Raw genomic sequence first — 43299 nt, 5'->3', positions numbered from 1 at the left:
CGCGGTGCAGAACGTCGCCGGCGTCGCGCACGGCGAGATGGCGGCCGCGCCGTCGGTGGGCGTCGTGGGCGTGCTCGTCGGGGTGGTCGTCGGGACGTCGGTCGGCGCCGTCGTCGGGTTCGGCGCGCCGGTCGGCCCGCCGTCGGCGGGACCGCCGCTGGCAGTGCCACCACCGGCGCTGCCGGGATCGGCGGAGGGCGCCCCGGTCGGGACGGCCGTCGGGGAGGAGGTCGCGCCTCCCGTCGGTGCGCCGGGGTCCGCGAGGGCGACCGTGCTGATCCCGGTCCCGGCGGCGGTGAGCGCCGTGACGACGAGCAGCGCGGCGACGAGCCGGGGGAGTCGGTGGTGAGGGCCACGACCGCCGGAGGTGCTGCGGTGGGGGCGCCGACGGGCGTGGCGGGATCGGGTGCGCATGCGGGCTGCCCCTCGGCTCGGGATGGCACCGGTCGACGACCACTGATGTCGACCGGGCACACTCGTACGCCGGATCCCCCCATGTGGCCCGCTCGGTGGGTGCGGACTGCACGTACATCGTACGCACATGTGAACTGTCCCCCGACAGTCCCCCGTTCGCGCGACAACGGTGGTGCCGGGGCGTCCTCCGATCCGCCGGCGAGGGGCAGGCTGGTGGGGTGACCCAGCCCTCCCGGACCGGCATGACGACCGGTCGCACGCTCCTGTTCGCGATCGCGGGCGGCGCCGCCGTCGGCAACCTGTACTGGGCGCAGCCGCTCCTCGACTTCATCGCCGGGGACCTGCACGGGTCGACCTCGACCGCCGGGTGGCTCGTCACCGTGACCCAGCTCGGGTACGCCGTCGGGATCCTGCTCGTCGTGCCCCTCGGCGACGTGGTGGACCGACGGAAGCTCGTCCCGCTCATGCTCGTGCTGTCCGCGGTCGCCCTCGCCGCATGTGCGCTCGCCCCGTCCATGGCCGCACTCCTCGTGGCGCTCGCCGCGGTCGGGCTGACCACGGTGGCGGGGCAGGTGCTCACGCCGCTCGCCGGGGACCTCGCCGCCGACGAGCACCGCGGGCGGGTCGTCGGGACGGTGGCGTCGGGCCTCCTGACCGGGATCCTGGTGTCCCGGACCCTGAGCGGGCTCATCGCCGAGGTGGCGGGCTGGCGGACGATCTTCGTCATCGCCGCGGTCGCCGCCGTGGTGCTCGCGTTCCTGCTGTACCGGGCGATCCCCACGCTCGAGCCGAAGGCGCGCATCCGCTACCCGGCGCTCATCGGGTCCGTGTTCCTCGTGGTCGTCCACGAACCCGTGGTCCGGTGGACGCTCGCGCTGAGCGCCACGGGGTTCGGGGCGTTCACGATGTTCTGGACCGCGCTGACGTTCCTGCTCAGCGGGCCGCCGTTCCACTACCCCGTGGTCGTCATCGGGCTGTTCGGGCTCGCGGGTCTGGCCGGCGCGGTCGCGGCCCAGCGCGGTGGCCGCCTGCACGACCGCGGGTGGAACGTCCCCGCGACGGGCGCACTCTGGGTCCTCGCGCTCGTGGCGTTCGTCGTCGCGGGGCTCGGGGGACGGTCCGTCGTGCTCGTCCTGGTGGCGATCGTCCTGCTCGACATCGCGATCCAGGGGCAGAACATCCTCAACCAGGCGCGGATCTTCGCCGTCTCGCACGAGGCCCGGAGCCGGTTGAACACCGCGTTCGTGACCGGGAACTTCATCGGTGGGGCGATCGGGTCGGCGCTCGCCGGGCTGCTCTGGGACGACTGGGGATGGACCGGGGTGACCGTGGCGGGCGCGGTGCTGGCCGGGTTCGCCCTGACGGTGTGGCTCGTCGGTCGGCGCGGTCCGTTGCGGGTCGGGTGAGGGCATCCCGTCCGTGGTCGCGGCGCGCCGGTCGGTGCGCCGCCTACCCCTGGAGGCCCGCGATGCACCGCCGGAGCAGTGCCGCGAGTTCCTGGGGTTGCCGGTCTGTGAGCTCGGCCGACATGCGGGTCTCGACGGCGCGGACGGCGGCGCTCGCCACGGCCAGGCGCTCGCGGCCGAGCGGTGTCAGCTCGGTCGGGAGTACCCGGCCCGCGGGGGCGACGGCAGGGCGGGAGACGTGTCCGTCGCGCTCGAGTGCCTGCAGCAGGACGTGCATCGCCTGCCGCGACACGAATGCCCCGCGCGCCAGCTCCGAGTTCGACAGGCCCGGCCGCTGGGCCAGCAGTTCGAGGCACGAGTAGTGCGTGATGCTCATGCCGAGGGGCCGCAGGACCGCGTCCATCGCGGCGTGCAGCGCACTCGACGCCTGCTTGAGCAGGTACCCCACCGACGTGTCGAGGTCGATGCCCTCGTCCGCTTGACTCATGTCAGTATTCTGACATAGCGTCATGGTGTCAATTTCCTGACATCGAACGAGGAGAACACATGTCCGTCACCGGCCCCGACTTCATCTCGCTGCAGGTCCGCGACCTCGAACGGTCCGCGGAGTTCTACGAGCAGCACCTCGGACTGACCCGACAGCCCGGGCCGCCGCACGCGGTCGTCTTCGCCACCACGCCGATCGCGTTCGCGGTGCGGGAGCGCGTGCCCGGGTCGGGCGTTGCCGACGCGCCCGAGCCGGGTGTCGGCGTCGCGCTGTGGTTCCACGCGCCCGATGCGCAGGCGATCCACGACGAGCTCGTCGCGGCGGGCGTCCGGATCGTGGACGGACCCGTCGACGGACCGTTCGGTCGTACCTTCACGTTCGAGGACCCCGACGGGTACCGGATCACGCTGCACGACCGGGCGTGACGGGCCTCCCGCGCGGGAGTGCGCGCGTGGACGACGACGCGCGCGCGGACGAGGAACTGCGCGCGTGGACGACGAACTGCGCGCGTGAACGACCGCGCACTTGTCGTCGGCGCGCGCACCCCGGTCGCGGGGAAGGGCCCGCGGCCGGTAACACGGGCGAAACCGACGCTCCCTACACTCGCCGCATGCCCCTGACGACGGCCGACGCCCGCAGCGAGTGGGGTCGGTTCGCCGAGGGGTCCGTCGAGCGGCGCATGCTCGTGGCCCTCGGGGACGACCTGAGGCTGCGCCTCCGGCCGCGGCCGATGCAACTCGACGAGCGCACCCGGGTCGAGGTCGAGGGCATGGACCCCGACGGCACGGTCGTCGTGCAGCTCATCGGCAACCAGGGCACGTACAAGCCCGCCTACCGGAACAAGGTCCTCGCCGACTGCGCGAAGCTCGCGTGGCTGCTCCGGAGCGTGCCCACGGCCGAGCGCGCCGTGCTCGTCGTCACGGGGCTGGTCGTGCAGGCGTTCGGCGGGTGGGTCGCCACGGCCGCGGCGGACCTGGGCATCGAGGTGGTCGTGTTCGACGGCGACCACGTGGTGCCGCTGGCGGAGCACCGAGCTGCGGCTCCGGGGCCCAGCGCGGCGGTGCCGGACCAGCCCGCGGCGGTGCCGGAGCAGCACCGGCCCCCGCGGCCGCCCGAGCGTTAACACGTCCGCAACACCGAGCGCCGCTCCACGAAACACGTGCTCGGTACGGTCGTCGTCGTAGCAGCGGATCTCCGCGTCGCAGACCTCGAACTCGCGACGCACGCTCTCCGCCATCCGAGAACGAGCATCCGTGCTCGGCGACGGCGTGGAGGGACGACATGACGACTGCGGTCGAGCTGCGGGACGCCCGCAAGGTGTACGGACAGGGACCAAGCGGGATGGTGGCGCTCGCGGGCGTGGACCTGACGATCGAGCCGGGGCGGTTCGTGAGCCTCATCGGCCCGAGCGGCTGCGGCAAGTCGACGCTGCTGCGCCTGGTCGCGGGCCTCGAGCCGGCGGACGACGGCGACGTCCTCGTCCACGGCGTGACCCCCGCCGAGGCGTGTGCCGCCAAGCTCATCGGCCTCGTGCCGCAGACCCCGGCGCTGCTGCCGTGGCTGTCGGTGCTCGGGAACGTGTCGCTGCCACAGCGGATCAACACGGGGGCGACCGCGCGGCGGCAGCGGATCGGGGACCTGGGCGACCGGACGACGACGAGCCCGGACGTGCGCGACCTGCTCCGCAAGGCAGGCCTCGAGGACGCGGTCGACAAGCTCCCCTCGCAGCTGTCGGGCGGGATGCAGCAGCGCGCCGCGATCGTCCGGGCGTTCGGGTTGCAGCCGGACGTGCTGCTCATGGACGAGCCGTTCTCGGCGCTCGACGAGTTCACGCGCGAGAACCTGCAGGACCAGCTCCTCGACATGTGGGACGAGCTCCACACGACGGTCCTGTTCGTCACGCACTCGGTGTCCGAGGCCGTGCGGATGTCCGACGAGGTCGTCGTGATGGCACCGCGCCCGGGGCGGATCGTCGACACGATCGAGATCGACCTGCCACGTCCCCGCAACGAGCGCCTGTTCGCCGAGACCCGGTTCCACGAGTACGAGGACCGCATCCGCGCCGCCCTGCACCAGGCATGGCGCACGACGGACGCGGCGTAGGAGGCGCGGGATGAGCACCGAGACCACGGCCGCCACGACGACGAGCGCCGCCGCCGACGCGGCCGCGACCGGAGCAGGGGTCGACGGCACCACGGCCGCCGTCGTGACGCAGCCACCGGGGCCGGGTCGGACCTCCCGGCCGGGCGGACGTGCGGCGGGGTCGCGCCGCACCGCGTGGCTGCACCCCCGCGTGTGGCTGCCGCTCGTCGTCATGCTCGCGGTCCTCGCCGCGCTGTGGCAGTGGGGCGCGGCCGCGATGCCGTACCTGCTGCCGCCGCTGCCGGCGATCGGCGCGTCGCTCGCGACGCAGTTCCCGTACTACGTGCAGAACGCCGGGATCACCCTGCTCGAGGCGGTGATCGGCCTGGCGATCGGGTTCGTCGCCGCGTTCGTGCTCGCGGTCCTGACGAGCGAGCTCCCGGTGGTCCGTCGGGCGGTGATGCCCATCGCCGTCGTCCTCAACGTGACACCGCTCGTCGCGATCGCCCCGGCGCTCGTCGTGGCGTTCGGGTTCGGTCCGGCCCCGAAGCTCGTCATCACGGCGCTCATCTGCTTCTTCCCGATCCTCATCAACACCGCGGTCGGGCTCCGGTCGGTGCCGCAGCCGGTGTTGCAGGTGTACCGGACGATGAACGCGTCGCGGCTCGAACTGCTCGTGCACCTGCGGGTTCCGAACGCCATGCCGTACGTGTTCGCGGCGCTCCGGATCGTGTTCCCGCTGTCGATCATCGGTGCCGTCGTCGCCGAGCTGTCGGCGTCGGGGTCGACCGGTGGCCTCGGCACCGTGATCAGCACGGCGTCGTCGATGAACCAGCTCGCCGTGGTCTACGCCGCGATCGCGATCCTCGCCGTGATCGGGGTCCTGCTCCTGGCGGTCATCACCCTGGTGGAGCGGCGCGCGCTCCGCTGGCACGCCGGGTCGGCCGGCTGACCGCCGCCGACTGACCCCGGCCGGGGACCTCCAGCCGGGAGGCCCAGCCCCCGCCGCATCGCCCCGCACGTCCCACAGCCCCTCCCGCGCTCGACGCGACCGCCCGCACGCCGCACCCTGCGGCGCCGGCCGCGCCGTGCCTCCCGTCCCACCGCACCAGACGCACCGCCGCACCAGACGCACCGCCCGTCCCGTCGCACCATCCCGCACCCACCCCACCCCACCCACGCAAGGAGTGACCCATGCAGCACCGCCGCCTCGTCGCCGGTCTCGCCGCACTCGCCGCCACCGCGTTGAGCCTCGGGCTCGCCGGATGCAGCACGAGCAGCGCCGCCGACACCACGTCGTCCTCGACCTCGGCGATCTCGTCGAAGCGCTGTGCCGAGAACAAGGCCGCCGGACCGATCACCTACCTGTCCGGCTACCAGTACCAGTCCTCGGCATCGATCCTCGAGTACATCGCCGCGAGCAAGCTCGGGTACTTCAAGGACCTGTGCCTCGACGTGCGCCTCAAGCCCGGCAGCGGCGACACCGCCCAGAACACGAAGCTGCTCGCGAGCGGTCAGGCGAGCATCTCCGCGATCGCCGAGCAGGACCTCATCCAGGCGCAGGCGAACGGCATCGACATCACCGGTGTCTCGTCGTACTCGAACGCCGGACTCGACATCCTCATGACGAACAAGGACATCACGAAGCTGACGCAGCTCGACGGCAAGGTCGTCGGCAACAAGGGCTTCGTCCCCGCGGCCGTCGAGGCGATGATGATCAAGGCCGGCGTGGACTGGAAGTCCCTGCAGCAGGTGAAGGAGGGCTACGACCCGACCGTGCTGCCCCGCAAGCAGGGCGGTCTGGAGGCCCTCACCGGCTTCATCTCGAACGAGCCGAACCTGCTCCGGGCAGCGGGCGACCCGGTGACGGTGTGGCAGCCCGTCAAGTACGGCATCCCGTCATGGATCGGCGCCATGGCCGTGAACCCCGCGTTCGCGAAGGCGCACCCGACCGCGGTCGAGGACGTCCTCCGCGCCGCGATCCACGCGTACCAGTACTGCTCGTCGAGCGACGCCCACGTCACGCAGTGCGTCGGGTACGCCGCCGACCTGTCCGGCGCGACGTACGACAAGGCCCAGAACGCCAAGATCTGGAAGACCGAGGTGAAGACCATCGCGGACAACCCGACCCCCGGACAGCCCCTCGGCGGGATCGACCCGGCCAACGTCACGAAGCTCGTCGCGATGCTCCACCAGTACGACATCGTCCCCGGGTCGGTCACGGCCTCGGACGCGAAGGGCTGGTTCGACGACCGGTACGTCGACGCCATCTACCAGGGCGGCAAGCTGGTCTGGCCGGCACCGTAGCCGGTCGCCGCGCACCGATCAGCACCCATCACGCACCGATCAGCACCCACCACGCACCACAGCACGAACGGAAGGCGGTCGCAGCGATGCCCGCGAAAGAGTACGGGATCTTCCTGCCCATCGGGAACGGTGGCTGGATGCTCTCCACCACCGCTCCCCACCCCGAGGCGACCTACGCGTGGAACAAGCGCGCCGCGGTGCACGCCGAGGACATCGGACTCGACTTCGTCATGTCCATGGCGAAGTGGCGCGGCTTCGGCGGCACCACCGACCACTGGGGTCGCTCGCTCGAGTCCATGACGATGATGGCCGCGATCGCCGAGGCCACGAGCCGCGTCGGGATCTGGGCGACCATGCACGCGAACGTCCACAACCCGGCCGTCGCGGCGAAGATGTACGCCACGCTCCAGGACGTCTCGGGCGGTCGGGTGGGCATGAACATCGTGAACGGTGCCTACGCGGACGAGTTCGTGCAGTTCGGCGAGTGGGACCCGTCGCTGAGCCACGCCGACCGGTACCGGATGACCGAGGCGTGGACCGAGGCCGTCACCCGGCTGTGGTCCGAGGACGCCGTGACGATGCACACGCCGTGGTTCGACCTCGACGACTGCAGCTCGCGTCCGCACCCCGTGACGCGGCCCCGGATCATCAGCGCGGGCCGCTCGGCCGACGCGCGGGCGTTCCAGGCGAAGTACGCCGACGGCGCGTTCCTGTCGGCCGACGACCTCGACGAGATGCGCGACCTGTCGCGGGACGTGCACGATCGCGCCGCCGCCGAGGGCCGGACGTGCCGGACCTACTCGATGCTCACGGTCGTGCAGGACGAGACCGACGCGCTCGCCGAGCGGAAGGTGCGGGCCTGGGGCGCCGGCCTCGACCGCGAGGCACTCGCGCGGATGCAGGCGTCCTGGGGCATCCCCGCCGACCAGGCGCGCGCGTGGGCGGACGGTGCCGTCGGCGAGGCGGCGTTCCAGACGCCGTACGTCGCGGGCTCGGCGGCGACCGTCACGGAGCACATCGAGTACGTCGTCGAGCAGGGCGAACTCGACGGCCTCATGCTGATCTTCCCCGAGTACGACCAGGACATGGTGCTGTTCGGCGAGACGGTCCTCCCGGCACTCCGTGCGCACGACGGGGCCCTCGTCTGATGGCCGCCACCGACGCCCGGGCGCGCTCCGGGCCCCTCGACCGCCTCCGGGCACCGGGACAGCGACCGGCCCTCGTCGTCGTCGACGTCCAGCGCGACTTCGGCGACCCGGACCGCATCGGCGCGTACGGCTGCACGCCGCAGACCCTCGCCGCGATCGACGCGACGGTCACGCGGATCGGGGCGCTCGTGGACCGGGCCCGCGCCGTCGGCGTGCCCGTCGTCTGGGTCGAGCTCGGCAGCGATCCGGCACGCCCCTGGCGGGCGAGCACCTGGCTCCGCGGCGGCGACTACGACGGCCCGATGGGGCTCGACGAGCCGTGCGTCATCGGGTCCGAGGGGGCCGCCTGGTACCGGATGGCGCCCGCGCCCGGCGAGGACCGCGTCGTCAAGCGCGGGTACAGCGGGTTCCTCGGCACCGACCTGGAGGCACGGCTCCGCTCCGCCGGGATCGACTGGCTCACCGTCGTCGGCCTGACGAGCGAGTGCTGCGTCGCCGCGACCGCGCAGGACGCGTTCCAGCTCGACTGGCCCGTGGTCGTGCCCGCGGACGCGACGGCCGCCTACGACGACGCCGTGCACGCGGCCGCGCTGGTGCAACTCGGCCTCAACGTGGCCGTCGTCACCGACGTCGACACCGTGACCGCCGTCTGGGACGAGGCCGTGGCGTGAGCGGCATCCACATCGCCTACGACCTGTCGTTCGCCCACACCGAGGGGCGCTGGGCCCGTGCCGGCAGCTGGATCGGGCAGGAGTTCCCCGACGTCCGGATGTACGCCGAACTCGCCCGGACCGCGGAACGCGCCGGTGTGGACATGCTGTTCTTCGGGGACGGCTCGGGCATCCCGAACACCTGGCGGGGCAGCATGGACGCCGCGGTCGAGTGGGGCATCCAGTGGCCGCGGCACGACATGGCGCCGGTCATCGCCGCGATGTCGACCGCGACCGAGCACATCGGCTTCGGGCTGACGTACTCATCGACGTTCATGCACCCGTTCACCGTCGCGCGCCTGCTCAACTCGCTCGACCACGTCACGAACGGCCGGATCGCGTTCAACGTCGTGGCCTCGACCCGCGGTGCCGACGCCGAGAACTACGGGTCCGCGGAGCTCATGGACCACGACCTCCGGTACGAGCGGATGGAGGAGTTCATCGCGGTGTGCCGTGCGCTCTGGGACTCCGTCTCGCCCGACGCGATCGTGCGCGACCGGACGACGGGACGCTTCGCCGACCCCGCCGGGGTGCACCCGATCGACCACGAAGGCCGGTTCTTCCGGGTCCGCGGGCCGCTCGCGAGCGTCCCCAGCCCGCAGGTCCACCCCGTGGTCGTGCAGGCCGGCAACTCCCCGCGGGGCATCGCGGCGTCGGCCTCGTTCGCGGACCTCGTGTTCGGCTTCGGCGGCGGGGTCGCGGGGCAGCGCCGGCACCGCGCGATGCTCGACGACGCCCTGCGCACCCAGGGCCGGGACCCAGCCTCGGTCGGGATCCTGTGGGCGACACAGGTGATCGTCGGGCGCACCCGGCGCGAGGCGACCACGCGACGGGACGAGGTCCTGCGCGCCTGGGACCACGAGGCCGTCGGCGCGTTCCTGTCGCACAACGCCGGGTACGACTTCTCGACCCTGCCGACCACGTTCCGGCTGGGGGAACTCCAGGACGCCATCGTCGCGGCGCAGGCCAGTCCCGGCGGACTCGTCGGCACCCTCGTCGCGGAGCACGGGGCGGACCACACGATGACCCGCGACGAGTTCTTCGACCACGGATGGGCCTCCGCGACCGGACTCGACCACACGCTGCTCGGGGATCCGGCCGAGGTCGCCGACGCCCTCGAGGAGAACCACGCCACGACCGGAGCCCGCGGGGGCTACATGCTCTCGACCCCGCTCGGCATGCCGTCGGGGTTCGCGGAGCTGAGCGAGCTGCTCGTGCCCGAGCTCCGGGCCCGCGGCGCGCTCGCCCCCCGCTATCCCGGTCGCACGCTCCGCGAGAACCTGGCGGTGTGAGGTGACCGCGGTGGCGACGGCGCCGGTCGGGGCGGGCGGGGGTCGGGCCTCCCGTCCGTGGCTCGCGCTCGCCGGCCTGTGCACCGGGTTCTTCGTGCTCATGCTCGACAGCACCGTCACCTCGGTGGCGTTGCCGGCGCTCGTCGACGACCTGCGCGTCGACGCGACGGCCGCGCTCTGGGTGAACAGCGGCTACCTGCTCGCGTTCGCGGTGCCCCTCGTGGTGGCCGGGCGGCTCGGCGACCGGTTCGGCGGCCGCCGGGTGTACCTCGTCGGGCTCGGGGCCTTCGTCGTCGGATCCGTGTTCGCCGCGCTCGCGCCCGCGATCGGCCTGCTCGTCGCCTGGCGGGTGGTGCAGGGCGTCGGGGCAGCGCTCATGACGCCCCAGTGCCTGCCCGCCATCCGCGCGCTGTTCCGGCCACCGCGGCTCGCCGTCGCACTCACCGTCTGGAGCGCCGGCGGCGGCGCGGCCACGGTCGCCGGCCCGCTCGTCGGCGGGTTCCTCGTCGCGGCCTGGGGATGGCCCGCCGTGTTCTGGGTCAACGTGCCGGTCGGGGTCCTGGCGGGCGCCGCCGTGCTCCGGTGGGTCCCGCGGTCGCCGCGGTCGCACGCCCGGGTGCCCGCGTGGGCGATGGGCGGCGTCGCGCTCGGGGTGCTGGCGTTCGTGCTCGGGGTGCAGGGGACGGGGGACGGCGCCGGGTCGGTGGCGGGCCTCCCGCGGTGGGCGCTCGTCGTCGCCGGAGTCGTGCTCGTCGGGGTCGTCCTGCGGCTCCAGCGTCACGACCAGGCGGCCGCGCTGCTGCCCGGGGCGCTGTTCCGTTCGCACTCGTTCCGCGCCGGGGCCTCGGGCGCCGCCGCCGCGTCGTGGTGCGTGGGGTCGGCGCCGATCCCGCTCATGCTCCACCTGCAGGACGACCGCGGGCTCGACGTCGTGTCCGCGGCCCTGACCCTCGTGCCGATGGGCGTCGCCGCGCTCGCCGCCGCACCCGTGGCCGCCAGGGTCACCAACCGGGCGGGAGCACGGACCGGGGCGGTCGTGGGCGCGGCCTGCCTGGTCGTCGCCCTCACCGCGACGGCCGTGCTCGTGGAGGTCGACGCCGGACCCGTGGCGCTCGCCGCGGCGTTCGCGTTGTTCGGCGTCGCGAACGCGTTCGTCTGGGCACCGTTCTCGCTCGCCGCCGTCACGGGCGTGGCACCGGGATCGCTCGGTGCGGCCTCCGGTGCGTTCAACGGCGTCAAGCAGCTCGGTGCGGTGCTCGGGAGCGCGGTGACCGCCGTCGTGCTCGCCGGTGCCGGTGGTGCCGCTGCGGCGCTCGGGGTGCTCGCCGTCGTGGCGGTGGGCGCGGTGGTCGCGGCGTCGCGGCTGCCGGTGGCCCCCGCCGAGGAGGGACGGGGGCCCGAGGACGCCGCCGGGGCCGCGCGGGTGCCGGACGCCGCCGGGGCCCCGCGGGTGCCGGACGCTCCCGGGGCCCCGCAGGTGCCGGACGCTCCCGGGGGCCAGTGGGTGCCGGACGCCGCCGGGGGTCCGCCGCCGCTGACGGGCGTCGTCGTGCACGGTGTGGCGACCGGCCGCGTGCTCGGCTACCCGACGGCGAACCTCGCGCTCGACGACCCCGGCGCCCTGCCACCCGACGGCGTGTACCTCGGCCGGTTCCGTGCCGCGTCGTGGGCGACCCCGCGACCAGCGCTCGTGTCGGTGGGCGGCAACGAGACGTTCCAAGGCCGCGACCACACGGTCGAGGCGCACGTGCTGGACTTCGACGGCGACCTGTACGGCGAGCGGGTCGACCTCGTCGTCGAGCAGCTGCTCCGCCAGCAGCGCGCCTTCCCCGACGTCGACGCACTGGTCGCGGCGATGCGGGACGACGAACGGGAGGCCCGGCACCGGTCCGGCACGCCGGCCTCCGACCGGACCGTCCTGCCCGGGACGGAGGTCACCCGGTGATGCGCCCGGTCGTCGGTTCGGGGGTCAGCCCCGAGGCCGTCCGCGACGCGTTCGCGGAACACCCGAGCGGGGTCGCGGCGATCGGCGCCGTCGCGGGTGAGCTCCCCGTCGTGATGGTCGTGTCGTCGTTCAGCGTCGGGGTGTCGTACGAGCCGCCGATGGTGTCGTTCGCGGTCCAGCACACCTCGACGACGTGGCCCGACCTGCTCGACGCGCCTGTGCTGGGGATCTCGGTGCTCGGGACGGGGCACGTGGAGCGGACGCGGCAACTGGCGTCCCGTGACCGCTCGAGCCGGTTACGGGACCTGCCGTTCACGATCACCACGACCGGAGCACTCCTGCTCGACGGCGCGCCCGTGTGGCTCGAGTGCGTCGTCGCCGACGTGCTGCGGACGGGTGACCACGACCTGGTGGTGCTCCGCGTGCTCGCCGTGGCCGCGGACGACGAGGCCGAGCCGCTCGTGTGGCACCGGCGGACGGCGCGCGTGCTGGCGGATTGAGGGCGGCGTGCGTGAGTGCGCGCGTGGACGACGAAGTGCGCGCCTCAACGACCGCGTAGTTGTCGTTGGCGCGCGCCGCCTCCCGCGCCTCCCGCGCCTCCGGGCCGCGGCCCGGTCAGCGGACGCTGCGCGCCTGCTCCGCGCTCCACGTGAGGGAGTGCCGCGCCTGGGCCGCCGTGATCCGCGTCACGGCACCGCAGTTCGTGCACTCGTTGACGTACGAGGTCGAGATCGGGAACAGCGGCACGAAGAACAGCGTCAGCTTCGTCGAGCGCTTGACCACTCGCTGCTGGGCGTGGACGCCGCAGTACCCGCACACGAACGCCACGAGGTTGAGGACGGCCTGGGTGGTGCGGGAGCCGAGGAGGAGGAACACCCCGCGGATGGTACGCCGGTCCGGCTCGGCGCTGGGGGAGCGCCCGTCGTGCGGTGGGGGAGCGCCCGTCGTGCGGTGGGGGAGCGCCCGTCGTGCGGTGGGGAAGCGCCCGCCGTGCGGTGGGCGAGCACGCGGCGGCGCACCGGTGTGGAGGCCTGATTCCGGATCCCGCGTCGGCGGCGGAGTACGACATCCCGGGAATGCGGTCGCCCGCGCTGCGCCGCGGTACCGTTCCGGCGCTCGGGGCGGTGAGCCCCCGGTCCGGGAGCGCGCACGTGGTCCCGGCACCACGACGTGGAGGGCAGATGGGGCGCCAGGCACAGCGACGACACCGGACGGTACGACGACGGCCCCGGGGACGCCGACGCAGCGCGGTCGGCGCCGCGCTGCTCGTGGGCGCGGTGGCCGCGATCGCGGTGCCGGACGTTGCCGCCGCGGCACCCGTGCCGCTGACGCCCGCGGTCGGGATCGACGACCCGCCGCCCGTGCTGACCGCCGAGGGCGTGGTCGGCGCTCGGCTACTCACGCAGGACGGCGCCGCGGTCCCCGACCGACCGACCAGTGCGATGCCGTCGGGCCACTCCGTGTCCGAGTTCGCGTTCCGGGAGCCCGCCGCGGACCGTCGTGCGGTGCTGCCAAGCGCGGCGACCGGACGGTTCACGATGACGACCGACGGCGCTCCCGACGGGTGGAGCGCGGTCCACACCCCGGCGTCCGGCGGCGTGTTCGACGGCGGCGAGGAACAGCCGCCGACCGGGACGGTCCACTCGGACCTCTGGGTCAGCGCCGCGAACCCGGGCACCTGGACCTGGACGCTCGACTTCTCGTCGCTGCGCGGCGGTGCCCTGCCGACCGGCACGGTGCTGTTCGTCCACGACGTCGACATCTGCGGGAGCGCTGACCGCGAGTCCGTGCGGTTCGCCGGGCCGACGGGGCGGTGGCTCCGCTACGAGGCCGACACCGGTGCGGGCGGTCCGGGGGCGGTCACCGAGGACACCGCGGCCGGACGGTACGACGTCACGGCGACCTGCCCGGCATGGCACACCGGCGTGACGCAGACGTTCCGCACGACGACCCCGGTGGACCACCTGACGGTCACGGCGACGGGTGCGGAGCCCGGCACGACCCCGAACTCGGGGCTGTTCTGGGGCATGCAGCTCCCGGTGGACGGGGCTCGGCCGGCGCTCGACGTCACGACACGCACCGAGGGGCGGGACGTCGACGCGGCGCCGGGTCCGCGGGTGCCCGAAGGGCAGCGACTCCGGCGCGAGACCGTCGTGCGGAACACCGGGAACACGGTGCTGACGGACGTCCGGGTCACGGACGAACACGTCGACCGGCAGGGGCTGGCATGCGCGGGTGGGCCGGCCACCGTCCCCGTGCTCGAACCCGGGGCGTCGGTGGCCTGCACCGGCACCGTCCGGGCCGCCGCGGGGACGACGGCGAGCGGGGTGTCGGCCACGGGGACGCCCGCCCGGACCGACCGGACGCCACTCGTCGGGGTGCCCGCGCCGACCGCCTCCGACCGGACGTGGTGGACCGGGACGACCACGGGCTCCGGCGGTGGTGACGGCGACGGCGGGTCGGGTGCCAGCACCGGCCAGGGCACGGACCCCCGGCCTCTGCCGGCCACGCGCATCGAGACGGGCGGCGCGGTCGCGGGTCAGCCCGGACGGGACCGGGTGAGCACGGCTGGCACGGCGGCGGGTGCCATGGGTCTCGCTGCCGTCCTCGTCGCGGTGACCATCGCCACCTCGGCCGTTCGACGCCGCGGATGACCGCCGGCACGGACGCGCCGCCGCCACCGCCGGTCCCGCCTCGACCGCGGACGATCCTGCCCCTCCGCGTCGTCCTGCCGACGGCATCCGTCATCGTGGCCGGTGGGTGCCTCGCGGCCCTCTTCGGGTCACCCGGCGCGGGTGCCGCAGGTCCGTCCGCATCGAGCTCGGCCTCGGATCCGGCCTCGACCGGGCCGGTCAGCGGGCGGGACCTCGACGGACGGCCGGTCCGCGTGGACCCCGGGGCCTCGCCGCTCCCGGCCGCGTCGGCCGAGGCCTCGATCGGCGTGCGGCTCCGGGTCCCCTCGGTCGGCCTCGACGTGCCCGTCGGCGCCGTGAGCGCGGTGGACGGCGTGGTCGTGCCTCCCGGCTTCCGGTCCGCCTACTGGGTGCGGGACCGGGGGAGGCCCGTCGAGGACGCCGAACGAGGGACGGTCGTGCTCGTCATGCACGCGCTCGGTGGCGGGGGTCGCGCGCCGGGCAACGCGATCGTCCGCCAGGACGGTACCGTGCGCGTGCGCGCCGGTGACGAGGTCCGTGTGGGCGACCACCGGTACCGGGTGGAGGCCTCGCGCACGGTGCGGAAGTCGGGACTCGCCGCCGATGCACTGTGGAGCGACGAGCCCGGGCGGTTGCTCGTCGTCACATGCCTGCCGAGCCCGGACGGGAGCGCCGCGACCCGCAACGTCGTCGTGGCGGCGCGGCTCGTGCCGGACGGCTCCTGACGACGCTCACACGGCGGCGATCCGTCGGAGGACCGGTCGAGACGCCCACAGCCAGCCGCGGAGCAGCAGGCGGAGGGTCCGGCGTCGGAGCCCACCGCGCACGCGAGGCGCCCGGCGGGCGTGCGGGGGCAACGCCTCCGACAGCGTCAGCTGCGCGACGGGGACCACGTGGGCGGCGCGCAGGTCGGTCCGCGCCGGCGGCGTCAGGCCCCGGGTTCGGTACCAGGCGTCGTCGTCCTCTCCTTCGTGCCCGAAGACCGCCGGGTCCACGCCCGTCGAGCGGACCATCGCCCGGTGCCCGGCCTGGTGCAGCGACCGGTACTGGTAGTGGTGCAGGCGGATCCGCGCGCGTGCCGGTCGTCGGAGGTCGAGCGGCCACTCCGACCCGGCGGGCCAGGTCGTGGTGGGGGTGTGTCGGACGAACCGCACCTCGGAGTGGTTGCACGTGAACCACCGGACGTCCCGCCAGGACGCCCCGGCATCGCCGTCGCGGACGAGCCGCGCGTGGTCGTCCTCGGTCAGGTAGTGCTGGAACGACGCGCTCATCACGTGGTCGGCGGTGGGCTCGACGGCACGGAGGAACGTCCGCGGGTCGTCGACGTAGAACTCGTCGGCGTCGAGCCGGCACCACCAGTCGCCCGGCTCGGCGCGCGCCACGGCCTCGGTGTAGAGCCACTGCCGGAGCCAGTCACGGTAGGTGCCGAGGAACCGCCCCCACACGACGACGGGCTCGAGCTCGTCCGCCAGGGCGAGCACGGCCTCCCAGGTGCCGTCCGTGCTGCCGTTGTCCATGACGTGGATCGCGTCGGCCCACGTGGCTGCGGCGCGGAGGACGTCGCCGACGATGTCGACCTCGTCCTTGACGGTCATGAGGGCGATGATCTGCATGGTTCCTCCGGTGGTGCCGGGCGTCGGCCCGGTCATCCCACCGGCACCGCGGCCCGCCCGGGGGCACGCGACCACGGGCGGTGCGCCTCCTGCCGCCTCCGGTTCACCTCCGTCATCGCCCGCAGCGACGGGGTCAGCCGCCGACGGTCGACTCGCGGATCACCAGGGTCGGCTGCACGGCGAGCCGCCGTTCCGGTGTGTCACCGTCGATGAGCGCGAGGAGCGCGCGGCCGGCCTGCCGACCGAGCTCCTCGAGCCGCAGGTTGACGGTGGTCAGGGGCGGGCGGCTCGCGAGGGCCATGACGTCCCAGTCGTCGAAGCCGGTCACCGCGACGTCGTGCGGTACCGAGCGTCCGAGTTCCCGGAGCCGGTCGCACACGCCGCGGGCGATCTGGTCGCTCCCGCAGGCGATCGCGTCGAGGTCGGCGCCACCGTGCACGAGCAGGTCGACGGCCTGACGGCCCCAGCGCTCGGACCACTCGCCGTAGAGCGGTTGTCCGACGAGGCGGTCCCCGAGCCGGGCCTGCGCGGACTCCGCGCGCCGGTGGGCCGCCGAGTGGTGCTGCGGGCCGGTGACGTACGCGACGCGACGGCGGCCGATCGCGACGAGGTGGTCCGCGAGCAGTGCCGCACCCGCGGCGTCGTCGAGGGTGATCGAGACGTCGTCCGGACTGGTCGAGGGCGTGAACGCGTAGACGACGGGCATGTCGACGCGGATCGGGGGTCTGGCCTCGGCGCTCCGGCCGGTGACGATGACACCGTCCACGCGGCGGGACGACAGGGACCGCACGTAGTGGTTCTCGCGGACGATGTCGTCCCGGGTGTCGCACATGAGCACGGCCATCTGCCCGGCGCTCAGGACGTCCTCGGCGCCGAGCATCACCGGGATGCTGAAGCGGCCGAACGAGTCCGTCGTGATCATGCCGACCGTGTAACTCCGGCCCGACGACAGGGCACGGCCGCGGGCGTCGACGACGAACCCGAGTTTCGCGGCGGCGGCTCGCACGCGCTCGCGGGTCTCCTGTCGGAGCTGACCGGTGTCGTTGAGCGCCTTCGAGGCCGTCCCGATCGACACCCCGGCCAGCGCGGCCACGTCGGTGATGCGCACGGTGCCGGCTCCGCTCGCGCGGCTGGTCGTCTCGCTCGTCACGGCGTCGTCCTCTCCGTCCGCACGCCGGGGTCATCCGGTCCCCGGTCGGTCGGAGCGCTCGGCCCCGACCGGATCCTCGTCATCATAGAACCCTCACGGAAACAGGCTTGCGCAGCGCGGCACAACGGTCCTACTGTGACCGCAGAAACCGTTTTCTGGTTTTGCCGAGGCACGATCGCCGCGGTGACACCGGGAAGTTGCCCGGGGCAGCGTCGCCCTCCACGTCGGCGTCGCCTGTCCCTCCACATCGGGGAGTCACGCACCATGACCGCAACCGCACCGTCCGCCGTCGGCACCGCCGGCCAGCCGCGGACCGCCGAACCCGTCCGCCCCTCCAGGGACGCCCGGGTCGCCCTCCGCCCCCTCGCGCCCGACGCGGCGCGGATCACCGGGGGCTTCTGGGCCCTCCGCCAGGACCGCAACGGACGCGACGCGATCCGCTCCGGGTACGAGCAGCTCGAGACCGCCGGGAACTTCCGCAACCTCCGCATCGCCGCCGGCGTCGAGGAGGGCGAGGCCGTCGGACCGATCTTCATGGACTCCGACGTCTACAAGTGGCTCGAGGCCGTCGCCTGGGAGTACGGCCGGCAGCCCGCCGACGACCTCCTCGAGCTCCAGCGGCAGGTGACCGACCTGGTCGCCCGCGCACAGGCGGAGGACGGCTACATCGACTCGGTCCAGCAGGTCCGGTACCACGACCAGGGTCGCTACCACGACCTCCCGTGGAGCCACGAGATGTACTGCGCGGGCCACCTGTTCCAGGCCGCCGTGGCGCAGTCGCGGGCGACCGGTGACACCGCTCTGCTCGACGTCGCGATCAAGCTCGCCGACCACCTCGTCCGCACGTTCGGCGAGGACAAGCGCCACGACGTCGACGGCCACCCGGTCGTCGAGATGGGCCTCGTCGAGCTCTACCGCGAGACGGGCCGCCGCGAGTACCTCGACCTGGCCCACTACTTCGTCGACGCCCGCGGCCACGGCCTCATCGAGCGCTACGGCAAGGAGCCGACGTACTTCTCGGACCGGGTGCCGGTGCGCGAGGCCGAGACGGTCGAGGGCCACGCCGTCCGCGCCGTGTACCTGGCGTCGGGTGCCGTCGACGTCGCGATCGAGACCGGAGACACCGAGCTCATCGAGGCGAGCGAGCGGCAGTTCGCCTCGATGATGGCGACGAAGGCGTACATCACGGGCGGCCTCGGGTCCCGCTGGGACATGGAGGCGTTCGGCGACCCGTACGAGCTCCCCACCGACCGCGGGTACTCCGAGACCTGCGCGGCCATCGGCGGTGTCCAGTGGGCGTGGCGGCTGCTGCTCGCGACCGGCAAGCCCGTGTACGCGGACGCCATCGAGCGCCTCCTGTACAACGCGTTCATCGCCGGGGTCTCGCTCGCCGGGACCGAGTACTTCTACGTCAACCCGCTCCAGCTCCGCGACCGGGCACACCAGGACGAGAACCGGTCCCCGGCGCACGGCCGCCGCGGCTGGTTCGACTGCGCGTGCTGCCCGCCGAACATCATGCGGACGTTCGCGAGCCTGGACGGCTACGTCGCCACCCAGAGCGGTGAGGGCCTCCAGCTGCACCAGTACGCCACGGGCGACTACGCGGGGGAGCGCGGTGCCGTCCACGTCGAGACCACCTCCCCGTGGGACGGCACGGTGACCGTCACGGTGACCGAGAGCACGGGCGAGTGGTCCCTCGACCTGCGCGTGCCGGACTGGTCCGACGCGACGACGGTCACGGTCGGCGGCGAAGCGGTCGAGGGCGTGCAGGCCGGTCAGCCGGTCCGCGTCACCCGGGAGTTCGCGGTCGGCGACGAGGTCACGGTCACGTTCGACATGTCCGTGCACCTCTACGAGGCCGACGCCCGCATCGACGCGAGCCGCGGGCAGGTCGCGATCGAGCGCGGTCCGCTCGTGTTCGCGGTCGAGCAGGCCGACCAGGACGGGTTCCGCGTGGACGACGTGCTCGTCGACGTCGATGCCGCGATCGACGCCGAGTACCGCGCCGACCTCCTCGACGGCATCACCGTCCTGCACCTGCAGGGGCAGGCCCCGGCCGAGCACGCCGAAGCCGCGTGGCCGTACCGGCGAATCGGTGGAGGCGCGACCGCCGTGGCGGAGCCGGCCCCGGCCCTCCAGGCCGTCACCATCACCGCGATCCCGTACTACGCCTGGGCCAACCGCGGCGTCGACGCGATGCGCGTCTGGCTCCCCCAGGCCCGGTGACCCATGGACCGCAGGACGTTCCTGGCGGGGTCGGTGCTCGGCGGCGCGGCGTTCGCGCTCGCCGGGTGCTCCGGATCACTCCCCGCGATCAGCTCCTCGGACGCCGGCTTCGGTGGCAAGGCGACCGGCACCGTGCAGGTGTGGTGCCGTGCCGCCACCCAGGCCGGGCTCACGGCCACGGTCGCCGACTTCAACCGTGACCACCCGGACCTCCATGTCGACCTGACGCCGGTCCCCGACGCGCAGTACGTCACGAAGCTCGCCACCGCCATCCGTGGTGGCGAGCCGCCGGACGTGGTCGACGTGGACGACATCAACTCGATGCTGTTCATCTTCCGCGACGCGTTCGCCGACCTCACCTCGGCGGTCAAGGGGCTCGACTACTTCGACCAGCTGTCGACCGGGCACCTGCACCTGCTCGAGCGTGGCGGCAGGTACTACGGCCTGCCGTACCTGGCGGACAACTCGATGCTGTACCTCAACACCGAGCTGTTCGACCGGGCCGGCCTCGACCCGACCGAGAGCACGAAGGACTTCGACGGGCTCCTCGACGCGGCGAAGAAGATCCGGGCACTCGGCGACGACGTCTACGGGTGGTCGATCGCCGGGAACTCCCCCGGCATCCTCGGCTTCGTCGTCCAGCCGCACATCTGGGCGACGGGCACCGACATGATGCTCGGCGCGGTCGGCAAGCAGCACGGCCACATCACCGGGAACGACGGGCTCGAACAGACGCTCGAGTTCTACCGTCAGCTGTGGAAGGACGGCCTCATGTCCCGCAACGCGTTCTCGGACGCGGGCACGACCTGGGGTGCGGACTTCCGCGCGGGGACCGTGGGCATCATGCCGACGAACTACGGCAGCACCTGGAACGCCTCGACGAAGAGCATGCAGAAGAAGATGGCGACCGCGCTCATCCCCGGGCCGACCGGTGGCCGCGCGTTCTTCGACGGCGGTGACAACATGTGCATCCCGAACGGTGCGTCGAACCCGAACGGCGGGTGGGCGTTCATGCAGTACGCCAACTCGCTCAAGCCGCAGCAGAACCTGCCCACCGGCGGCTACTTCCCCACCCGGGGGGACGCGGCGACCGCCGAGTACCGGCGGAAGTTCCCGCTCGCCTCGCGCCCGCTCGACAACCTCGACAAGGGCTACGCGCCGCAGACCCTGGCGTACAACCTGCTCGTGAACCAGCCCTCGGCACCGTTCTTCACGATGTTCCGCACCGCGGTGTTCGGCGCCGGGGTGCAGCAGGCACTGCGGGCCGCGGCGCCCGAGTACGACCGGATCCTCGACCAGGCCCAGGCCTGACCCCGCACGCCGACACCATCCGTGACCGCCGAGCGGTCGACCCAGGACCGTACAGCGGTCGTCCGACCGCGCCGCGGTCACCAGCACAGAGAGGTGCAACGATGTCGTCACTGACAGGGACCCGACGGGTCCCGGTGTCGCAGCGGACGGAGCGACGGAGTCCCCGTCCCCGGAACTCGCTCACCCATCCACCGGCCGCCGGGCTCGCGCTCGTCACGCCCGCGATGCTGTTCGTCGGCGTGTTCGTGCTCGTCCCGCTCGTCTTCGCGGTTTACATCTCGTTGACGAACTGGCCGCTCATCGGCGCCTACCGGTTCATCGGGCTCGAGAACTACGCCAACCTGTTCCAGGACCCGGCGTTCGTCCACGCGATCGGCTACACGCTGCTGTACACCGCGATCGTGACGGTGCCGATCCTGGCGCTCGGGTACTTCCTCGCGGTGCTCATCCGGGCGCGGCGCAAGGGGTCCACCGTGCTCCGGACGATCTTCTTCCTGCCGTACGTCGTGGGCCTGACCACCCTGAGCTTCATGCTCGTCCTCGAGGCGCAGCCGAACTCGGGCGCCGTCAACCTGGTCCTCAGGGCGCTCCACGTCACCGACGGGACGACCGCCTGGCTCGTCAACGCGCCGCTCGCCACGTTGCTCATCTGCGTGCTCGTCGTCTGGGCGGTGTCCGGGCTGACGATGGTGCTCATCATGTCGGCCATGCAGGGCATCCCCGACGAGGTCTACGAGTCGGCCGCCCTCGAGGGGGCGTCCTGGTGGCAGCAGGAGCGGCTCATCACCATGCCGATGATCCGGTCCACGCTCGCGCTCAGCGTCATCATCTCGGTGATCGGCTCGCTGCTCGCGTTCAACCAGTTCTTCATCCTGACCCAGGGCGGGCCGGGCACCGCGACGACCACGATCGTCAACTACATCTACGACCGCGGGTTCGTGAACCTCCAGCTCGGCGCGGCGACCGCGGAGTCCATCGCGCTCGTCGTCGTGACGGGTGCGGTGACCGCGTTCCAGTTCTGGGCGCTCCGCGAGCGCGACTGAGGAGACGACGACATGAGCACGACGAGCACCAGCCGAGCCGCGGGCCTCGCCCTCGCACCCGAGATCGCCCCGGACGTCGTCCCCGGACGCCGCGGCGGTCGACACCACCAGGGGAGCGTCGCCCACCCCCGCGACACCCGGGTGAAGCGCACGCTGTACGTCATCGCCGGGGTCGGGTCCGCCCTGGTCTTCGGGGTCCCCCTGCTGTGGGCGATCCTCCGGGCGTTCCAACCGGAGACGGTGATCACGGCCCCGCCGACGTGGTCGACCTTCTTCCACCTCGAGATGGCGAACTTCCGGACGATCCTCGGGCCGGGGTCGCACCTGCTCCAGGGCCTCGTGAACTCGCTCGTCGTCGCGATCTCGGCGTCGGTCCTGACGGCCGTAATCGCGACCCTCGCCGGCTACGGCTTCGCGCGGTTCCGGTTCCCCGGCGCCAAGTGGGTGTTCGGCCTCATCCTGCTGACGATGATGGTGCCGTTCCAGGCGATCCTCACCCCGCTGTACCTCGAGCTCAACGCCATGAAGCTCACGAACTCGCTGTTCGGGCTCGTGCTCTTCTACGTCACGGTGAACCTGCCGTTCGGCGTGTTCGTGATGCGCAACGCGTTCGAGGCGATCCCCACCGAGCTCGAGGACTCGGCGTTCGTCGACGGCGCCTCCCGGACCCGGCTCATCCTGTCGGTGCTCCGGCCGCTCCTCATGCCCGGCGCGGCGACCGCGGCGCTGTACACGTTCCTCGTCTCGTGGACCGAGTTCCTCGGTGCACTGACGTTCCTGACCAAGGACTCGCTGTACACGCTGCCGGTCGCGCTGCTCAACCTGCAGACCGGGGCGTACGGACAGGTCGACTACGGCTCGCTCGCCGCGGGTGCCGTCGTCGCGATGATCCCCTGCATCGCCCTGTACATCGGGCTGCAGCGGTTCTACGTCGCCGGCCTGTCGTCCGGCGCGATCAAGGGGTGACGCCGCGGCCGGGAGGCACCGCTCCGGTCGCCGACGTCGGTGACCGGTGGGGTGCCTCCCGGCCGCCGGACCGGGGGTACCTTGATGTCGAGACACCGCGACAGGGCGGGCACGAACGAGGGAGTCGACGCCGGCATGGCCCAGATCATCTACACGCTGACCGACGAGTCCCCGCGGATGGCGACGGCGTCGCTGCTGCCCGTCGTCCAGGCGTTCGCCGGGGTCGCGGGCATCGACGTCACGACCCGCGACATCTCCCTCGCCGGACGCATCCTCGCCCAGTTCCCGGAGCGTCTCACCGCCGAGCAGCGGGTGCCCGACGCGCTCGCCGAGCTCGGGGCCCTGGCCGACCGCCCCGAGGCGAACATCGTCAAGCTGCCGAACATCTCGGCGTCCGTCCCACAGCTCAAGGCCGCGATCCGCGAGCTCCGCGAGCAGGGCCACGACCTGCCGGAGTACCCGGACGCACCGACGACCGACGAGGAGCGCGACGTCCGCGCCCGGTACGACAAGGTCAAGGGCAGTGCCGTGAACCCCGTGCTGCGCCAGGGGAACTCCGACCGCCGGGCACCCGCGTCCGTCAAGCAGTACGCCCGCAACCACCCGCACAGCATGGGAGCCTGGAGCCCCGAGTCCGCCACCGAGGTCGCGACGATGTCCAGCGGGGACTTCCGGTCGAACGAGCAGAGCGTCGTCGTGCCCGCGGCCGACAGCCTCCGCATCGTGTTCACCGGGGACGACGGCTCCGAGCAGGTCCTGCGGGACGCCGTGCGCGTCACCCCAGGCGAGGTCGTCGACGCCACGGTCATGCACGTCGCGGACCTCCGGGCGTTCCTCGCCGGCCAGGTTGCCCGAGCGCAGGAGGCAGGGGTCCTGTTCTCCGTGCACCTCAAGGCGACCATGATGAAGGTCTCGGACCCCATCGTCTTCGGCGAGGTCGTCCGGGTGTTCTTCGCCGACGTGTTCGACCGGTACGGCGACGCGCTCGCGGCCGCGGGCCTCCGCGCCGACGACGGCCTGGCGGCGCTGTTCGCCGGGCTCGAGCAGCTGCCGGACGGCGCGGAGATCCGCGCCGCGTTCGACGCCGCGCTCGCCGCGGGGCCGGCGCTCGCCATGGTCGACAGCGCCAAGGGCGTCACGAACCTGCACGTGCCGAGCGACGTCATCGTCGACGCCTCGATGCCCGCGATGATCCGTGCGTCGGGCCACATGTGGGGTCCGGACGGCGAGCCCCACGACACCCTCGCGGTGATCCCCGACTCGAGCTACGCGGGTGTCTACGCGGCGACCATCGAGGACTGCAAGACGAACGGCGCGCTCGACCCCGCGATCATGGGGTCGGTGCCGAACGTCGGGCTCATGGCGATGGCGGCCGAGGAGTACGGGTCCCACGACAAGACGTTCCGGATCCCGGCCGACGGTGTCGTGCGCGTCCTCGACGGCTCGGGCGCGACGCTGCTCGAACACCCGGTCGGGGCCGGGGACATCTGGCGGGCCTGCCAGACGAAGGACGCCGCGATCCGTGACTGGGTCGGTCTCGCCGTCACCCGCGCGCGAGCGACCGGCACCCCGGCGGTCTTCTGGCTCGACGACACCCGCGCGCACGACCGCGTCCTCATCGACCTCGTCCACCGGTACCTCGCCGACCACGACACCGAGGGGCTGCGGATCGAGGTGATGTCCCCGGTCGACGCCACCCGGTTCTCGCTCGAGCGCATCCGCCGCGGCGAGGACACGATCTCGGTCACCGGCAACGTGCTCCGCGACTACCTGACGGACCTGTTCCCGATCCTCGAGGTCGGCACCTCCGCCAAGATGCTGTCGGTCGTGCCCCTGCTCGCGGGTGGTGGCCTGTTCGAGACGGGTGCCGGCGGCTCCGCCCCCAAGCTCCTGCAGCAGCTCCTGACCGAGGGGTTCCTGAGCTGGGACAGCCTCGGCGAGTTCCTGGCGCTCGCGGTCGCCTTCGAGCAGTTCGCAGCCGTCGCCCAGGAGCCCCGCGCGCAGGTCCTCGCGGACACGCTCGACCGCGCCACCGGCCGGTTCCTCGAGGAGAACCGATCGCCCGGACAGGTCGTGGGTGAGCTCGACACCCGGGGCAGCCACTTCTACCTCGCGGCGTACTGGGCGGACGAGCTCGCGCGGCAGACCGACGATCCCGCCCTCGCCGAGGCGTTCACCGCCCTCGCCGCGACCCTCCGCGACCACGAGTCCGTGATCGTGGGGGAGCTCGCAGCGGTGCAGGGCCGACCGTCGGACCTCGGCGGGTACTACCGGCCCGACCCGGACGCCGCCGCCTCGGTCATGCGCCCGTCGGCGACGTTCACCGCCGCCGTCGACGCGCTCGTCGGCTGACCGACACGGTGCGCGGCGGGTGCAGGCTCGGACCATGACCGACGTCGAACGTCCCGGCGCCCAGGAGTGGGTGCCCGAGCACCCCGACCTGACCGCGCTCCGTGCGGCCGCCCCCGCGTGCCACGGATGTGAGCTCCATCGGGAGGGCACACAGGTGGTGTTCTCCGCAGGGAGTGCGGACGCCCGGATCATGCTGGTCGGGGAGCAGCCCGGCGACCAGGAGGACCGTGCGGGGGAACCGTTCGTCGGGCCGGCCGGGCGCTTGCTCGCGAGTGCGGTCGAGCGCGCCGGGATCGACCGGAGCACCGTGTACGTCACGAACGCGGTGAAGCACTTCCACCACGAGCAGCGGGGGAAGCGCCGGATCCACCAGAAGCCGTCGGTGGCGCACGTCGTCGCGTGTCACCCGTGGCTCGAGGCCGAACTCGCCGTGGTGCGCCCCGAGGTCGTCGTCGCACTCGGGGCGACCGCGGCGCGATCCGTGCTCGGCCGCAGCGTGACCATCGGACGCGAGCGCGGACGCCTCCAGGAACTCGACGACGGCTCGCGCCTCCTCGTGACCACCCATCCGTCGGCCCTGCTCCGCATGCCCGACGAGGACGCCCGCCACGCTGCATTCGACGAGCTCGTCGCCGACCTCCGGACCGCTGCAGGGGCGCTGCGGTGAGCGCGCCGTCGCTCCCCGGGATGCCGTGATGCGTGCCACGTCCGTGGTCGTGGTCGGCGGCGGGGTGCTCGGCGCCTCGACGGCCGCGCACCTCGTCCGCCTCGGCGCCGCCGTCACGCTCGTCACGGAGGCCGGTCCCGCGTCCGGCGCGTCCGGTCGCTCCCTGTCCTGGCTCAACTCGGCGGGAGCGCGGAGCGACGCGTACCAACGGCTGCGCACGATCGGGATCGACCGCTACCGCACCGTCCAGCAGCGGCTGGACCGCCACGACGTCGTGCGGTTCGACGGCGGCCTGACCTGGGCCGCTCCCGGAGAGTCGTACCGGGAGCGTCACGAGCACGAGCTCCGCATCGGTTACGACTCCGTGTGGATGTCGCGCGAGGACGTCGCCCGGCACGTGCCCGGAGTCGATCCGGCGGCCGTGCATCCGGAAGGCGCCGTCCTCAACCCCGGCGAGGGGTGGGTCGACCTCGCGCTCCTCGTCGACCACCTGCTCGCCGAGGTCGTGGCCGCGGGCGGAACGGTGCGCACCGGAGCCGGACGGAGCCTCCCGACCGTCCGCGACGGCCGGGTGACCGGCGTCACCACGGCGAGTGGAGAGCACGTCCCGGCCGACGCCGTCGTGCTCGCGACCGGTCCCTCCGTGCCGCGGGACCTCGCCACGCTCGGCGTCACCATGCCCGACCAGACCCCGATCGCACTCCTCGTCCGGAGCGAACCCGTCGCGACGCCGCTCCGCGTGGTGCTCAACACACCCCGGGTCGCGGTGCGCCCGGCACCCGGCGGCTCCCTCGTGTTCGACGCCGGCTGGAGTGAGCGCGAGGTCCGCGTGCTCGATGACGGCCGGTACGACGTGCGGGACTCGACCGTCGCGGGGTTGGTGGCCGAGGCGCGCGCCGTCCTGGCCGGGCATCCCGTGCTCACCGTCGCCGGCGTGGGGGTGGGCCCCAAGCCGATCCCTGCCGACGGCGACCCGGTGGCCGGTGCCGTCGACGGCATCACGGGCCTGCACGTGCTCTTCACCCACAGTGGCGCCACGCTCGGCCTCGTGCTCGGTGAACTCACGGCCTGGGAGGTCGTGCACGACGCCGCGCATCCGTTGCTCGCGGACTTCCGCCCCTCGCGGTTCCTGACCGCTGGCGGATGACGGGCGTCGGTGCCGTGGGTGTCGGCGGCGGCGAGGCCCGCGTGGCCGCCGGCGACGAGTTCTGCGTGGCCGCAGGTCAGCGGCGCGGGCGGGGCGTCCCCAGCAGCGCCGTGAGGAGCAGCCACACGAGCAGGCCCGCGCCCGTGAGCACCGCGCCGAGGGCCACGAGCGTCCAGTAGCCGCTGAGCACGGTCTGCGGCTGCGTGATCGCCGACGGCCACCAGTCGCTCAGACCCGCGATCTGCGCGGGGAACGGGTCGAGGCCGAACAGCGCCAGACCGGCGAGCAGCAGCAGCACGCCGACCAGGGCGACGGCACCCCGTCGGTACGTCCGGAAGCCCCGGATCGTGGCGGCGACCACCCCGAGGATCCCGACGACGGCGAGCCCGAACGCGATCTGCGGGACGGGCGTCACGGCGAGGGTGAACCATGCGACGACGGCGTACGGCACGACGAGCAGCCCGCCCGCACGCGCCCACTGCTTCGGACGGCGCCATTCCTCGTACACCCGGGGCACCGTAGCGGGCGTGCCAGGACGGTCGCTGGGACCGTGCCCGCAGGGTGCTGCCGGTGCTGCCGGTGCTGCCGGTGCTGCCGGTGCTCCCGATGCCCGGGAACCGGAGCGCGGCTAGCATCGTCCGGTGCACGTGCCAGACGCCGAGATCGACGTGGACGAGGCACTGGTGCGACGACTCCTGCTCGACCAGCACCCCGATCTCGCCGGCCTGCCGCTGCGACCCCTCGCCGAGGGTTGGGACAACGTCGTGCTGCGGCTCGGCGACGAGCTGCTCGTCCGGGTGCCGCGGCGCGAGGCCGCCGCGCACCTCGTCCAGCACGAGCAGCGGTGGCTCCCCGGCATCGCCGCGCGCGTCCGACACGTCGTCGCCGTGCCCGAGCCCGTGCGCATCGGTCGGCCGTCCGCGGTGTTCCCCTGGTCGTGGACGGTCACCCGGTGGGTCGCCGGTCGCCCGGCTGGAGCATCGACGGACCTCCCCCGCGACGCACCGGAGACGCTCGCCGCGTTCCTCCGAGCCCTGCACGTCACCGCGCCGGAGGACGCGCCGCACAACCGAGTGCGCGGTGGCCCGCTCAGCGGACGCACGACGGCGGTGGCGCGACGGCTGCGGTCGGGACGCATCCCGCGCACCGCCGACCTGGAGCGTTCGTGGGCGCAGGTCACCGCCGCCCCCACCTGGCAGGGGCCGGCGCTCTGGCTCCACGGCGATCTGCACCCGTTCAACATCGTGGTCGACGACCATGCGCTCGTCGCGGTGGTGGACTTCGGTGACCTGACCGCAGGGGATCCGGCCACCGACCTCGCGACGGCATGGCTCACGTTCGGCCGGGAGGCCCGGCAGCGGTTCCGCGCTGCCCTCGCGCCCGACGACGACACGTGGACGCGCGCCCGCGGGTGGGCGATGTCGATCGCGACCGCGCTCGCCGCCTCGCCCGACGGCTCGGACCAACGGGCCGCAGGGCTCCGTGCGCTCGAGGCCGTGCTCGACGACTGACGCCGTGCCGGACCCTCGCGAGCCCGGGCCGGACCGACCCGGAGCCGTGCCGGAGCACCGCGGGAAACGGGGGTATCGCCCTCCGAGGAGAACGGGACTACCGTGACCCCACACCGTTCCGTGCCACCGATCCGGAGGGACCGTCATGACCCTCGAGTTCCGCGTCCAGCACGACGTCGACAGCGACGCCTCTCCTGTCCGGGAGACCACCACGCCCCGCCGCTCGGGACTCTTCGGTTGGGTCGATCGACACCACGAACGGCGTGCGGCCGCCCGGGGCCGTCGCGTGGCCGCCCAGCTCGCGGAACTCGCGTCGCTCCAGCACCTGTTGTCCGACGCTCGTGACGTCGTGGACCACGGCTGGATCCAGCATGCGTGGTTCGCGTACCTGGACGACCGGGGCCGCACGCGCAAGGCGTCGAGCGCCGCGGCGCTCGACGTCGCCGGTCGACCGCTCGTCGGGGCGTGCCTCGTGGGCGCGGTCGTGTACGCCGCCGGCGGGCCGCACGCCGTCCACTCGCAGCCGGTCCAACGTGCGCTCGACCTCGTCTGGCACGCGCTCGCCGTCGAGGAGGGCGCCCCCGTCATGTGGTGCCCCGCCCCCGACGTCCGGATGGGCCGCGTCCGCGACCTGACGAGCTGGAACGACGCGCCCTCACGCACTGCCACCGATGTCGCCTCCTTGCTGTTGACCGCCGAGCGGGTCGCCGTCCATGAGTCCGATCGGATCGTGGCACGGGCCGCAGCGCGCGAGGCGGTCCCGGCCTGACGCTGGGGAGGACAGCGCGCGTCCACATGCCGTTGACATCGCACCCAGCAGGTTCGCACCCGGGCCGGGCAGGGCGCCGCTAGCGTTGCGGCATGCCCACTCCCGTGCTCGAGGCCCGCGGCCTCACCCGCACCTACGGCCGCGGTGACGCCCGCTTCGACGCGCTCAAGGGGGTGTCGCTCGCGGTGGACCGGGGCGAGAGCCTCGCGATCGTCGGCAAGAGCGGCTCCGGCAAGTCGACCCTCATGCACCTGCTCGCCCTGCTCGACCGGCCGACGAGCGGTCAGGTGCTCCTCGACGGTCAGGACGCGGCGCGCCTGTCCGCGCGCCAGGTGAACCGGACGCGCAACGACACCTTCGGGTTCGTGTTCCAGCAGTTCTTCCTGACACCCCGGACGAGCGTCCTCGACAACGTCGTGCTGCCGCTGACGATCGCCGGGGTGTCGTCGCGTGATCGCCGCCGCCGCGGGATGGAGGCGCTCGACGCGCTGGGTCTCGCCGACAAGGCACGGAACGACGCCAACGACCTGTCCGGCGGGCAGAAGCAGCGGGTCGTCATCGCCCGCGCGCTGGTCAACGAACCCGCGGTGATCTTCGCGGACGAGCCCACGGGCAACCTCGACACCACGACCGGTGAGCTCGTCGAGGCCATGCTGTTCGGACTGCAGCGGGAACGGGGGATCACGCTCGTCGTCGTCACCCACGACCCCGAACTCGCCGCGCGGTGCGATCGCAGCGTGAACGTCCGCGACGGTCTGATCGTCGACACCACGGAGGCCGCCGCGTGAACCTCGTCGACCTCCTGCGCACCGCGATCGGGAACACGTTCCGGTCCAAGCTCCGCACCACCCTCACGGTGATCGCGATCTTCATCGGCGCGTTCACGATCACCCTGACCTCGGCGATCGGCACGGGGGTGTCGTCCTACATCGACACGCAGGTCGCATCGATCGGCACCACCGACTCGCTCACCGTCACCAAGGCCGCGACGACGTCGAGCTCGGACGACGGGCCGGCCAAGTACGACCCGTCCGAGTCGGGACAGACCTCGCAGCGCGGCCCGGCGTCGGTGTCGTACCTCAGCCCGACGGACATCAGCGCGATCCGGCGGACCACGGGCATCGCGTCGGTGCAGCCGGCCGTGGCGCTGTCACCGAAGTGGCTCGAGTACGGCGACCACGGCAAGTACGTCGTCGGCATCGCCGGCGACGCGGACGCGATCCACGCCGACCTCGCCGCAGGACGCCAGCTGTCGTCGACGTCGTCCGAGCGTCAGCTCCTGCTCCCGACGAACGACCTCAAGGCCCTCGGCCTGGGGAGCGCGCGCAACGCCGTCGGCACGACCGTCACGATCGGCATCGACGACTACCTCGGGCAGGAGCACCAGGTCCGGGCGACGGTCGTCGGTGTGCAGAACGAGTCGCTCTTCGGCGGTGGTGCGGGTGCGAACGCGGCGTTGACCGAGGCGCTCCGCACCGCCCAGGAGACCGCGAAGCCGACCGCGGTCTCGACGGGCTACGCCTCCGCCACGGCGACGGTGGCGTCGGGCGCCGATGTCGCGAAGGTCAAGTCCCGCCTGTCGGCGGCGGGCTACACGGGACAGACCATCGCCGACCAGCTCGGGCAGTTCGAGACGGTCATCAACGGCATCGTCGGCGTCCTCAACGCCTTCGCCGTGATCGCGCTCATCGCCGCCGGGTTCGGGATCATCAACACGCTGCTCATGAGCGTGCAGGAGCGCACCCGCGAGATCGGCCTCATGAAGGCCATGGGCATGGGTGGCGGTCGGGTGTACACGCTGTTCAGCCTCGAGGCCGTGTTCATCGGGTTCCTCGGCAGCGCGATCGGCGCGGGGGTCGCGATCCTGCTCGGCACCGGGATCTCGAACCTCCTGGCCCGCACGGTGCTCAAGGACCTCCCCGGCCTGCACCTGTTGCAGTTCGCGCCCGGCTCGGTCGCGACGATCATCATCGTCGTGATGCTCATCGCGTTCCTCGCGGGCACGTTGCCGGCCCGTCGGGCTGCTCGGCAGAATCCCATCGAGGCCCTGCGGTACGAGTGACGAGCAGCCGCGGTCGAGCGCCCTCCCGACCGCGGCTCGGTATCGTCGAGGACGGTCGCTCCGCGCGGGCGACCACGACGGGGCGGGAGGACGATGGTGGCGGTCTTCGGGAAGCGACCGAAGCACGAGGACGTGCGTGAACGGCCGATCGACCCCGACGAGCTGCGCCGGTCGGTCGACGAGGGCATGCTCATCGCCCGGTCCGCGATCGTCATCGCCGTCGCGAACCGCATCATCCTCAGCGCACTGCAGCAACACGAGTCGTTCGACGCCCGCGTGGTCGCCGAGGCCGCGCGCGAGGAACTCCGTCGGTTCGCCGCGGAGCAGCGCGAGGACGCCGAGCGGATGCGCGAGATCCGAGCGGTCGCGCAGAACGCGCGGGGGCGGTCCCGCCACCAACACGACTACAAGCGCGGGGACGACCTGAAACTCCGCACACGCGAGGCGACCTACACCGAGCTGGCGGAGCGGCTCGAGGCGAGCAGCGAGGATCCGTCCTTCGTGAACGCCATCGTCATCGCCGCGCGGCAGCGGGCCTGGGACGACATCGGTTCGACCGTCGTCGGGCGGCTCGGATGGGCGGCGGGTCCTGCTGACGACTACGAGGTCGGGCTCGAGGACCGCCTGCAGGAGCTCGCGGCGGACATCGACGCACTCCGGCCCGGACACCCGCCCGCGTCCGACTGACCGGGCCAGGGCCGATCCGGCAGCGCGACTCGACGGCGGACCGCTGCCGCGCTTCCGGGGCCCCGGCGTCAGGCGCGGTAGTCGTCCCGGCGCTCGATGCGGTTGCCGTCGGCGTCGTAGCCGGTGCGGGTCGTCGGGGTCGAGCTCGATCCGCGCAGGCCGACGACCAGACTGATCACGAGCAGGATCACGCCGGCCACCATGAGGATGTAACCGATCATGCTCAGGTTGAACCAGGCGACCTGCACGTTGACGGCGAACGCGAGGATCGCGCCGATCACGAGCAGTGCGATGGCGGTGCCGATGCGCATGGGGTGCTCTGCCTTCCTCGAGGGACGCCGACGGTTCCGTCCGGCTCCCGGGACGCTACACCGATGGCTCCCGTGCCGCCCGCGACCGGCAGGGCCGGCCGACCAGCCGTCGAGTCGGCACAGGTCGAGTCGACGCAGTTCGACCTGTGGAGGGGGACCCCATCCACGACGTCGCCTCGCTGTGGGCGCGCGACGAGCCGGACCCGTAGCGTGGGGGTCCAGACGAAGGGAGCGCTCGTGGTCGATGCGGTCGTGGTCGGTGCCGGACCGAACGGGCTGGCCGCAGCCGTGACCCTCGCGCGCGCCGGACTCGCCGTCACCGTGTACGAGCGGAACGACACGATCGGCGGGGGTGCGCGGACCAAGGAGCTCACCGAGCCGGGGTTCCTCCACGACGTCTGCTCGGCCGTGCACCCGATGGCGCTCCAGTCCGAGTTCTTCCGTCGATTCGGCATGGAGGACCGGATCGAGCTCCGCCTGCCCGAGGTCCAGTTCGGGCACCCCCTCGACGCTGGTCGTGCCGGGCTCGCGTACCGGGACATCGACCGGACGGCTGATGGACTCGGGATCGACGGCCGCGCGTACCGCGACCTCATGGGTCCGCTCGCGCGTCACGCCGACGAGGTCTCCGACTTCGCGACGAACGCGCTGCTGCACGTGCCGCGCCACCCGGTGACGGTCCTGCGCTTCGGGCTGCGTGCCCTCGAGCAGGGCACCGCACTGTGGAACCGCCGGTTCCAGGACATCGTGGCGCCCGCGATGATCACCGGCGTCGCCTCGCACTCGATCCAGCGGATGCCGTCGCTTGCCACGGCCGCGGCCGCGTTGTCGCTCGGTGTCTACGCGCACGCCAGGGGGTGGCCGGTGCCGATCGGGGGGAGCCAGGCGATCGTGGACGCGTTGGCGGCCGACCTCGTCGCGCATGGCGGGACGATCGAGGTCGACACCGAGGTCCAGCGCATCGAGGACCTCCCCGACGCCCGCGCCGTGCTGTTCGACACGAGCGCGCAGGGCATGCGTCGGATCGCCGGGTCCCGCCTCCCGTCCTCCTACCAGCGAGCGCTGCGGCGCTTCCGGTTCGGCAACGCGGCCGCCAAGGTCGACTTCGCACTGTCCGACCCCGTGCCGTGGACGAACCCCGGCCTCCGGAAGGCGGGCACCGTCCACATCGGCGGAACCCGCGCCGAGATCGCCGCCGCCGAGCGCGCGGTGTCCCAAGGCCGCCGCCACGACCACCCGTACGTGCTCGGCTCGGAACCGACGGTGGTCGACCCGAGTCGCGCGCCCGAGGGCAAGCACGTGTTCTGGGCCTACGCCCACGTGCCGGCGGGTTCCCAGCACGACGAGACCGAGGCCATCATCCGGCAGATCGAGCGCTTCGCCCCGGGGTTCCGGGACACGATCATCGCCAGCTCCAGCCGGACGGCGGTCGAGATGGAGCAGTACAACCCGAACTACGTCGGCGGCGACATCGCCGCGGGTGCGGCCACCTTCGGGCAACTCGTCCGGCGCCCCACGCTGTCGCCCGATCCCTGGCGCACACCGGCCGACGGCGTGTACCTGTGTTCCGAGTCCGCCGCTCCCGGTCCCGGCGTCCACGGCATGGCCGGCTGGCACGCCGCACGGAGCGCCCTGCGGCACACGTTCCACCTGTCCGAGGACGTCGATCTGTCCCCTCGGCCCTGAGAAGGAGGTCCCCATGGCCCGCAACGTCCGAGTCTTCGAATGCCCGCCGGAGGCCGTGTTCGACGTGTTCCGCGACGGCTGGTTGTTCCCGGTCTGGGTGGTGGGGGCCTCCCGGATGCGTGCGCTCGACCGCAGCTGGCCGGCGGAGGGTGCCCGGATCCACCACTCGTTCGGCTCCTGGCCGTTCCTCATCGACGACACGACGTCCATGCTCGAGTGGGATCCGCCGTACCGCATGCGCATCCAGGCGCGCGGTTGGCCGCTCGGGGAGGCCCAGGTCGAGTTGACCGTCGAACCGCACCGCCGCGGGTGCAAGGTGACGATCCGCGAGAACCCGAGCAAGGGTCCCGGCACCCTCGTACCGGGCTTCGTGATGCAGCCGATGCTGTTCCTCCGGAACATCGAGACCCTGCGTCGGCTCGGTCTCGTGGCGGTCGGCCGATGGGCGCTTCGGACCGGCACTGAGCCCGGGGCCTGAGTGCGGCGGTCAACCCGAGTGTCCGTACCGGACGCACGCAATACGGTTGCACGATGGGGTCGAACAGCGAGGATCTCGGATCGGGATCCGCTCCGGTCGTGCTGTCGCGCCCGGTCCGTGCAGCGATCCGGTTCATCCGCGAGAACGCGCGCTCGCACATCCGCCTGCAGGACATCGCCGCAGCGTCGGTCCTGACCCCGCGCGGCCTGCAGGCAGCGTTCCAGCGCGAGGTCGACGTGTCGCCGATGGAGTACCTGCGCAGCGTCCGGCTCGAGGGCGTGCACCGTGACCTCCGGAACGCCGAGCCGGGTCAGCGGTTGACCGTCGCCGAGGTCGCCCGGCGCTGGCGGTTCAGCAACGTGGGCCGCATGGCGACCGCGTACCGCTCGGTGTACGGCATCGCGCCGAGCACGACGCTCCGCTTCCTGTCCGGCGAGGACATGGACGGCCGTACCGCTCCCGTGGACGTGGCCGGTGTCGCGCATGAGGACCGGCCCCATTTCCGTCTCGTGCTCGACTGCGAGGTCGAGATCGACGACGCCGACGTGATGCGCGCCAGCATCGACGAACAGCTCGACCAGGGCCAGCGCGCATGGCCGGGCTACCGGCCCTCGGGCGGCGTGGACGACCTGGTCGCGTTCGTGCTCGGCCGTGCGCTCCGCCGAGCGGCCTTCGACGTCGAGGGCATCACGTTACGTTCCGTGAACCCCATGGTCCGTGTTCCCGACCCGCAGGGTGACTACCCGTCGGCGGAGCTCCCCTCGTGGGCCGGCGCGGCTCCCGACGAGCACCTCGACGGCGACCACGAGGCGAGCGACCCGCTGGAGGAGACCGCATGAGTGGCGAGTTCGAGCGAACCCTCAGCGCACTCCGGTCCGGGCGTGTACGGGACGCGGACCTCAGCGTCCCGTTCGTGCGGCTGCTCCCCGTCCGCGGGTGCTCCGTCTCGTCGTTCGGGGTCCCGTTCGGCAACGAGACCATCTCGGCGTCGGACATCACGGCGTCCCGGATCGACGAGATCCAGTTCGACCTGCACGAGGGCCCCTGCTGGGAGGCGATCCGGCGTGCGCAGCCGGTCCTCGAGGACGACATCCGACACCGCGCCTCGCGGTCGTGGCCCGCGTTCACCGAAGCAGTCCGGCACGAGGCCGTCGGCGCGCTGTTCGCGTTCCCCGTCATGTTCGGACCGCTCCGACTCGGTGCGGTGGACCTGTACGCGCCGGAGCCGACCCCCCTCGAGCCGGAGCAGGTCGAGCAGGCGAGCCTGCTCTCCACCGCGGTGGGCCGGCGGATCCTCCAGCGGTCCATCGCGTCGATCGGCGTCGGCGGGGCGGTGCTCGACCGCACGCCGTCCTCGCGCCGGATGGTCCACCAGGCGACGGGCGTCGTGCTGGCGCAGCTCGACATCACCGCGGAGGACGCCTACCTGCTCCTCCAGGGGCACGCCTTCGCGCGACGCCGACCGACGCGCGAGATCGCCGAGGACGTCCTCAGCGGGAAACTCCGCTTCGAGCGCCGCGGCGGACTCATCGAGGAGTCGGAGTGAACCCGGATCAGCGCCGGGGCGTGGCGGACTCCGCGCGGCACGGCGCGGTGGCGTCGCCCCGCGTCCGCTGGGACGGGCTTCCGCCGGCGGTCACTCCGCGCGGCTGAAGGCCGACGCGCGCGCCACCTGGTCCGCGGTCAAGGCGACGCCCGTGTACCGCTCGAACTGCCGGGCGGCCTGGAGCGCGATCACCTCGGCGCCCGTGATGAGGTGCCTCCCGGCGACACGGGCGGCGGTGACGAGTGGTGTCTCCGCCGGGAAGGCCACGACGTCGACCACCGTGTGCGCGTCGGCGATGCGCTCCTCGGGGAACGCGAGCTCGCCGGCGGCGTCGCCGTGCATGCCGATCGGCGTGACGTTCACGAGGACGTCGGCGTGTCCGGCCCCGGCGCCGTCGGCGAGCCATCGGTAGCCGTACCGCTCCGCCAGTGCGGTGCCCGTGTCCCGGTTCCGTGCCACGACGGTGAGGTCGTCGAACCCCCTGCCGCGGAACGCCGCGACGACCGCCTTCGCCATCCCACCGGACCCGCGGAGCAGGACCGAGGAGCGGGGGTCCACGCCGTGGTCGGCGAGCAGGGCGGCGACCGCCTCGTGGTCGGTGTTCGACGCCGTCAGCACGCCGTCGTCGTTGACGACGGTGTTGACGGAGTCGATCGCGGCCGCGGACGGTTCGAGCGTGTCGACGAGCGGGATGATCGCCTCCTTGTACGGCATGGACACCGAGCACCCGCGGATGCCGAGCGCGCGGATGCCGCGGACCGCGCCCTCGAGATCGGTCGTCGTGAACGCCTTGTACACGAAGTCGAGGCCGAGCTCGTCGTAGAGGAAGTTGTGGAAGCGGGTCCCGATGTTGCTCGGGCGACCGGCGAGCGACATGCACACCTGCATGTCCTTGTGGAGGATCGGCATGGTCCCAGCATGCCCGGCGCGGAACGAGGGGGCGGGGACCGGTCAGGAAGCCAGGGTGCGGGCCAGGCGCAGGTACTCCGGGTGCTCCGGATCGCGCTCGGTGGGGCGGAAGCCGACTCGCGCGTAGGCCCGCAGCGCGGGTTCGTTGCCCGGGACGACGAACAGGGCGACCTCCTCCATGCCGATCGACCGGGCCGCGTCGAGGGCGAGCTCGAGCATCGGGGTCGACAGGCCCCGGCCGCGCTGCCCGGGTGCCAGGGCGATCCGTGCCAGGCGCCCCGTGGTCGGGGTGACGAGCGCGGTCTCGACGTGGCCGAGCACGGCGTCGGGGGCCTCGACGGCGGTGACGGTCCATGCCTGGCGACTCGGATCGTCGATCGACGCGAGCAGCGCGGCCGCGGTGTACGGCCAGGGCGCACCCGTCCCGGCGAACGCGGAGGCCTGCTCCGGGGTCGTGAACCAGGTCACGAGGACGGCGGCGTCGGCGGGCGTGAACGGGCGGAGCGCGAGGACGGGTTGCGGCGGTGCGGTCATCTCGGACATCGTCTTACAAACGTAACAAATCGGAAAAGAACTGCCCTTACTGTAATCATCACTACGGATCGCGCCGCCTCCGGACGGCACCGGTCCTCCGCACCGCTCCCGAGTCCGAAGACCGGCGTCGTCCGACGTCGGGGAAGTGAAGAGGCACATGAAGCAACGCACCCGCGTCGCGGTCGCCGCCGTCGCCGCCGCAGCGGCGGTCGTCGTCGCCGTCGGCACCGGCGGCGCCACCGCGTCCGCAGCCACCACGAAGGGCGGCACGCTGACGATCGCCCGGTCCGCCGACATCATCTCGATGGACAACACGACCACGTTCGACAACAACTCCATCCACGTGCAGCAGCAGATCATGGAGCCGCTGTTCAACGTCAGCGCGAACGGCAAGAAGCTCACCCCGTGGCTCGCCAAGAGCTACTCGATCTCGTCGGACAAGCTCGACTACACGATCCACCTCCGCAAGGGCGTCGAGTTCTCGAACGGTGACCCGGTCACGGCCAAGGACGTCAAGTTCTCGCTCGACGCGGACACCGCCACGGGCTCGAGCGGCTGGGGGTACATCAACGCCGCGATCGACAACGTCACGGCCGTCGACGACGCGACCATCGACATCCACCTCAAGCACGCATGGGCCCCGCTCATCGCCGACCTCTCGCTGTTCAGCAACGCGATCGTCCCCGACAACTACGGCGGCGAGACGAAGGAGCAGTTCTACACGCACCCGGTCGGCACCGGCCCGTACAAGTGGAGCTCGTGGAAGAAGGGCCAGTCGCTGACCCTCGTCAAGAACACGCACTACTGGCAGAAGGGCAAGCCGCACCTGAAGAAGGTCGTGTTCACGGTGGTCCCCGACGCGAACACCCGGAAGCTGCAGCTCCAGGGCGGTCAGATCGACGTCGACGACACGCCGGACTGGTCGAGCCTGTCCTCGCTCGCGAGCGCGTCGGGCGTGGCCGCCAAGACCTTCAAGTCGACGCAGATCGACTACATCGCCTTCAACGAGAAGCGCAAGCCGTTCGACGACGTGCACGTCCGCCGCGCCATCGCGTACGCCATCGACCGCAAGGCCATGGTCAAGGCGATCCTGTTCGGCCACGGTTCGGTCGCGAACTCGCTGCTCTCGCCCGGGACGCCGTACTACGACAAGAACGCCGACGGCCCGACGTACAACGTGAAGAAGGCCAAGGCCGAACTCAAGCAGTCGTCGCAGCCGAGTGGCTTCACGACGACGCTGCTCATCCGCTCCGGTGACCCGAACGAGACGTCGATCGCGCAGATCATGCAGTCCGAGCTCAAGAAGATCGGCATCACCATGAAGATCAAGCAGCTCGACCCGACCGCGAACAAGCAGGCTCGGCTCGCGGGCGACTTCGACATGGCGTGGTCCGCGTGGACGATGGACATCCCGGACCCCGACGAGTGGACCTCGTTCGCGGTCGACCCCAACGGTGGCTCGAACTCGGCGTTCACGAACTACGACAACGCCGCGGTGGTCAAGCTCAACAGCCAGGCCCAGCAGTCGGTCGTGTCGAGCAAGCGCAAGGCGCTGTACGCCCAGCTGCAGCAGCAGACCGGCGACGACGCGTTCCTCGCGTACCTGTACTACTCGCCGTACGTCTACGGGATCTCGGACAAGGTGTCCGGATTCCACGTGACGCCCCTCGGGAACTTCCAGCTCGAGAACGTCAAGAAGCAGTCCTGACGGACTGACCGACGGCCGGGAGGGACGGGTCGAGCCCGACCCGTCCCTCCCATCCATCACCACCCGCCCCCTGCGGAAGGCACCCCATGCTCCACCGCCTGCGCTTCATCCCCGGACGCCTCATCCAGGCGATCCCGGTCGCGTTCGGCGTGACGATCATCGTCTTCTTCCTGTCGCACCTCCTGCCCGGGAACGCCGCACTGGCGCTCCTCGGCGAGCGCGCGACGAAGGCGAGCGTCGCCGCCCTGACCCAGCAGCTCGGCCTCGACCAGCCGCTGTGGAAGCAGTACTTCCTGTTCCTCGGACAGATCCTGCACGGGAACCTCGGCTCGAGCCTCACCTACCAGCTCCCCGTCACGCAGCTCGTCATGCAGGCCGTGCCCGTGACGCTCTCGCTGCTCGGCCTCGCACTCCTCATGGCGCTCGCGATCAGCATCCCGCTCGCGTCGCTGGCGGCCTCGCGGCCCAACGGCGGCCGTGACCTCGCCGCCCGCGCGGTCACCCTGCTCGGGCAGGGCATGCCGCAGTTCTGGGTCGGCATCATGCTCATCCTGCTGCTCGCGGTCGACGTCAAGGCGTTCCCGGTGGGTGGCTACGGCAACGGCGCCGGCGGTCACCTGTACTCCCTGTTCCTCCCCGCGCTGACGCTCGCGATCGCGATGTCACCGACGATCATCCGGAGCCTCCGCTCGTCGATGATCGGCGTGCTCGAGTCGGAGTACGTCGGCACCGCCAAGTCGAAGGGCGCGTACGGGGTCCCGCTCTTCCGCGACCACGTGATCCGCAACGCGGCGATCCCGACGGTGTCGATCATCGGCGTCAACCTCGGGTACCTCGTCGGCGGATCGCTCGTCATCGAGAAGGTGTTCGCGCTCCCCGGCCTCGGGTCGCTCATGGTGAACGCGATCTTCGCCCGTGACTTCCCGACGATCCAGGGCGTCACGCTCTTCGTCGCCATCTTCGTCGTCGTGGTCGGGATCCTGACCGACGTCGTCTACACGATGCTCGACCCGCGGGTCGACCTGGCCGGAGGGAACGCCGCATGACCACCCCCACGGCGACGTTGGTCGGCTTCAAGAACCGGCGCCGCGCCTCCCGGACACGCTCGCTCAAGGCCTGGTACCGGAACGGCTCGCTCATGGCGGGCATCGTCATCGTCGGGCTGCTCGTGGTGGTGGCGGTCGCCGCGCCCGTCATCGCGCCCTACGACCCCGTCAAGCAGCACCTGGAGGCGGCGCTCGAGTCGCCGAGTTCGGCGCACTGGCTCGGGACCGACAAGTACGGCCGCGACGTCCTGTCCCGCCTCATCTGGGGCGCGCGGGTCGACCTGCGGGTCGGGTTCCTCGCGGTGCTCATCCCGTTCGTCGTCGGCAGCGTCGTCGGCGCGATCGCCGGGTACGTGGGCGGCATCGTCGACACGATCCTCATGCGCATCGTCGACGTGTTCTTCGCGTTCCCCTTCTACGTCATGGTCATCGTGCTGGTGTTCGTCCTCGGGGCGGGCGAGGCGAGCATCTACCTGGCGATCGCCGCCGTGTCGTGGGTGTCCTACGCCAAGATCGTCCGCGGCGAGGTCCTGGTGGCCAAGCAGCAGGACTACGTCGTCGCGGCCCGACTCGGGGGCATGTCCCACGTGCGGCTGCTCGTCCGGCACATCGCCCCGAACGTCATGACGCAGGCGATCATCTACGCGATGAGCGACATCGTCATGGACATCATGGCGATCGTCACGCTCGGGTACCTCGGCCTCGGCATCGAACCGCCGACCGCCGAGTGGGGCTCGATGATCGTCGACGGCCAGGAGTTCATCACGACCCAGTGGCAGCAGACGACGATCCCCGGGCTCGTCGTGGTCGTCACGAGCCTCGGCCTGTCCTGGCTCGGCGACGGCATCAGCGACCTGCTCAGCCCGGACCGGAGGCGCTGACATGGAGGGACGACACGACATGCCGACGACGGCCACGACCGCGGCGACGAACGCGAGCACCACGACGACCGCACCGCTGCTCGAGGTCGAGGGCCTCACCATCGGTATCCGACGCCGGGGGCGCCCCGACGTCCGGATCGTCGAGGACCTGGGGTTCAGCATCGCCGAGGGCGAGCGGTTCGGGATCGTCGGCGAGTCCGGCTCGGGCAAGTCCCTGACGCTCCGGGCGATCGCGGGGCTGCTGCCGAAGGGCGTCACGGTCCTCTCGGGTGCGATCCGCTACCGCGGGCGGGACCTCGCGGGCCTCGGCGCGAAGGAACGGCGCCGCCTCATGGGCCCCGAGATCGCCATGGTGTTCCAGGAGCCGATGACCGCGCTCAACCCGGTGCTCCGCGTGGGCGACCAGATCGCCGAGGGGCCGCGTCGGTACCTCGGGCTCTCGCGCGCCGCGGCGCACGACCTGGCCGTCGAGATGATGCGCCGGACGGGCATCCCGGATCCCGAGCGCCGCGCCGCGGCCTACCCGCACGAGCTGTCGGGCGGGCTCCGGCAGCGCGTCATGATCGCGATGGCGCTGTCGTGCTCACCGAAGCTCGTGCTCTGCGACGAGCCGACCACCGCGCTCGACGTGACGGTCCAGCACCAGGTGCTCCAGCTGCTCGAAGAGCTCTGCGACGCCACGGGCGCCGCGCTCGCGTTCGTCACGCACGACCTCGCCGTCGTCAACCAGACGTGCAGCCGGGTCGCGGTGATGTACGCCGGCCACCGGGTGGAGACGGGCCCGGTCAAGGCCGTCTTCGCCGACCCGCGGCACCCGTACACGAAGGGCCTGCTCGACTCGGCGCCGGACTTCGACGACCCCGACCGTGCACTCGTGCCGATCCCCGGGTTCCCGCCGAACCTGGCCGCCCGGCCGTCCGGCTGCCCGTTCGCACCGCGCTGCCCGTTCGTCGTCGAGGCGTGCACGACCGCCATGCCGCCGCAGGAGGACGTCGGGCCCGGCCGCACCGCCGCCTGCATCCGCACGCACGAGGTGTTCGAGGGAGTCCCCGCATGACCACGACCGCGCCCACGGTGCCCGACACCGGCGCCGTCCTCAGCGCCACGGGCGTCACGAAGCGGTACGCCCTGCCCGTGACCGTCGTCGACCGCGTCCGACGCACCGAGCGTCCGGCGCTCAAGGCCCTCGACGGCATCGACCTCGACCTCCGGCGCGGCGAGGTCCTCGCGCTCGTCGGCGAGTCCGGATCGGGCAAGTCGACGCTCGCCAAGATCCTCGTCGGCAGCGTCACCGCGACGACGGGTCGGGTCGACGCCGACGGTGCCGCGCTGCCGGTCCACCGCGACCGCGAGGCCTCACGCCGCATCCAGATGGTGTTCCAGGACCCGTACTCGTCGCTCAACCCCCGGATGAGCGTCGGCTCGATGCTCCGCGAGCTCCTGCTCCTGCACCGCATCGTGCCGCGGAACGAGGTGCGGGCCGAGAGCATCCGGGTCCTCGGGCTCGTCGGCCTGGACGAGGACGCGCTCGACGCCTACCCGAGCCAGTTCTCGGGCGGCCAGCGGCAGCGCATCGCGATCGCCCGCGCCATCGCCGTGCGGCCGGACGTGCTCATCGCCGACGAGCCGGTGTCAGCGCTCGACGTGTCGGTGCAGGCGACGATCCTCGAACTGTTCGCCCGCCTCCAGCGCGAGCTCGGCCTGAGCATCCTGTTCGTCGCCCACAACCTCGCGGTCGTGCAGCACCTGAGCCAGCGCGTCGCGGTCATGTACCTCGGCCGCATCGTCGAGGTCGCCGACACCGCCGAGCTGTTCCGGAACCCCCGGCACCCGTACACGCGGGCGCTCATCGACTCGATCCCGCGCATGGGCACCGAGGACGCCATGAGCCGCCTCGCGCTGCAGGGCGACCCGCCCAGCCCGTTCGACATCCCGAGCGGCTGCCGGTTCCACCCCCGCTGCCCGTACGCGGTCGACGCCTGCCGCACCGTCGACCCCGCGCTCGAGCCGGTGCCGGTCGTCATCGGCGCACGTCCGACGTCCGCCGGCGGCCTGCCGGGAGGCGACGCAACGTCCGCCGCGCACGTCGCCGCCTGCATCCGGTCGGCCGAGCTCGGCGACGTCGACCCGCTCCGCGAACCGGCGATCGAACTCGACGACCCCGCACTCACGGAACCCGAGGTCCTGCTCGATCCCGACGCGCTCGTCGAGGGCGATCCCGTCGACCGCCCCCAGACCGCCACCCCGGCCC

At 72.4% G+C, this 43299-nt stretch carries 42 protein-coding genes and 1 pseudogene; 34 read left to right on the top strand and 9 right to left on the bottom strand.

All coding sequences use genetic code 11. From position 1 onward, the window contains the following. A pseudogene (locus DEI92_RS16635) lies at nucleotides 1-414 on the bottom strand (hypothetical protein); the annotation flags it as partial. 218 nt (nucleotides 415-632) lie between these two features. Here DEI92_RS16635 and DEI92_RS15890 point away from each other — a divergent pair. Further along, complete coding sequence (locus DEI92_RS15890; RefSeq protein WP_258370245.1) at nucleotides 633-1820, top strand: MFS transporter; 1188 nt, start codon at nucleotides 633-635, stop codon at nucleotides 1818-1820. Between the two features lie 43 nt (nucleotides 1821-1863). Here the strand turns inward: DEI92_RS15890 and DEI92_RS15885 are convergent, their stop codons facing one another. Further along, nucleotides 1864-2307, bottom strand: a complete 444-nt coding sequence (locus DEI92_RS15885; RefSeq protein WP_111014222.1) for a MarR family winged helix-turn-helix transcriptional regulator — start codon at nucleotides 2305-2307, stop codon at nucleotides 1864-1866. A gap of 59 nt (nucleotides 2308-2366) precedes the next feature. On the opposite strand from DEI92_RS15885, the gene DEI92_RS15880 reads away from it, so the two are divergent. From DEI92_RS15880 to DEI92_RS15835, 10 genes are all read left to right on the top strand, one after another. Continuing rightward, nucleotides 2367-2732, top strand: a complete 366-nt coding sequence (locus DEI92_RS15880) for a VOC family protein (protein ID WP_111014221.1) — start codon at nucleotides 2367-2369, stop codon at nucleotides 2730-2732. A gap of 185 nt (nucleotides 2733-2917) precedes the next feature. Continuing rightward, on the top strand, nucleotides 2918-3430 hold the full coding sequence (locus tag DEI92_RS15875; RefSeq protein WP_220037516.1) for a hypothetical protein: 513 nt from the start codon (nucleotides 2918-2920) through the stop codon (nucleotides 3428-3430). Nucleotides 3431-3588: 158 nt separating this feature from the next. Beyond that, a complete protein-coding gene (locus DEI92_RS15870) occupies nucleotides 3589-4410 on the top strand; it encodes an ABC transporter ATP-binding protein (RefSeq protein WP_111014220.1) in 822 nt (273 codons plus the stop codon). A 10-nt stretch (nucleotides 4411-4420) separates the two neighbouring features. Next, nucleotides 4421-5341, top strand: a complete 921-nt coding sequence (locus DEI92_RS15865; RefSeq protein WP_111014219.1) for an ABC transporter permease — start codon at nucleotides 4421-4423, stop codon at nucleotides 5339-5341. Between the two features lie 242 nt (nucleotides 5342-5583). Next, on the top strand, nucleotides 5584-6696 hold the full coding sequence (locus DEI92_RS15860; RefSeq protein WP_111014218.1) for an ABC transporter substrate-binding protein: 1113 nt from the start codon (nucleotides 5584-5586) through the stop codon (nucleotides 6694-6696). Between the two features lie 86 nt (nucleotides 6697-6782). Continuing rightward, entirely contained in the window at nucleotides 6783-7844 is a 1062-nt protein-coding gene (locus tag DEI92_RS15855; protein ID WP_111014217.1) for an LLM class flavin-dependent oxidoreductase, read from the top strand. Beyond that, the gene (locus DEI92_RS15850) at nucleotides 7844-8515 is read left to right on the top strand and encodes a cysteine hydrolase family protein (RefSeq protein ID WP_111014216.1); all 672 of its coding nucleotides are present in this window, start codon (nucleotides 7844-7846) and stop codon (nucleotides 8513-8515) included. The genes DEI92_RS15855 and DEI92_RS15850 overlap by 1 nt, the downstream gene beginning before the upstream one ends. After that, nucleotides 8512-9846, top strand: coding sequence for an NtaA/DmoA family FMN-dependent monooxygenase (locus DEI92_RS15845; protein WP_111014215.1), 1335 nt, complete (start codon nucleotides 8512-8514; stop codon nucleotides 9844-9846). The genes DEI92_RS15850 and DEI92_RS15845 overlap by 4 nt, the downstream gene beginning before the upstream one ends. Before the next feature lie 10 nt (nucleotides 9847-9856). Then, entirely contained in the window at nucleotides 9857-11791 is a 1935-nt protein-coding gene (locus DEI92_RS15840; RefSeq protein WP_181435003.1) for an MDR family MFS transporter, read from the top strand. Continuing rightward, nucleotides 11791-12291, top strand: a complete 501-nt coding sequence (locus DEI92_RS15835) for a flavin reductase family protein (protein ID WP_111014225.1) — start codon at nucleotides 11791-11793, stop codon at nucleotides 12289-12291. The genes DEI92_RS15840 and DEI92_RS15835 overlap by 1 nt, the downstream gene beginning before the upstream one ends. A 115-nt stretch (nucleotides 12292-12406) precedes the next feature. On the opposite strand, the gene DEI92_RS15830 is transcribed toward DEI92_RS15835, so the two are convergent. Then, the gene (locus DEI92_RS15830) at nucleotides 12407-12667 is read right to left on the bottom strand and encodes a zinc-ribbon domain-containing protein (RefSeq protein WP_111011482.1); all 261 of its coding nucleotides are present in this window, start codon (nucleotides 12665-12667) and stop codon (nucleotides 12407-12409) included. Nucleotides 12668-12972: 305 nt separating this feature from the next. Between DEI92_RS15830 and DEI92_RS15825 the strand changes: the two genes are divergently transcribed. Both DEI92_RS15825 and DEI92_RS15820 read left to right on the top strand, forming a co-directional pair. Next, entirely contained in the window at nucleotides 12973-14445 is a 1473-nt protein-coding gene (locus DEI92_RS15825; RefSeq protein ID WP_146249176.1) for a hypothetical protein, read from the top strand. Continuing rightward, complete coding sequence (locus DEI92_RS15820) at nucleotides 14442-15170, top strand: class F sortase (RefSeq protein ID WP_258370244.1); 729 nt, start codon at nucleotides 14442-14444, stop codon at nucleotides 15168-15170. Before DEI92_RS15825 ends, DEI92_RS15820 begins: the two co-directional genes overlap by 4 nt. A gap of 6 nt (nucleotides 15171-15176) precedes the next feature. On the opposite strand, the gene DEI92_RS15815 is transcribed toward DEI92_RS15820, so the two are convergent. Both DEI92_RS15815 and DEI92_RS15810 read right to left on the bottom strand, forming a co-directional pair. Then, the gene (locus DEI92_RS15815; RefSeq protein WP_181435001.1) at nucleotides 15177-16058 is read right to left on the bottom strand and encodes a glycosyltransferase family 2 protein; all 882 of its coding nucleotides are present in this window, start codon (nucleotides 16056-16058) and stop codon (nucleotides 15177-15179) included. Nucleotides 16059-16191: 133 nt separating this feature from the next. Next, nucleotides 16192-17208, bottom strand: a complete 1017-nt coding sequence (locus tag DEI92_RS15810) for a LacI family DNA-binding transcriptional regulator (RefSeq protein ID WP_258368775.1) — start codon at nucleotides 17206-17208, stop codon at nucleotides 16192-16194. Between the two features lie 264 nt (nucleotides 17209-17472). On the opposite strand from DEI92_RS15810, the gene DEI92_RS15805 reads away from it, so the two are divergent. From DEI92_RS15805 to DEI92_RS15775, 7 genes are all read left to right on the top strand, one after another. Next, nucleotides 17473-19434 carry a glycoside hydrolase family 127 protein gene (locus DEI92_RS15805; RefSeq protein WP_111014211.1) on the top strand — a complete coding sequence of 654 codons (1962 nt, stop codon included), beginning with the start codon at nucleotides 17473-17475 and terminating at the stop codon, nucleotides 19432-19434. A gap of 3 nt (nucleotides 19435-19437) precedes the next feature. Then, nucleotides 19438-20745 carry a sugar ABC transporter substrate-binding protein gene (locus DEI92_RS15800; protein WP_111011487.1) on the top strand — a complete coding sequence of 436 codons (1308 nt, stop codon included), beginning with the start codon at nucleotides 19438-19440 and terminating at the stop codon, nucleotides 20743-20745. A 101-nt stretch (nucleotides 20746-20846) separates the two neighbouring features. Beyond that, a complete protein-coding gene (locus DEI92_RS15795) occupies nucleotides 20847-21788 on the top strand; it encodes a carbohydrate ABC transporter permease (protein WP_111011488.1) in 942 nt (313 codons plus the stop codon). Nucleotides 21789-21800: 12 nt separating this feature from the next. Next, nucleotides 21801-22754 carry a carbohydrate ABC transporter permease gene (locus tag DEI92_RS15790; RefSeq protein WP_111011489.1) on the top strand — a complete coding sequence of 318 codons (954 nt, stop codon included), beginning with the start codon at nucleotides 21801-21803 and terminating at the stop codon, nucleotides 22752-22754. Nucleotides 22755-22889: 135 nt separating this feature from the next. Further along, complete coding sequence (locus tag DEI92_RS15785; protein WP_111014210.1) at nucleotides 22890-25106, top strand: NADP-dependent isocitrate dehydrogenase; 2217 nt, start codon at nucleotides 22890-22892, stop codon at nucleotides 25104-25106. Nucleotides 25107-25140: 34 nt separating this feature from the next. Beyond that, the gene (locus tag DEI92_RS15780; protein WP_111011491.1) at nucleotides 25141-25773 is read left to right on the top strand and encodes a UdgX family uracil-DNA binding protein; all 633 of its coding nucleotides are present in this window, start codon (nucleotides 25141-25143) and stop codon (nucleotides 25771-25773) included. A gap of 28 nt (nucleotides 25774-25801) precedes the next feature. After that, nucleotides 25802-26920: an FAD-binding oxidoreductase gene (locus tag DEI92_RS15775; protein ID WP_111014209.1), complete on the top strand. Its 1119-nt coding sequence runs from the start codon at nucleotides 25802-25804 to the stop codon at nucleotides 26918-26920. Between the two features lie 76 nt (nucleotides 26921-26996). Here the strand turns inward: DEI92_RS15775 and DEI92_RS15770 are convergent, their stop codons facing one another. Further along, nucleotides 26997-27428 (bottom strand): hypothetical protein, encoded by a 432-nt coding sequence (locus DEI92_RS15770; RefSeq protein ID WP_111014208.1) that lies wholly within the window; start codon nucleotides 27426-27428, stop codon nucleotides 26997-26999. Between the two features lie 133 nt (nucleotides 27429-27561). Between DEI92_RS15770 and DEI92_RS15765 the strand changes: the two genes are divergently transcribed. From DEI92_RS15765 to DEI92_RS15745, 5 genes are all read left to right on the top strand, one after another. Continuing rightward, entirely contained in the window at nucleotides 27562-28431 is an 870-nt protein-coding gene (locus DEI92_RS15765; RefSeq protein WP_111014207.1) for an aminoglycoside phosphotransferase family protein, read from the top strand. A 145-nt stretch (nucleotides 28432-28576) separates the two neighbouring features. Beyond that, nucleotides 28577-29200: a hypothetical protein gene (locus DEI92_RS15760; RefSeq protein ID WP_111014206.1), complete on the top strand. Its 624-nt coding sequence runs from the start codon at nucleotides 28577-28579 to the stop codon at nucleotides 29198-29200. Between the two features lie 92 nt (nucleotides 29201-29292). Then, a complete protein-coding gene (locus DEI92_RS15755; RefSeq protein ID WP_111014205.1) occupies nucleotides 29293-29988 on the top strand; it encodes an ABC transporter ATP-binding protein in 696 nt (231 codons plus the stop codon). Further along, nucleotides 29985-31262 carry an ABC transporter permease gene (locus tag DEI92_RS15750; RefSeq protein ID WP_111011497.1) on the top strand — a complete coding sequence of 426 codons (1278 nt, stop codon included), beginning with the start codon at nucleotides 29985-29987 and terminating at the stop codon, nucleotides 31260-31262. The genes DEI92_RS15755 and DEI92_RS15750 overlap by 4 nt, the downstream gene beginning before the upstream one ends. Before the next feature lie 132 nt (nucleotides 31263-31394). Continuing rightward, on the top strand, nucleotides 31395-31949 hold the full coding sequence (locus tag DEI92_RS15745) for a hypothetical protein (protein ID WP_146249175.1): 555 nt from the start codon (nucleotides 31395-31397) through the stop codon (nucleotides 31947-31949). A 68-nt stretch (nucleotides 31950-32017) separates the two neighbouring features. Here DEI92_RS15745 and DEI92_RS15740 read toward each other — a convergent pair whose 3' ends face one another. Then, on the bottom strand, nucleotides 32018-32260 hold the full coding sequence (locus tag DEI92_RS15740) for a DUF6458 family protein (RefSeq protein ID WP_111014203.1): 243 nt from the start codon (nucleotides 32258-32260) through the stop codon (nucleotides 32018-32020). A gap of 210 nt (nucleotides 32261-32470) precedes the next feature. Here DEI92_RS15740 and DEI92_RS15735 point away from each other — a divergent pair, with 210 nt between their 5' ends. The 4 genes from DEI92_RS15735 to DEI92_RS15720 are packed head-to-tail and all read left to right on the top strand — an operon-like array spanning nucleotide 32471 to nucleotide 35970. Continuing rightward, nucleotides 32471-33946: an NAD(P)/FAD-dependent oxidoreductase gene (locus DEI92_RS15735; protein WP_258368776.1), complete on the top strand. Its 1476-nt coding sequence runs from the start codon at nucleotides 32471-32473 to the stop codon at nucleotides 33944-33946. A 13-nt stretch (nucleotides 33947-33959) separates the two neighbouring features. Further along, complete coding sequence (locus tag DEI92_RS15730) at nucleotides 33960-34424, top strand: SRPBCC family protein (protein WP_111014201.1); 465 nt, start codon at nucleotides 33960-33962, stop codon at nucleotides 34422-34424. A gap of 53 nt (nucleotides 34425-34477) precedes the next feature. Further along, the gene (locus DEI92_RS15725) at nucleotides 34478-35263 is read left to right on the top strand and encodes a helix-turn-helix transcriptional regulator (RefSeq protein ID WP_111014200.1); all 786 of its coding nucleotides are present in this window, start codon (nucleotides 34478-34480) and stop codon (nucleotides 35261-35263) included. Next, nucleotides 35260-35970: a GAF and ANTAR domain-containing protein gene (locus tag DEI92_RS15720; protein WP_111014199.1), complete on the top strand. Its 711-nt coding sequence runs from the start codon at nucleotides 35260-35262 to the stop codon at nucleotides 35968-35970. The genes DEI92_RS15725 and DEI92_RS15720 overlap by 4 nt, the downstream gene beginning before the upstream one ends. Nucleotides 35971-36060: 90 nt before the next feature. Here the strand turns inward: DEI92_RS15720 and DEI92_RS15715 are convergent, their stop codons facing one another. Both DEI92_RS15715 and DEI92_RS16630 read right to left on the bottom strand, forming a co-directional pair. Then, on the bottom strand, nucleotides 36061-36879 hold the full coding sequence (locus DEI92_RS15715) for a shikimate 5-dehydrogenase (RefSeq protein WP_111014198.1): 819 nt from the start codon (nucleotides 36877-36879) through the stop codon (nucleotides 36061-36063). A 42-nt stretch (nucleotides 36880-36921) separates the two neighbouring features. After that, on the bottom strand, nucleotides 36922-37413 hold the full coding sequence (locus DEI92_RS16630; protein WP_181434999.1) for a GNAT family N-acetyltransferase: 492 nt from the start codon (nucleotides 37411-37413) through the stop codon (nucleotides 36922-36924). Nucleotides 37414-37570: 157 nt separating this feature from the next. Between DEI92_RS16630 and DEI92_RS15705 the strand changes: the two genes are divergently transcribed. From DEI92_RS15705 to DEI92_RS15685, 5 genes are all read left to right on the top strand, one after another. Continuing rightward, entirely contained in the window at nucleotides 37571-39121 is a 1551-nt protein-coding gene (locus tag DEI92_RS15705) for an ABC transporter substrate-binding protein (protein WP_111014196.1), read from the top strand. An 86-nt stretch (nucleotides 39122-39207) separates the two neighbouring features. After that, entirely contained in the window at nucleotides 39208-40167 is a 960-nt protein-coding gene (locus tag DEI92_RS15700; protein WP_111011506.1) for an ABC transporter permease, read from the top strand. Beyond that, complete coding sequence (locus DEI92_RS15695; protein ID WP_111011507.1) at nucleotides 40164-41048, top strand: ABC transporter permease; 885 nt, start codon at nucleotides 40164-40166, stop codon at nucleotides 41046-41048. The genes DEI92_RS15700 and DEI92_RS15695 overlap by 4 nt, the downstream gene beginning before the upstream one ends. A 1-nt stretch (nucleotide 41049) precedes the next feature. After that, nucleotides 41050-42105 (top strand): ABC transporter ATP-binding protein, encoded by a 1056-nt coding sequence (locus DEI92_RS15690; protein ID WP_111014195.1) that lies wholly within the window; start codon nucleotides 41050-41052, stop codon nucleotides 42103-42105. After that, a partial coding sequence (locus tag DEI92_RS15685) for an ABC transporter ATP-binding protein (protein ID WP_111014194.1) occupies nucleotides 42102-43299 on the top strand: 1198 nt, incomplete at its 3' end. The genes DEI92_RS15690 and DEI92_RS15685, both read left to right, overlap by 4 nt.

The sequence above is a fragment of the Curtobacterium sp. MCBD17_034 genome, from assembly GCF_003234515.1.
Taxonomy (GTDB): Bacteria; Actinomycetota; Actinomycetes; order Actinomycetales; family Microbacteriaceae; genus Curtobacterium.
Note: the sequence above shows the minus strand (reverse complement) of the source record. Positions and strands in the feature narration are given on the sequence as shown.

Coding starts and splice junctions, on each gene's coding strand:
- DEI92_RS15835 (WP_111014225.1), top strand. CDS start 11,791: ATGCGCCCGGTCGTCGGTTCGGGGGTCAGCCCCGAGGCCGTCCGCGAC.
- DEI92_RS15790 (WP_111011489.1), top strand. CDS start 21,801: ATGAGCACGACGAGCACCAGCCGAGCCGCGGGCCTCGCCCTCGCACCC.
- DEI92_RS15860 (WP_111014218.1), top strand. CDS start 5,584: ATGCAGCACCGCCGCCTCGTCGCCGGTCTCGCCGCACTCGCCGCCACC.
- DEI92_RS16630 (WP_181434999.1), bottom strand. CDS start 37,413: ATGACCGCACCGCCGCAACCCGTCCTCGCGCTCCGCCCGTTCACGCCC.
- DEI92_RS15690 (WP_111014195.1), top strand. CDS start 41,050: ATGGAGGGACGACACGACATGCCGACGACGGCCACGACCGCGGCGACG.
- DEI92_RS15700 (WP_111011506.1), top strand. CDS start 39,208: ATGCTCCACCGCCTGCGCTTCATCCCCGGACGCCTCATCCAGGCGATC.
- DEI92_RS15885 (WP_111014222.1), bottom strand. CDS start 2,307: ATGAGTCAAGCGGACGAGGGCATCGACCTCGACACGTCGGTGGGGTAC.
- DEI92_RS15725 (WP_111014200.1), top strand. CDS start 34,478: ATGGGGTCGAACAGCGAGGATCTCGGATCGGGATCCGCTCCGGTCGTG.
- DEI92_RS15740 (WP_111014203.1), bottom strand. CDS start 32,260: ATGCGCATCGGCACCGCCATCGCACTGCTCGTGATCGGCGCGATCCTC.
- DEI92_RS15795 (WP_111011488.1), top strand. CDS start 20,847: ATGTCGTCACTGACAGGGACCCGACGGGTCCCGGTGTCGCAGCGGACG.
- DEI92_RS15850 (WP_111014216.1), top strand. CDS start 7,844: ATGGCCGCCACCGACGCCCGGGCGCGCTCCGGGCCCCTCGACCGCCTC.
- DEI92_RS15820 (WP_258370244.1), top strand. CDS start 14,442: ATGACCGCCGGCACGGACGCGCCGCCGCCACCGCCGGTCCCGCCTCGA.
- DEI92_RS15825 (WP_146249176.1), top strand. CDS start 12,973: ATGGGGCGCCAGGCACAGCGACGACACCGGACGGTACGACGACGGCCC.
- DEI92_RS15780 (WP_111011491.1), top strand. CDS start 25,141: ATGACCGACGTCGAACGTCCCGGCGCCCAGGAGTGGGTGCCCGAGCAC.
- DEI92_RS15870 (WP_111014220.1), top strand. CDS start 3,589: ATGACGACTGCGGTCGAGCTGCGGGACGCCCGCAAGGTGTACGGACAG.
- DEI92_RS15775 (WP_111014209.1), top strand. CDS start 25,802: ATGCGTGCCACGTCCGTGGTCGTGGTCGGCGGCGGGGTGCTCGGCGCC.
- DEI92_RS15880 (WP_111014221.1), top strand. CDS start 2,367: ATGTCCGTCACCGGCCCCGACTTCATCTCGCTGCAGGTCCGCGACCTC.
- DEI92_RS15875 (WP_220037516.1), top strand. CDS start 2,918: ATGCCCCTGACGACGGCCGACGCCCGCAGCGAGTGGGGTCGGTTCGCC.
- DEI92_RS15720 (WP_111014199.1), top strand. CDS start 35,260: ATGAGTGGCGAGTTCGAGCGAACCCTCAGCGCACTCCGGTCCGGGCGT.
- DEI92_RS15805 (WP_111014211.1), top strand. CDS start 17,473: ATGACCGCAACCGCACCGTCCGCCGTCGGCACCGCCGGCCAGCCGCGG.
- DEI92_RS15715 (WP_111014198.1), bottom strand. CDS start 36,879: ATGCCGATCCTCCACAAGGACATGCAGGTGTGCATGTCGCTCGCCGGT.
- DEI92_RS15815 (WP_181435001.1), bottom strand. CDS start 16,058: ATGCAGATCATCGCCCTCATGACCGTCAAGGACGAGGTCGACATCGTC.
- DEI92_RS15730 (WP_111014201.1), top strand. CDS start 33,960: ATGGCCCGCAACGTCCGAGTCTTCGAATGCCCGCCGGAGGCCGTGTTC.
- DEI92_RS15755 (WP_111014205.1), top strand. CDS start 29,293: ATGCCCACTCCCGTGCTCGAGGCCCGCGGCCTCACCCGCACCTACGGC.
- DEI92_RS15760 (WP_111014206.1), top strand. CDS start 28,577: ATGACCCTCGAGTTCCGCGTCCAGCACGACGTCGACAGCGACGCCTCT.
- DEI92_RS15865 (WP_111014219.1), top strand. CDS start 4,421: ATGAGCACCGAGACCACGGCCGCCACGACGACGAGCGCCGCCGCCGAC.
- DEI92_RS15785 (WP_111014210.1), top strand. CDS start 22,890: ATGGCCCAGATCATCTACACGCTGACCGACGAGTCCCCGCGGATGGCG.
- DEI92_RS15855 (WP_111014217.1), top strand. CDS start 6,783: ATGCCCGCGAAAGAGTACGGGATCTTCCTGCCCATCGGGAACGGTGGC.
- DEI92_RS15800 (WP_111011487.1), top strand. CDS start 19,438: ATGGACCGCAGGACGTTCCTGGCGGGGTCGGTGCTCGGCGGCGCGGCG.
- DEI92_RS15705 (WP_111014196.1), top strand. CDS start 37,571: ATGAAGCAACGCACCCGCGTCGCGGTCGCCGCCGTCGCCGCCGCAGCG.
- DEI92_RS15695 (WP_111011507.1), top strand. CDS start 40,164: ATGACCACCCCCACGGCGACGTTGGTCGGCTTCAAGAACCGGCGCCGC.